Consider the following 57,671-nt stretch of genomic DNA (forward strand, 5'->3'; position numbering starts at 1 on the left):
ATCTTTAGAAGATGCACATCGTATTCGTCCAATTGTAAGAGAAACAAATGTAAAAGTTTATTTTATTGAAAGAAAAGGTATGCCATTTATCATTAGGAAAATGATCTCGCGAGGAGGTTTTGTTGCAGGTCTAGTAAGCTTTGTTGTCATATTATTTATTTTATCAAACATGGTATGGGGGATAAAAATAGAAGGAGCATCACCGCAAGTAGAGCATCAACTAACTCAAGCCGTTACAGAATTAGGAATAAAAAAAGGAAAGTTTCAATTCCTATTACCGAGTGTCGAAGAAATTCAAATGCTAGTTACAGAGGAAATTGAGGAAGCGACGTGGATAGGTGTAACGTTAAGTGGGACGACCTTTCATTTTAATGTAGTAGAAAAATCACTTCCAGAAAAGCAAGAACAAATTTCCCCAAGACATTTAGTTTCAAAGAAAAAAGCCATTATTTATGATATTTTTGTTGAAAAAGGCCAAGGCAAAGTCTCACCTAACGATTTTGTTGAAAAAGGAGAAACGTTAATTAGTGGTTTCATCGGAAAAGAAGGAAATATGGAGATTGCACCAGCAAAAGGGAAAGTACTTGGTGAAATTTGGTACAAGTCTACTGTTTCCGTTCCACTAGAAAGTGAATTTTCAACTCTTACTGGTGAAAAAAAAATCAAACATTCTCTATCGGTAGTAAATTTCCCAATTACTTTTTGGGGGTTTGGTGATCCACAATACTCTCAATACGAAGTAAATGAATATGAAAATACCTTACAGTTTTTAAACTGGCAGCTTCCACTTAGATACCATAAAAAAGTGGTGCTAGAAAAAGAAACGCTAATTCGCGAATACAGTGAAGAAGAAGCAATTGAAGTTGCTACCTTAATGGCAAGAGACGAGTTAATGAAAAAAATAGACGACGATGCAGTAATAAAAGGGGAAAAAGTTTTGCACCAAACCATAGAGAATGGTAAAGTTAAATTAATGATACACTACCAAGTAATAGAAGATATTACCGAAATACAACCAATCATTCAAGGGGATTGAGAATATTGTCAGAAATACTTATTGATCTACAATTAGAAAAAGCAAACGAAGCTCAAAGTTTATTTGGGCCAAATGATTTACACCTAAAAATAATGGAGCAAAAATTAGGAGTATCCATTGTTACAAGGGGAGAAAAAATTTTAGTAACTGGTGAAGATGCGAAAATCTCCATTGTTAATGATGTTATAGATGCTCTCATTACCCTAATTCGTAAAGGAACACATATTTCAGAACGAGACATCATTTATGCAGTACAACTAGCAGAAAAAGGAATGCTTGAAGAGTTACTTGAACTATATCAAGAAAAAATTGCTGTTAATGTAAAGGGAAAGCCGATATTGGTGAAAACTTTAGGACAACGGCATTACATTACAGCATTAAGAAAAAGGGATATTGTTTTTGGAATCGGACCGGCTGGAACTGGAAAAACATATTTAGCAGTAGTGATGGCAGTAACAGCCTTAAAAGATGGTTTTGTAAAACGAATTGTTTTAACCAGACCCGCAGTTGAAGCGGGGGAAAGCTTAGGTTTTTTACCTGGAGATTTGAAGGAAAAAGTGGATCCGTATTTGCGACCATTGTACGACGCACTACACGATGTACTAGGAGTAGAGCAAACGGTTCGTTTGATGGAAAGAGGAACGATAGAAATTGCTCCTTTAGCTTATATGAGAGGTAGAACTCTTGATGATTCTTTTGTGATCTTAGATGAAGCACAAAATACAACATCGGAGCAAATAAAAATGTTTCTTACAAGATTAGGTTTTGGATCCAAGATGGTGATAACTGGTGATTTAACCCAGGTTGATTTACCAAAGGGGAAAAAATCTGGTTTAAAGACAGCGCTTGAAGTGTTAAATGAAGTACAAGGTATTGACTTTATTCATTTACAAGCTACTGATGTAGTTCGACATACACTTGTTCAAAAAGTAATAAATGCATATGAAAAATTAGATAAAGAATAATGTTACAATGAGCATCTACTAAATTAATATTGTATAATAAAATTGAGAATTAACACTCTATTGTTAATTCTCGATTTTCAATTTAGGGATAATCCTTCATAATACTGCTTTTCGTAACTAACATACTTTATTTAATTTTATTGGTACTTTTTAACTATATAGTTTTGTATCGCTTTGTTAAAGTAATTTGGAAAATTAGCTTGATATGAAAAATAAAGAGGTGAGCAACTTGGGGAAAAGGGCACCAATTGACCAACTGAAATGGTGGAAAAAGCTTAAAGATCATCGTTATATACGAGTCATTTTATTTATTGTTTTAGGAATAGTTATGTATTTAACGATGTTGAGTAATATTATTCCTACTACATTAAATGTTAATCTAGGTTCTTATGCTCAGCAGGATATTCGGGCGCCAATAACAATAGAGAATAAGGCAGCAACTGAAGAAAAGAAAAAATTGGCTGCAGAAGCAATAGAGCCCCAATACACAAATAATAAAGCTTTTGCTCAAAAACAAGTTAAGAAAATTAACGATATTTTCGATATAATAAGTCAAATTAATGAAGACCCAGAAGTTGAAAGTATACAATTAGAAGAACAAACACACAGTGAGTTAGATAATCATATGCAAATTGAAAATACAGTAGGGTCTTTAGAAGAAAAATTAGAAAATCTTCGAGCTATTATCTCTAGTCAAACGAGTGATGACTTATCTGATGAAACATTACTTACATTTTTAGAAGCGGATGAGTCAGAACTAGAAATTGTCAGAGAAACAACGACTAACGCCATATACAATGTAATGAGCGAAGAGATTCGAATTAATGATGTACTAGAGGCTAAAGATTTAGTAGAAACAAAAATTGTTATCTCTACAGTAAGCCCTAAGTTATATCAGGCAATGCTAGAAATGGCAAGGTTTGCAATTACAGCTAACTATATTTACGATGACGAGGCAACGGAGTTTGCAAGGAAAAAAGCTATTGAAGCTGTAGAACCAGTAATGATCCGTGAAGGTCAACTTATTGTAGAAGAAGGTGAGGTAATTACCTCAACAATTTATTCACAGTTAGCTATCTTGGGTCTGCTTGACGATCAGGTGAATATATACCCCTTTATCGGATTGGGTATACTCGTATTATTGCTAGTTTTAATGTTAGCTTACTATTTAAGCGATGCAAAAACATCATTACGCAACAATAATAGTCATTTGTTAATGTATGTACTTATTTTTACAGTGACAGTTTTAATTATGAAAATTTCAAGTTATACACATAATTTACATTTTCAAGGGTTTACATTAATCGCTCCGGTAGCAGTTGGTTCTATGCTTATGACGATGTTGATCCATCAACGGGTTGCTCTGTTCACGAGTATGGTTTTTTCTATCATAGCTAGTTTTATATTTAATGCTGAAGCGACAGGTGTCGTAAACTATACATTTGGTATATACGTGTTCTTCAGTTCAGTCGCTGGAGTGTTTTTCTTAAGTAAATCAAACCGAGTTTCGAGAATATTACAGGCTGGTCTATTTGTATCAATCGTTAATATTTTAACCATAATTACACTCCTAATGTTAAGAAATGCTCAATATGGTTGGATGGAGGTTGGTTCAAACATTGGATTTGGCTTTTTGTCAGGCTTTTTAGCTGCTGTCTTAACTTTAGGCTTATTACCATTTTTTGAAGCTGGATTTGGTATTTTATCAACGATGAAATTAATCGAGTTATCCAATCCAAATCACCCTCTCTTACGAAAGATACTTGTTGAGACACCAGGCACTTATCATCATAGTGTTATCGTTGCTAATTTATCTGAAGCTGCTTGTGAGGCTATTGGTGGAAATGGATTGCTTGCCCGTGTAGGTTCTTATTATCATGATTTAGGGAAAACAAAGCGTCCGCATTTTTTTATTGAAAATCAAATGAAAATGGAAAATCCACATGATAAGCTGTCTCCACAATTAAGTAAAACGATTATTATTTCGCACCCGTACGATGGCGCGGAGCTCTTAAAAAATTATAAAATGCCAAAAGAAATTATTGATATTGCTGAGCAGCACCATGGTACTTCTTTGCTTAAGTTTTTTTATCATAAAGCGAATCAAGAATCATCTAAACCGATTCCAGAAAAGGATTTTCGATATCCAGGTCCTAAGGCTCAAACTATTGAAGCCGCAGTTGTAGGGATATCAGACTGCGTTGAGGCAGCTGTTAGATCAATGGCTAAGCCAACACCTGAGAAAATAGAAACATTAGTAAAAAAAATTATTACAGATCGACTTGAAGACGGACAGTTTGACGAATGTGACCTAACATTAAAGCAGTTAAACATTGTTGCTATGTCTATCTGTGAAACGTTAAAGGGGACTTTTCATTCTAGGATAGAGTATCCTGAGGATGTTAAAAAGAAGGGAGACAGTCAAGAGTGATAATAGAAGTTGAAATACAAGATGAAACGAATCAGTTGACTGAAGAGCAGCTTTTACTCGTTAATAACTTATTAAATTATGCTGCTGAGTTAGAAAATGTACAAAAAGGTTCAGAGTTATCCGTAACCTTTGTTGATAACGAAGCGATTAGAGTCATAAATCGTGAATATCGGAATAAAGATACGGCAACTGATGTTATTTCTTTTGCATTAAATGATGATGAATCTGATATAAATTTGCACGAAAACATTCCTAACCTTTTAGGCGATATTATAGTTTCTTATGATAAAACAGTTTCCCAAGCAGAAGAATACGGTCACCCAATTAGTAGGGAGTTAGGCTTCCTTGTTGTTCATGGGTTTCTTCATCTTTTAGGATATGACCATATGAATGAAACAGAGGAAAAAATTATGTTTACAAGGCAAGAGGAAATCTTAGAGGCCTATGGACTACAAAAATAGTTATGACCGTTATTGGAAAAGATTTATATGGAGCTTTATTTATGCTTGGTCTGGTTTAAAAAATGCTTTTCGTCATGAACAAAATATAAGAATTCATTTTACTATTGGCCTAGTAATCATTGTATTATCTTTTCTATTAAATATTCCTTTATTTGAAAAAATAATATTACTTTTGGTCATAGGGGTTATTATTTCTTTAGAAGTGATGAATACTGCTATAGAGAGGGTTGTTGATCTAGTCACAAAGGAATATCACCCTTTGGCCAGGATTGCTAAAGATGTTTCTGCTGGTGCAGTACTTATTTTTAGTATGTTCGCAGTAATTATTGGTATATTAATTTTTTATAAACCAGTAGTCGAGTTAATAAGTGGTTATATATGGTAGAAGTTTGTTTAAGAGATTGTGTTTTATATTTTGCATTCGCTTATATATAATAAATAGGTCAATAATTCTTAATTATGAATGAGAGGGGGCTACTTCTCATGTGGAAAACATTTCAAAAAAATATAATTATTGGTTTTATTACGTTATTGCCTGCAATAGTCACAGTTTATGTGTTACATTTTTTATTTACTATTATTGATCGTTTTTTAGGTCAATTTATTACGAGTTTTTTTAAAGTGTTAAGAATAATTAAGGTTGAAGATGGTACTATTTATTTTTTAGGAGTTTATACACCTTTTTCAGAACGAATACTAGGGATAGGTTTCTTTTTAACTATATTTATTATTTCTGTGATAGGTTCTTTAAGAAGAAGAGGCCTGAAGAAGCAGGTTTTTGAAAGTGTTGATCATTTCTTCCGGAAAATTCCTGTAGCAAACTATATATATTCTTCAGTTGAGCAGATGATAAATGCTTTTACACAGGAACGTTCATCCTTTAAAAAAGTAGTCATGATCGAATATCCACGTAAGGGAGTTTATACACTAGGTTTTTTAACGGGTGCATCTAAAGGTGAAGTTAAAAGAAGGACGAATAGTAGTTGTTTTAATGTTTTTTTACCAACAACTCCCAATCCTACATCAGGTTGGCTCGTATTAGTCCCTGAAAAAGATGTTACAGTATTAGACATGACAGTTGAACAAGGACTAAAGTTTATAATTTCAGGTGGCGTTGTTGTTCCGCCTGATAAAGCTTCTTTGCTTTTGGATAGTCAATTCGAAAAATATACAGAACAATTACATGAAAGCAAGGAAATAATGATAAAGGTTAAATCAAGAAAAGGAGATTAGGTGATGGAAACAAACCGTTTAATAGATGAGGCGAAGTTAGCAAGAGAAAAAGCTTATGTTCCATATTCTAAATTTAAAGTAGGTGCAGCTTTACTTACTAAAGATGGAAAGATTTATCATGGCTGTAATATAGAAAATGCAGCTTATAGTATGTGTAATTGTGCTGAGCGCACAGCGCTTTTTAAAGCCTATTCTGAAGGAGATACCAAGTATAGTGCATTATGTGTTATTGCTGATACAGCGCGTCCTGTGCCACCTTGTGGTGCGTGTAGACAAGTGATAACGGAACTTTGTCCCAAAGATATGAAAATAATCTTAACAAATTTACATGGAGATATTGAGGAAACTACAGTAGAGAATTTATTACCAGGAGCTTTTTCACCGGAGGATTTAAATGGATAATACAAGATATAAATCAGGTTTTGTTTCAATTATTGGACGACCTAATGTCGGAAAATCAACTTTACTAAATAATGTTATTGGGCAAAAAATTGCCATTATGAGTGATAAACCACAGACAACAAGAAATAAAGTACAAGGAGTTTATACAGACAACCATGCTCAAATTGTTTTTATTGATACTCCTGGGATACATAAACCTAAACATAAGTTAGGCGATTTTATGATGAAGGTCGCTTACCAGACACTACGAGAAGTAGATCTTATTTTATTTGTTGTCGATGCCAAAGAAGGTTTTGGCGGAGGTGATCAATTTATTATTGAACAATTACAAAATGTTCGTACACCAGTCTTTTTAGTTATAAATAAAATAGATTTAATACACCCAGATCAGCTATTACAATTTATTGATCAATATAGAAAGAAATATAATTTTACTGAAATAATTCCAATCTCTGCACTTCAAGGAAATAATGTTAATACCCTTAAAGAACAGGTTATTGAACATTTAGACGAAGGACCTCAGTATTACCCTGCTGATCAAGTAACTGATCATCCTGAACGTTTTATTGTATCTGAACTAATACGTGAAAAAGTTTTACATTTGACTAGGGAAGAAATTCCCCATTCTATAGCAGTTGGCATAGAGCAAATGAAACAACGAGAAAATGGAAACACTGTCTATATAGGCGCAACAATTGTTGTCGAACGAAGCTCTCAAAAAGGGATTATTATTGGTAAACAAGGGGCTTTGTTAAGAGAAATAGGGAAAAGGGCTAGAGCAGATATTGAAGCTTTACTTGGTTCAAAAATATTTCTTGAACTATGGGTAAAAGTTCAAAAAGATTGGCGAAATAAGCCAGGATTTTTAAGAGATTTTGGATTTAGAGAAGATGAATATTAATTCGTAAAAGAAATAAAAAAACAACGGGTGATTATGACCGTTGTTTTTTTATGTCAAATTAAGATAAAATGTACTTATTGGAAAAATAGTAGCTTAGAAACAAATATTGCCGAAAGTTCACTAATATTATCTTTCTAAATTAATAATACCTAAAATTATGCAAAAAAATTTTAGTAATTTTTCCTTAACATGTTTTTAGCAAAAAAGGTCATTCTAATTGTATAGTGAGGTCTAGGATAGCTTATTTATACTTTATGTAAGTTAAGAAAAAAACGAAAGCTTTCGTAAAACGAAGCCAAGTTTCTAATAAGGGTCAATGATTAAAAAGTTCCTGTTATTAGTAAAAAATCAAGTTTCTCGAAAAGAAAGGTGGAGTTCTCTTATGTTAGATTTTTCCTGGAAGGTATTTTCGATGACTGGAAGCGTCGATACTTACTTAATTATGAAGGAAATTGAAAGAGATACTAATGAACCAACGGAGGAGTTTACAGAGAAGCTAGATGAAATAGACACTCCTACAAATTGATCTATTTGCGATTCTTTGATGGCGCGGTGATCAAATTATGTTACAAAAAGTAGAGGGAATAGTAATACGTACAACCGATTATGGAGAGGCGAATAAGATACTGACATTATATACTCGTGAGTTAGGAAAAATTGGTGTGATGGCTCGAGGGGCAAAACGCCCTAAGAGTCGTCTTTCTTCTATTTCTCAATTATTTACTCATGGTACCTATGTTTTTCAAAAGACAACAGGACTCGGTGTTTTAAATCAGGGCGAAATTATAAATTCATTTCGCGATTTACGAGCAGATATATTTTTAACTGCTTATGGGGCCTATATTGTTGAACTGTTGGATAAACTAACAGAACAAAATGAAATTAATCCTTATTTATATGAATTGCTTTTTCAAATACTCAAATATATTGATGAGGGATATGATTACGAAATTCTAACGAGGATTTTTGAAATGAAAATGCTTAAAGTAGCTGGAGTTGGAATACACATTGATGGCTGTGCTCATTGTGGTACACAGGAGGGAGAATTTTTCTTTTCAATAAAAGAAGGTGGTTTTATATGTCACCGTTGTCTACACATTGATGAGAAAGCTTTAAAAATTACTACGTCAACTGCAAAGCTGTTACGTTTATTTTATTATTTTGATTTACATCGGTTAGGGTCAATTTCAGTGAAACCAGAAACAAAATTACAATTAAAACAAATATTAGAAACTTATTATGATGAATATTCTGGCTTACATTTAAAAAGTAGACGTTTTTTGAATCAATTAAGTAAAATGCAATTAGATTAGTAAAATTATTACCCTTTTTATTGGATTTATTTCGAAGTAGCGAATTAACCTATAACAAGGGTTTTTTTATAAACAGAATTTATAAATTTCTAACTTGTAAACTGTCTAGCTCCAGGCGCCATCGGCTCGATCACTTCAGTTCGTCAATTGCGATCAAAGAGCAGACCGCTACTTGCCGACCTTCCAGTGCTTGTCGCCGATAGGCGGGCGCCTTGCGCTTTTCTTATAGACTCTGTTACATACACTTCTACATCTTGTGCTTGTGGCCATAATATTTGGATCTTTCCTTATCCTCTATGAAAAACCTCCAATTTAGTATATAATTATCGAAAAAAGCAAATAGCAATTCAAATCAAATGGAAATTTAAATATACCTTTTTTAAGCTATAACTATTCTATAATAAGTTGTTATGGACAAGAAATTATGAACTTATATGAAAATATAGGGGAAATATCGTTTTTCTTTTTTTTACAAGGAAAGAAAGTATAATAATTATAACTTGTAAACTGTCTAGCGCAAGCAGCCTACGAGCTCGGTCACTTCAGTCAAGCTATTGACTTCAATAACTACATGAATAACGTCTCTGAATAGCTTCATGCAGCTTTGCTTTGAGGAAGCTTACTACGAAGCAATACTAGAAGACGAAGAAGCACGTAGGAAGCCATAGAGCGGCATCTGTCAAAGGCCTTCCAGTGCCTATCGCTCGTGACCAACGCGCTTGTGCTTTTCTAATGTATTGAGGCGGTGAGAACAATCGAATTAAATACAAGGCAAGAACGTATTTTACAAATTGTCAAAGATAGTGGTCCTATAACAGGGGAACAGATTGCCGAGAAGTTGTCTTTGACAAGAGCCACATTAAGGCCAGACTTAGCGATATTAACTATGGCGGGTTATTTAGATGCTAGACCTAGAGTAGGATATTTTTATTCTGGTAAAAGTGGAACACAACTTTTTGCTGAAAAAATTAATTTATTAACGGTTCAAAAATACCAATCGATTCCTGTTGTTGTCACTGATTCTTCCTCAGTGTATGATGCGATTTGTATGATGTTTTTAGAGGATGTTGGAACTCTTTTTGTTGTTGACCACTCGTCTAATCTTATTGGTGTATTGTCTAGAAAGGATTTATTACGGGCAAGTATTGGAAAACAAATGCTTGAATCGATCCCAGTTAGCATTATCATGACTAGAATGCCAAATATAGCGTTCTGTTTTAAAGAGGATTTAGTTATAGATGTAGCAAAAAAACTAATCGAAAAACAAATCGATGCACTCCCTGTTGTGAAAACAGTAGACGGGATAAAATATGAAGTTATCGGTAGAATTACGAAAACAAATATTACAAAAGCCTTGGTAGACTTGGCTAATGACGAATTGTTATAAAACTCTATATTACATATATATGTTTAGCCTTAGTGGTTGAAAAGTTATGAAAGTAAACATATAAATATCATTAAATAAATGGAGGTAAGGATGCAAATAATTAAGAAACGCCCAATAGTTTATGTAATCTCAGATTCTGTCGGTGAAACCGCGGAATTAGTAGTAAAAGCAGCAGCTAGTCAATTCAATCATTCAAATATTGATATCAGACGTATTCCTTATGTTGAAGATGAAGAAACAATCGAAGAAGTTGTAACGTTAGCGCAAGAGGTAAATGCAATCATAGCATTTACATTGGTTATCCCTGAGAAAAAACAATATTTACTAGAACTAGCAGAAAAAGCTAAAGTAACCACAGTTGATATTATGGGTCCAATGATTAATAAACTACAAGATTTAACTAAAAAAGAACCACGTTATGAACCAGGGTTAGTACATAAATTAGATGAAGATTATTTTAGAAAAGTTGAAGCTATTGAATTTGCCGTGAAATACGATGATGGAAGAGATCCAAGAGGCATTATGAGAGCCGATGTGGTTTTAGTTGGTGTATCTAGGACATCTAAAACACCATTATCACAATACTTGGCACATAAACGCTTAAAGGTAGCAAATGTTCCCTTAGTTCCGGAAGTAGAGCCACCTTCAGAATTATTTTCTATTTCACCGAAAAAGTGTATAGGTTTAACTATTAGTCCAGAAAAATTAAATGATATCCGTGCTGAACGATTAAAAGCTTTAGGTTTAAAGGCAGAAGCTAATTATGCAAATATGGAACGAATTAGAACAGAATTAGAATATGCAGAAGGAATTATGAATAAAATCGGCTGTCCTGTCATAAATGTTTCTAACAAAGCGGTCGAAGAAACTGCAAATTTAATTTGGAATATGTTTAATGGTAAATAAAGTACAGAGAGTCTATTCCTCTGTACTTTTTACTTTGTAAAATAGGACCATAAGTATTTTATTTTCATAATACAGAGTGAATGCCATTAAGATACAAAAAACTTGAGTAGGTGCGGTCTCAGCTCCATATAAATCATGTGGATTGTTTAATAGGATTATCAAATCCATCTAGTTAAAAAAGCATATGAGACCATTAAAAGTAAAAAAATATGGCTAGAATAGGGAAATTAGCTTATAATGAAATTTTGTGATTAAAAAATGCGAATATTTTTGGGTAGGAACAAATAAATTAAAAAAGTCAAGATTTATTCTGATGTTTTTGGTAATGATAGTAAAAGGAAGTTAGTCTTTTCCCTCTTTCAGAAGTTTATCATCGTTTAGTATGTCAACAACTAAAGCTACAATGAAATTGTGAGTGTATTGGTAGGTTAATTTTGCTTACAAAGATTAAAAAGAAGGAATTCCATAGGAGTTGTAGAATAGTCAATTATGCGAAATGGTGAAAAAGTTGTTTTTGTAGATGCTGATGCTTGCCCTGTGAAAGATGAGATTGAGGCTCTTTGTGAAAAGTTCAAAAGGAAAGTTATTTTTGTAGCTTCCTACGCACATATGATAAATCGACAAAAACTCGATTACAATTATGGTCGATTCTCGTAGGGAAGAGGCCGATCTCTATATTGTAAACCATTGTAGAAAGGGTGATATTGTAGTAACCCAGGATCATGGATTAGCAGCTTTGCTTTTACCTAAAAAAGTCTTGGCTATTTCACCTCGAGGAAAACTCTTCATTGAAGATAAGATGGATGAACTTCTATATGTCAGACACCTTGGGCAAAAGCAAAGAAGAGCAGGGATGAAAACAAAAGGTCCAAATAAATTTACAAATGATGATATTTTAAAATTTTGTCAGGATTTCGAAAAATTTTTGTCAACAGAAGAAGGAATTTAGCAAATTAACTCGAATTAATATACTCTAACCTTTATGCTAAATAGGAAAAGAGAATGGTGAGTAAAAATGGGAAGTAGAATTTCTGAAGAAAAGATCGAAAAAATAAGAAATTCTGTAGACATTGTTGATGTAATAAGTGAATATGTTCAATTAAAGAAACAAGGTAGAAACCTAATAGGGTTATGTCCATTTCATGGAGAGAATACACCAAGTTTCTCCGTTTCTCCTGAAAAACAATTGTACCACTGCTTTGGTTGCGGTGCTGGGGGTAATACCCTTTCTTTTGTTATGGCAATTGAGGGTTATGAATTTTTAGATGCAGTAAAGCATATAGCGAAAAGATCAAATATCCAATTACCAGAACTAGAAAAGAATGAAAAAACAACACTTTCTAATGAAAATAACACGATGATAGCTGGTAATGAATTAGCTGGAAAATTATTTCACCACTTATTAGTTAATAGTGAACAAGGAATTAATGCTTTGCATTATTTGCAACAGAGAGGTTTTACTAATGAAATGATTAATACCTTTTCAATTGGCTATGCTCCAGACTCTTGGGAAACGTTAGTTAATTTTTTTGAAAAGAGAAATGTCCCATTAGATTTAATGGAGAAAGTTGGACTCCTCTCTAAAAGAGATTTTGATGGTAAATTATTTGACCGTTTTAGAAATCGTGTAATGTTCCCGATATGGAATAAAGAAGGTAAAGTAATTGGTTTTGGTGGAAGAGTTCTAGGTAATGAGCAACCTAAGTACTTAAACAGTGCAGACTCAATAATATTTAATAAGAGTACGATTGTTTATGGGTTACACATTGCTAGGCCTGAGATGAGAAAGAAAAATGAAGCTGTGCTCTTTGAAGGTTATGTCGATGTTATAAGTGCATGGCAAGCTGGAGTGAAAAATGGGGTTGCTACCTTAGGAACGGCTCTAACTAATGAACAAGCAAAACTCATTAGGAGAAATGCTGAGACTGTAATCATTTGTTATGATTCTGATAATGCTGGATTAAAAGCGACCTACAGAGCTATAAGTATTCTTGAGGCAAACAATTGTTATGTAAAAGTTGCGAGGCTTCCGGAAGGTTACGATCCCGATGATTACATACAAAAAAAAGGTCCTGAAAAGTTTCGGTCAGAAGTAATAATAGCCAATCAAACAACAATGGCATTCAAGATGGGCTTTCTTAGAAAAGGCAGAAACCTTCAAAATGAAGGAGAAAGAATGAAGTACATAGAGGATGTCCTCTTGGAAATCACAAAACTTTCTAATGCTATTGAGCGAGATCATTATACTAGGCAATTAGCTGAGGAATTTTCCCTATCTCTCGATGCTTTGAAACAAGAATTATACCGTATTTACAAAACAGGTAAACAGAAAAACCCGAGTCAAGAAAATACTAACACTTTAAAAATGAAAGGTAGTTTTACAAAACAAAAAAGACTCTTACCTGCATTTCATAATGCAGAGAGAATTCTTCTTGCATTTATGATGAAAGATATTAACGTTGCAAGTAAGGTACAAGAAAAAATTGGTGGTAATTTTAATATTGATGAATATCATGCAATTGTAGCGCATTTATATGCATATTATGGAGAAGGAAACGAACCTAATTCAAGTTATTTTATTCAAAAATTAAACGATGAGAAGTTGGCCAGAATTGCCACTGAAATTGCGATGATGACAATAAGTGAAGAATTGTCGGAGCAGGAATTAAGTGATTATATAAGGCAAATTAATAACTACCCAAAGGTAATTGAAATTGAAAGTAAAGAAAAAGCACGTAAAGAAGCTGAAAACAGAGGGGACTATCCATTGGCTGCCAAAATAGCTATGGAGATTCTTCAAATGAAAAAGGAATTAAAGCATTAATGCTTTTATTATATATATAAAAATTACATCTGCTCTAATACTAACAACAGTTCAAGTTGTTTGGTTATTTATAGATTTGTAGTTGAATTTTTGGAAGGAGGCGGTCGTATGGCAGAAAAACCAGTTCGCCCAGTGGCAGAAGGAGAAATGTCAATCGATCAAGTAAAGGACCAATTAGTAGAACTCGGAAAAAAACGAGGTGTTCTAGCATATGCCGAAATAACAGAAAAGCTATCTGTATTTGATCAAGATTCGGATCAAATGGACGAGTTCTTTGAATATTTAGGTGATCAAGGTATCGAGGTATTAAATGAATCAGAAGATATACCAAATATTGCAGAAGTTGCAAAAGAAGAAGAAGAGTTTGACTTAAATGATTTAAGTGTTCCACCAGGGATTAAGATTAATGATCCAGTACGTATGTATTTGAAAGAAATCGGCCGTGTACCACTACTCTCTGCTGAGGAAGAGATTCAATTAGCTAAGAAAATTGAAACTGGGGATGAAGAGGCAAAGAGAAGATTAGCCGAGGCAAACTTAAGACTCGTTGTAAGTATTGCAAAACGTTATGTAGGTAGAGGAATGTTGTTTCTTGATTTAATTCAAGAAGGAAATATGGGCTTAATTAAGGCTGTTGAAAAGTTTGACTATGAAAAAGGATATAAATTTAGTACGTATGCTACATGGTGGATCCGTCAGGCAATTACGCGTGCAATTGCTGACCAGGCAAGAACAATAAGAATTCCAGTTCATATGGTTGAGACAATTAATAAATTAATCCGTGTACAACGTCAATTACTTCAGGATTTAGGGCGAGAACCAACACCAGAGGAAGTTTCTGCTGAAATGGATCTAACACCTGAAAAGGTCAGAGAGATATTAAAAATTGCACAAGAACCAGTTTCGCTAGAGACTCCTATAGGTGAAGAGGATGACTCTCATTTAGGTGACTTTATCGAAGACCAAGAAGCGTTAGCTCCATCTGATGCTGCTGCTTATGAATTATTAAAAGAGCAGTTAGAAGATGTTTTAGACACATTAACTGATAGAGAAGAAAATGTACTCCGCCTTCGCTTTGGGCTAGATGATGGGCGTACTCGAACTCTAGAAGAAGTAGGAAAAGTGTTCGGTGTAACCCGTGAGAGAATACGTCAGATCGAAGCTAAAGCCCTACGTAAACTCCGTCATCCGAGTAGAAGCAAACGCCTTAAAGATTTCTTAGAATAATGACATGAGAGGTTTACTTCTTTTCTGAAGTAAACCTTTTTATATCAAAGAAAGAAAGTTTAATTTTTTTAGTTAATCAAAATTTATAAATTTCTAACTTGGAAACTGTCTAGCTCCAGCGCCTGTGCTTCTTCAATGTGAATTACATTTCTTGTCATTTATTTTACTGACTTTTTTCATGTTTTGCAAACGTCCTTAAGATTTTTGTCAGAATTCACATTAGATTGCATCTGAGTACAGAAACAATTAAGATATTTATGAAACTACATAAAATAGGTGAGTGTAAATGAATGAGAGTATTTTATCAAAACGTTTAGAAATGGTAGCAAATAAAATTCCTCAAGGAAGTAGGCTAGCTGATATAGGTTCAGACCATGCTTATTTACCTTGTTTTGCATTTAGAAAAGGGATCATTACATCAGCAATTGCAGGAGAAGTAAATGAAGGTCCATTCCAATCAGCGGTTGAACAAGTACGTAAACTAAATTATCAGGGTGATGTTTCTGTTCGAAAAGGTAATGGATTACAAGTTATAAAAACAGGGGAAGTAGACGTTATTACTATTGCTGGTATGGGGGGACCGTTAATATCTAATATTTTAGAAGCAGGTAAAGAAAAGCTTTCTGAAGTAAATCGACTAATCTTGCAGCCAAATGTAGCTGCCAATAAAGTTAGGCATTGGTTAGTAAAAAATAATTGGGTGCTAATTGGTGAGGAAATTATTGAGGAAGATGGGGTCATTTATGAAATCCTAGTAGCAGATAGACAGGGAGCAAGTCCTTATAGTGAGGAAAATTACCAATTAGAAATTTTACTAGGTCCTTTTTTGATGAAAAATAGAAATAAATCGTTTGTTAAAAAATGGAAAAACGAAGTGAGTGAATGGAAAAAAATCGTTAAGCAATTTGATAGAGCGAAACCTACCTTAGAAGTTCTAAAGAAAAAACAAGAACTATTGGAGAAAATCAATGAAGTAGAGGAGGTATTGAGTTGACAAAGTTAGTAAATGGTCAAGCTATAATACAAGCTTTTGAAAGGTGGTCCCCGAAATCTTTGGCAGTCGATGGAGATAAAATAGGATTGCAAATAGGCACTCTAAACAAACCAATAAAAAAAGTAATGGTTGTATTAGACCTATTAGAGACAGTTGTTGATGAAGCAATTAAAGAAGAAGTTGATTTAATCATAGCTCACCATCCGATAATTTTTCGTCCATTAAAAGCGATACAGACAGATCGACCCTATGGAAGAGTTGTAGAAAAATTAATCAAACACGATATTACTGTATACGTGGCACATACAAATCTAGATGTTACGAAAGGTGGAGTCAATGATTTATTGGCAGAAAAGCTTGGGTTAGTAAATATTGATTTGTTAGCTCCGACAACGGAATTTAAATTAAAGAAACTAGTAGTTTTTGTTCCAAAGGACCATGCGAATCAAGTGAGAGAAGCCTTAGCTCTTGCAGGTGCTGGATATATTGGAGACTATAGTCATTGTACATTTAATTCCGAGGGCGTCGGTACATTTAAACCTGAAGCTGGTACAAATCCATTTATCGGGGAACAAGAGAAATTAGAAAAAGTAGAAGAAATTAAAATTGAAACGATTTTTCCAATAAATATTCAAAATAAGGTTATTTCAAGTTTGATTAGAGCACATCCATACGAGGAAGTAGCTTATGATATTTATCCATTAGATAATAAAGGTGAGTTATTGGGATTAGGAAGAGTAGGATATTTGCCAGAAGAAATGTCGTTAAAAGAATTTGCTATTTTTGTAAAAAAGGCTTTTAATGTGGATGGATTGCGTGTAGTTGGTAATTTAGACGAGAAAGTAAGAAAGGTAGCTGTTTTAGGTGGTGATGGGAATAAATATGTATCCCAAGCCCAGTTTAAAGGTGCTGATGTTTTTGTAACTGGTGACGTTTATTATCATGTAGCGCATGATGCAATGATGGACGGACTAAATTTAGTTGATCCTGGTCACAATATAGAAAAAATTATGAAGGAAGCGGTAAAAAATTATTTAGCTCAATTTATTTTAGAAAATAAATATGACACAAAAGTAATTTCTTCAAGTACTAATACCGACCCATTTACTTTTTTATAAGAAAAAAACGGGCAATTTTGCCCGTTTTACTTGTTTTTCTTTACTTTTGGTAAGATTTTATTTATTGGTATTTTTTTCTCGATTTTCCACGTTAATGGATCATTTTCGTTAAACTTCTCTAAAAAGCTAATAACTTCTTTTGTTATTGGCGTTGGTGTAGATGCCCCACTAGTTACAGCAACTTTTTTTATTCCTTTGAGCCAATCAATATTTAATTCTAGAATATCAGAAATTCGGTATGCTTTTGTTCCGGCAATTTCCTCGGAAACTTGGGCTAATCGATTGGAGTTGTTGCTTTTTGGATCGCCTACCACAATAAGTAGTTCTGCTTCTTTTGCTTGCTCGGCTACTGCTTCTTGTCTTACTTGAGTAGCTAAGCATATTTCATTATGGATTTCTGACTTTGGATATTTTTCTAAAGCGGCTTTCATAATATGGGATACATCCCATTGGCTCATGGTCGTTTGATTTGTAATAGTAATCTTATCACTCTCTATATTTAATTTATTCACATCATTAATATTTTCAACAAGATGTACATGGCTTGGAGCTACACCAATTGCACCTTCTGGTTCAGGGTGCCCCTTTTTACCAATATAAATGACATCGTACCCTTCACTTGTTTTTTCTTTAATTAAATCATGGGTTTTTGTGACGTCAGGACATGTTGCATCGACAGTAGTTAGACCTTTGTCTTTTGCTAACTTACGTACTTCAGGGGAAATCCCATGAGCAGTAAAAATAACAGTTCCTTTGTTAACTTTATTAAGTATTTCAAGACGGTTAGGCCCATCTAATGTTATTATACCATCTTCTGAAAAAGCATCAGTAACATGTTTATTATGAACAATCATACCTAATATATAAATTGGCTTAGGTAGGTCTAAGTTATTTGCTGCTTGCCTAGCTAATACCATTGCATCAACAACACCGTAACAATAGCCACGAGGTGATATTTTGATTACTTCCATTTAAGGTGCCTCCTTCAATGTTCACTATTACTATTATAATTTAATTATTTAATTATAAGCAATTAATTTGCTAAAACAGTTTTAGGTAAATGAATTTGATAAATTTAAATAATCAGCGAGTAAAATTTGATTACGAAATGTATGAATAAATTTTTTGATATAATGAAAAAAACACCCTTATAAAAAGGATGTTTTTTACTTGAAAAGTAAGGGAATTCTAAAGTTAGACGTTTGTACTATTGTCATGCTCCTTGAGAAATTTGAATATTTTTATCAATAAATTCGTAAGCTTCTTCCTCAGTCATGTTGTTTGCAAGTATTAATTCACTTACAATAAATTGCTTAGCTTTATCCAAATTCTTACGGTCTTGAATATGGAGACCATTAGTGCGTTCATATTCTTTTAGGCTTAAATTAGCAATTACATGCGCAGCATCAATAATATTTCCTGACTTTAATAAATTTTCGTTTTCCCTAGAATATTGTTTAGGATTTTCGTTTTTTGTTTGAACGCCGTTTTGAAGTGCATAAATAAGTTCATCTAGTTGATTTTCTTCAATAACATTTCTTAAACCAGAGCTGTTTATTCTATCTTCTGGAAGCATTAAAGTAACATCATTTAAGGGGAAATATAAAACGTAATAAGAAATTTTTTCCCCTAGAACCTCCTTTACTTCGATATCTCGAATTGTACCAGCACCATGATATGGATATACGACGTGATCACCTACATTGAACATAAACATACCTCCAAACGTTTTCTAATACGGTAGAAACAACTATTCTCCAATCAAACAAACTGTAAATTTGGAAATTTCACATAAGAATTTGAGAATAGAATAGTACAAATAAAGCGGAGCATAGTATGTAAAAAACTGTGGCTTTTTACAATGAAGATTTTTGAGGATAAAAACAGTATACCATATTTGTTTGAAAAAGAAAAATTTTACAACAATTACCTGTTTTATGCCTACTCTTATAGTATGTTCAAACAATACTAAAATATGTATGAAAAATAGAGGTTGGCTCAAAAGGTGTAAAATTGTACCTTAAACTTGAGTCATCCTCTATATTAGTGAAGCAAATTAAATGTAGAGTTTTGGTGCTGGCATGCCGTTTGCAAGCCGCTTGGAGGACTTCTTTTTATTGACTTTTGGGTGCTTCTTTTTTTTAGAAATTGGTTTCTTCTTCTTCTTTTCACTTTTCTTTTTAATAGTAAATTCTTTTTTCTTTGCTTTTTTCTTTGCTTTTTTTTCTGTAATTGTATTAACTTCCTTATTTATTTCTACTTCTTCGGTTTCTTTATTTTCTTCGCTTGAACTCCCGCTATTCCTCATCATACTAACTATAGCAGGTAATTGTTTAACTAGAGGGCCGTATTGTTGAACAAGAGGACTTACTTGTTGAAAGATACCTATTGCTTTTTGTGCATTTTGTAACATTCCAGCTATATTTGATAAACCGCCTCCACCAGCCTGAGCTCCACTGAATAATTTCGATAAAAATCCCCCCGACTGTGCAACTCCTTGCTGAATTGGAATATTGCTGAGCTGCCCTACAGCCCCAGTTGAAAGTCCTCTAGAAAATAACGAAGTAGCTGGAGCATAGGGTGGTATTTGTGGTGTTGGCATTGGATACATGGGCTCCATCCTTTCATAAATACAAAATTCTCTACAATTAGGTATATGCATGTGTCTAATCGGATGTGCCACTCGTTGAGTAACAACAAATTGTTATGTCATATATTAGATTGTTGGTTTTTGTTTTTGTGAAAAGAATGGTATAGTATAAAGTCTAGGATACTAATGATAGCTACTATCAAATGAGCGGATAGGGACTATATCTTTTAATTATTTAGGAAATTAAACTCTAGATTGAGGTAGGAGAATGTATATGAGTAACAAATCAAATTTCGAAAGATTTAACTTAAAGCCGTTTATTATTGAAGCTTTAAATGAACAACGTTTCAAAATGCCAACTGAAATTCAAGAACGACTAATACCAGCGATTATTTCAGGGAAAGATGTAATTGGTCAATCGCAAACAGGGTCAGGAAAAACTTTAGCTTTTCTAATACCCTTAGTAGAACGGATTGATGTAACAAAAGAAGAGGTACAAGCAGTCATAACTGCACCAACTAGAGAGTTAGCAGGGCAAATTTTTCAGGAATTAGAAAAGCTTCTACTCTTCTCTAAAGAAGAAATATCTGCAAAGCTCATTGTTGGCGGTACGGACCGTTTACGTACAATTGAAAAGTTAAAAAAGCAACCTCAAATTGTTGTAGGCACACCTGGTAGAATTTCGGATTTAATAGGGGAACAGGCTTTAAAAGTCTATACTTCACCAATGCTAGTAGTTGACGAAGCCGATCAAATGTTAGATATGGGATTTATTGAAGAAGTTGATAAGATTGCTGCACGTATGGCTGAACAGCTTCAAATGCTTGTTTTCTCAGCGACTGTACCAGAGAAACTACAACCATTCTTAAGAAAGTACATGAATAATCCGCGTCATGTACAAGTAAATCCAGAGAAAACTACGGCTGAAAAAATTGAGCATTATTTACTTCCATTGAGACATAGAAACAGAATTAACCTTGTAATGGAGGTGGCAAGGCTATATAATCCTTATTTTGCGATTATTTTTGCAAATACGAAAGAACAAGTAGATGAAATTGCTGATGCCTTATTACAAGAAGGACTAAATGTTGACAGAATTCACGGTGGTCTCAATCCTCGTCAGCGTAAACAGGTGATGAAAGATGTTAATTCAGCGAAAATTCAATATTTAGTAGCATCCGACTTAGCTGCTAGAGGAATAGATATAAAGGGAGTTACTCATATAATTAATTTTGAACTTCCGAGAAATGATCTTGATTGGTACGTTCATCGTGTAGGCCGTTCAGCGCGTGCTGGTGCATCTGGAGTTGCCTTAACTATTTATGATGAAAAAGATGATCAATCTATCGAAAAGCTTATGAATCGCAAAATTAACTTTAAATTTGTCGATATAAAAAATGGTGAATGGATTGAATTAGAAAATAAATTAAACCGTAAAGTACGAAAAACAACAATTCCATCAACTCCTATAGCTACAAGGAAAGCAACTGTCCCTGCCACGGGAGGCAAAGCTAAAGCAAAGCCAAAAGGAGTAAAGCCTGGCTATAAGAAAAAAGCAAGGTGGGAGCAAGAAAAACAGGAGCAACGAAATAGACGTAAAAATAGAAAAAAATAAAAAGGAGATTATGAGAGGATGAAATTAGGTTCACACGTATCAATGAGTGGAAAAAAGATGCTTCTTTCTGCAAGTGAGGAAGCAGTTTCATATGGAGCAAATACATTTATGATCTATACGGGTGCTCCACAAAATACGCGAAGAAAACCAGTTGAAGAGTTGAATATTCCTGCCGGACAAGCACATATGTTGGAACATGGGATTAAAGAAATTATTGTTCATGCACCTTATATTATCAATATTGGCAATTCACAAAAGCAGGAAACATTTGAGTTAGGAGTAAATTTCTTGAAGTCTGAGATTGCTCGCACTTACGAATTAGGAGCAAAGCAAATTGTTCTTCATCCTGGAGCTCATGTCAACGCTGGTGCAGATGTAGGAATAAAGCAAATTATTACTGGATTAAATGAGGTACTAGAAAAAGACCAGGAAGTTCAAATAGCGTTAGAGACAATGGCTGGTAAGGGTTCAGAATGTGGTCGCAGCTTTGAAGAGTTAGCTGAAATCATTAACGGAGTATCATTAAATGAAAAGTTATCTGTCTGCTTAGATACGTGTCACGTGCATGATGCTGGTTATAATATAGTTGAGGATTTTGATGGTGTATTAAATGAATTTGATAAAATAGTTGGATTAGACCGTATAAAGGTTCTGCATATTAATGACAGTAAGAATGTTCGAGGAGCAAGAAAAGATCGCCATGAAAATATTGGTTTTGGTTATATCGGGTTTAATGCTCTTAGCTATATTGTTCACCATCCTCAACTTGAAAATATACCAAAAATATTAGAAACACCATACGTTGGAACAGATAAGAAAAATACTAAACCACCATATAAACATGAAATTGATATGTTAATAAGTAAAAAGTTTGACCCTGAAGTTCAACAAAAAATTATGGCATAAATAAAAAAACCCCCATTCATTATTTGATTACATTATGAATGGGGGTTTTATATTACAAAATTTAGAATATTAAATAAGTTATCCCACTCTTATGGGACAGTAAGACCCACACCTCAAAATTAAGAAAATGGAAAAGTTTAAGTGGGGGATGTAAGAAAGCTCCCATTGATTAAACTGTAGTTCAGCTTTATTATGAGGTAATAATAATATTTTTGACTTTGGAAAGGTGTGTAGCTACCGGTATCGCCTAGCTCCTCTAGATAGCCTGTGGCAAAGGAAGCCTGCACTTGCCATGTCTAGCTCCAAGACACATCTTTGAAAAGACTTCCTTGGAAGTTTTGCGGCGAGTAACTCAGGAGCAGGCGTCTTGCTCTTTTCTTATAAGTATTGATCATATTGCTTTAACATTTCGTTTACTTGTTTTTCAGTTTTGGCGTCTATTTGTTGTTTTACCTTAGCTAATATCCGTTCGCGTTGAGCCTTATTAGTAACATCAATTCTTTCGGATCTTAATATTGCTATTATTTTTGTTGCTTGCGCATTAGAAATCTTAAATTGGTACTGCTTAGCATATTGAATTAACTCTTCTTTTGTTAGGGTATTGAGCTTATGGTTTACCATTTGTAAAATAAAAGGATTCATATTTTGCCTTCCTTTCTAAAATAGTAATTAGTTTAGTTTATGTTTTAAAATATGTAACGTGACTAAAATTTAATGACAAACGTATAAAAGATATAAAACAAAAAAATGTTTGCAATTGTTTCAGGCTGCTAATATAATTTACTGAAAGATAAAAAGTTTCCCTTAGGAAACTTTTTATCTTTCGTGCACAAATTCGGAGCATACGTCATATATTGAATTTGATCATTCAAAATTGTAAATAACTATTAACTTAATAAGTGTAATCAAATAGAAATGTATTCTTAGAATAGAACATTAAATTTTAAAGGTTAATTAGAAAAGGAGGATCTACTGTGAGGGGAAATCAATACGAAATAACTGTTGAAAATCTATCCGTAAATTATGGTGGACATCACGCTATAAAAAATATTAGTTTTTCTTTTCAAAGCGGTCATCTAATAGGAATTGTAGGACCGAATGGTGCCGGTAAATCAACGCTAATAAAAGCAGTTTTAGGTTTAGAGAAGTTTTCAGGTGAGGTAAAAGTTTTTGGTAAAAGTATAAAAGAAATGCGTAAGAAAATTTCTTATGTCCCTCAAAGAAGCTCTATAGACTTTGATTTTCCAGTTATTGTAGAAGACGTTGTATTAATGGGTAGATACACATACATCCCTTGGTACAAAAGAATTGGAAATAAAGATAGAGAAATAGCGATGAATGCACTTGAACAAGTAGGGATGAAAAGTTTTGCAAAACGTCAAATTGGACAATTATCTGGTGGACAACAGCAACGAGTATTTATTGCACGTGCATTAGCTCAACAAGCAGATTTGTTTTTCTTGGATGAACCCTTTGTAGGTATAGATGCAACGAGTGAGGATATCATAGTAGATCTTTTGAGGCAGCTTCAAAAAGAAGGTAAAACTATCTTTGTAGTACACCATGATTTAAGCAAGGTAGAAAAATATTTTGACCAATTGTTACTTCTAAATCAAGAATTAGTCGGAGTTGGAAAAGTGAAGGATATATATAAACCTGAACTATTATCAGAAGCTTACAAAGGCAGTATAACATTATTTGAAAACAAGGATAAGATGATGGTGGTGAGTAATTAATGCAACAAGTAATGAGCTTCATAGATCAAGTTTCGAGATATCAGTATTTGCAAAATGCTTTGATCGCCGCTATATTAGTTGGGATTATTTGTGGTGTGGTTGGTTGTTTTATTATTTTAAGGGGAATGTCACTTATGGGGGATGCGATTTCTCACGCTGTTTTACCTGGAATTGTAATTGCCTATATGTTGGGGATTAATTTCTTTGTTGGAGCAGTTATTACAGGAGTTATTACTGCCTTATCAATAGGGTATATTTCACAAAACAGTCGTATTAAGGATGACTCTGCCATTGGTATAATGTTTACTGCTGCATTTGCACTAGGTGTTGTTCTTAATTCGACATTAAAAGGCACAAGTGTTAATTTATGGCATATATTGTTTGGAAATGTACTCGCTGTATCTAGAACTGACTTATGGATTACATTTGGAATGGGTATTTTTGTTATTTTGATGATTATTTTATTTTATCGGCCACTATTATTAAGTACATTTGATCCAACAATGGCTAAAGCAACTGGATTACCAGTAAAATTTATTCACTACATGTTAATGCTATTATTATCATTAGTAACAGTTGCCTCCCTTCAAACGGTTGGGATTATTTTAGTAGTAGCTATGCTTATAACACCGGGTGCAACTGCTTATTTATTGACAGATCGCCTATCGACTATGTTAGTAATGGCTGCCGTTTTTGGTGGGATTTCTGGTGTTATTGGTTTATATTATTCAGTTTTGTTTGATGTAAGCTCTGGTTCAACGATTGTTTTAGTTGCATCTATTTTATTTGGGTTAGCATTCTTTTTTTCGCCAAAACAAGGGGTACTTTGGAAAATATTTAGATCAAGAATTTAAGTTAGAAAATCGCAAGAGGAGATGCCCTTGCGATTTTCTAACTGTCTACAAAATATTTAGCAGCCATTTGATAAAAGATATTTTGACTTTGAACCTCAAGTTCATTTTTAGATTTTTGTACATAAGTATAGGTACCATCTTTATTTTGTTGTCTAGCCTTTACATTATCCTTTATCATTATTTCTAAAATATTTTTAATTCTGTCTTTAATTTTATTATCAATGATAGGAAAAAGAATTTCTATCCTTCTTTCCATATTTCTTGTCATCCAATCTGCTGAAGATAAGAATAAGGAATGATTCCCACCATGATGAAAGTAAAAAATTCGACTATGTTCTAAAAATCTGTCTACGATACTTATAACTCTAATATTTTCACTTACATCTAATATCCCAGGTCTCAAACAACAAATCCCTCTTATTATCAGTTCAATTGTAACACCAGCCTGACTAGCTTCGTAAAGTTTTGTAATGATAGGTTTATCAGTAAGTGAATTCATTTTGGCAATGATTTTACCGTTTCCATTTTTTTTATGGAACTCAATTTCTTTCTCGATTAACTCTAGAAATGTCTCTCTTATCTCAAATGGAGCAGTTGAAATATAATTCCATTTCGGTTTTTCACTAAAACCACTTAAGTAATTGAAAAAGTTAGTAGCATCAATGCCGATTTTTTCGTTACTTGTTAATAAGCCCATATCTGTATATAGCTTAGCGGTTGAGTCGTTATAGTTACCAGTTCCTAAATGGACAAACCGTTGAATTTGGTCATTTGAATGTCGCACAATTAATGTTATTTTACTGTGTGTTTTTAATGATGTAATCCCATAAATTACATGAACTCCTGATTTCTCTAACTTTTTAGCCCATTGAATATTATTTTCTTCATCAAATCTTGCCTTTAACTCGACGAGTACGGTTACTTGCTTTCCGTTTTCAGCTGCCTTGGCTAATGAGTGAATAATTGGCGAATCTCCACTAACACGGTAGAGTGTTTGCTTAATCGCTAATACATTTGGATCACTTGCTGCTGTTGATATAAAGTCAACAATTGGTTGAAATGACTCGTAAGGATGATGTAAGAAAATATCTTTTTTTAAAATCGCTTCAAATATATCTACCTCATTTGCTAAATCTTCAGGTGGTTGTGGGATAAACGTTTCATTAATTAAATAATCGTGCTCAGAACCAATAACAGAATAGATTTTAAATAGGAACGTTAAATCTAATGGTCCGTGAAAAGTATAAACATCTTTTTGTTTTAATTCTAAAACATCTAATAAAAAAACTAGTACTTTTTCAGCCATTTTCCCTTCTTGCATTTCAAGTCTTACTGCAGCCCCCCACTTTCGCTTTTTCAGTTCCTTTTCTATTTCAGTTAACAGGTCACGAGCTCCTTCCTCGTGAATAGTTAAATCTGCGTTTCTTGTAATTCGAAATGGGGATACTGATAAAACTGTATAGCCATTAAAAAGTTCTTGTATAAAGAAACTAATAACATCTTCTAACATAATAAATTGAGCCTTCCCGTTAGAAGAAGGTAAACTAATAAATCGAGTTAAGACACTTGGAACTTGTACAATTGCTAATTTCTCTTTCTTCATGTCTGGTTTTGATAATAGGACAGCTAAATTTAGACTTTTATTTAGCAGCATCGGAAATGGTCTGTAAGCGTCAATAGCCATTGGTGTTAATACTGGTAGTATATAAGTATTAAATCGATTTCTTAAAAAATCAATTTGCTCTGAGTTACACTCTTCTATGGCAAGAAACTGAAACCCTTCATAGTAGAGCATCGGGAGTAACGTTTCGGTGAATAATTGATCTTGTAGTTTAACAATTCGATGGTTTAAAACACAGATTTTTTCTAATTGCTCTCTAGGTGTTAATCCAGCTTTATTTTCTGGTTTATTAAATCCAGCTTTGACCTGATCTTTAAGCCCTGCTACACGTACCATAAAAAACTCATCGAGATTGGAGCTGAAAATAGCTAAAAATTTAAACCTCTCCAATAAAGGATTCCTTTCATCAATAGCTTCTTGTAATACTCTTTCATTAAATCTAAGCCAACTTAATTCACGGTTATTATAAAAATTAGGATTATTTAAATCGATAAATTTACACAATTGGTGTTTTTTCATTAGAATCACCTTTCAAACCTTTAATCTAAAATAAAGCTTTATTCAAATCAATTTCCTTTATCTTCTAAATGAGTGAAAGTTCAATTAAAAACAATAGATTTACTACGATAAACAATAAACCATAGTCAGTTTATTAGTTATCTGAATTTTTTTGGGGTAAAGGACCTCCACTTCTAAGCGTAGCGTAGATTGGATTTTCCGATGTTTCAGCTTGCTGAAACGAGTTCACTTTTTTAATACTTAGCATCCGTTTTCTTCGGCATTACTACTTGGAAAAATAGTTCAATTTGTTTGTTAACTGTCTTTTCAAGGTGCTTCTTTTGCTTTTGCGCTTGTGTTTTCTCGAAATACGGCTCTGATTTACAAATCAAATCTAAATGAAGGACACCACTACTTTTTTGATCTATTTTTACTTTTGTTATAATTTGTTTTTTTGTTCGATTTAAACTATAAGAGAACTTCAAAATTGCCCCAAGTAATTCAAGTTTTTCAACATCGTCTATCGTAAACCAATCTTTAAAATCTGATAAATATGATACAAGGGTATTTCGTGATTTAAATGATGCAATTAAAGAAATTTTTAACCTTTCAAGATGCGTTAGTCCATCAATTGATAGATTTGTTAATAAATAAAAAGTATGTTGACTACTAGCCTCATGGCTAATATATTCTCCTAGATAAAGTACATGGCAACTTAGCTGTAGAATCTTTAAATCGTCTTCAGTAAAGGAATTTTTATTGTGATTTTTTAAACTGTTAAAAAGGTCAGTTGCCAACTTTGAAATATAATTAACTTGGTCAATATCTATCTCATATTTTTGAGATAACTGATAAAAACTTTCCTCAGCAATGCTTGGAAAATTTTCTATGTTTTTTTGTTGAAATAACTCCTTATAAAATAATCCGTTTCTTAGTCCTTTGTTACTCATTATGAATGTAGAAACTTTTGCTACACTCATCAATGTAAAGATAGCCTCAGCTGCAGGAATAATAATATCGGCACGATCCTTCGATAGTCCATCTAAACCTTGTCTTTCTTTTAAAGATAATTTCTTAAGATTAGTGATAATATCCAGCATATTATCATAGCTCATTTCATAATGATGTAAGCCATTTAGTGGGTAATTTATTTTACGCTGATGAATTAACGCAAGGTTTCTTGCGCTTCCTCCAATGCCAATTAATGGCACCTGTTGTTTTTTTATCCATTCAAGGGATTGGAACTGTTCTGTTAAAAAAGCCTTTAATTTTGTTAGCTCTTCTTTCGTAGGTGGTTCGTTTTTTAAAAAGTTCTGTTTTAATGTAATGGCACCAAAAGGAAAACTAAAATAATTTATTAATTTTCTGTTTTTAAATAATGTTACCTCAGTACTTCCGCCACCAATATCTATCGTAAGTCCATCAATAATATTTGTTGAATTTGTTACAGCTAAATATCCATAAAATGCTTCTTCATAATCTGATAATATATCCATTGAGAAGTCTGTTTCTTCACTTACTTTATTAATGATTTTCGCTTGGTTATTTGCTTGACGAACGGCCGCTGTCGCTACGCATTTTATATTCGTTACATTATATGTACGGGTAATATCCTGAAAATATTTTAACGCCTCTAATAAAACAGAAATTCCTTTGTTAGTAATATTTCCTTCTTTATTAATATGGCTACTTAATCGTGCTACTACTTTTAAATTTTGTATTTCATTATAAAATCCTCTTTTATCTAATTGAAAAATAACAAGTCGTATAGAATTCGATCCTATATCGATAAAGGCAATATTTTGATTTTGCATACCAATGGATCCTCCCTAAAAATTATTAGTTATTTTTTCCATTATACAACACTATAATGAAAAGGGCGCTTCGTTTACAAAAGCACAGTAGTACTGTATACTACGTATTGTTAAATCGGAATGGTTCTTAATAAACAACGTGCGATAGATATTTCTTAGTATCGCTCAGTGGAGGATTTTTTTATATGTCAAAACAAGAAGAAAATTATGTCATTGATATTCATAATTTATATTTTCAATATGGTTCAAAAACGGTATTACAAAATATTGATTTAAAAGTACAAAAAGGATCTTTTCTCGGATTGGTAGGGCCAAATGGTTCAGGCAAATCAACATTAATAAAATGTTTGTTAGGCTTGTTACAACCAACTTCAGGTGAGATTAAGATATTCGGTGAAACTATAACTAACTTTAATAAATGGGATAAAATTGGTTTTGTCTCTCAAAAAGCAAATAGTTTTAATAGCGGCTTTCCTGCAACTGTTTTTGAAGTCGTTTCAATGGGGTTATTTGCGAAAGTTGGACTTTTTCGCTTTTTAACAAAACAGCATAAGGAAAAAGTTAGAAATGCCATTGAACTTGTAGGAATGACTGAATATATGAAGCAAAACATCGGAGAACTTTCTGGCGGACAACAGCAAAGAGTTTTTATTGCCAGAGCTTTAGTGAGTGATCCAGAATTATTAATATTAGATGAACCTACAGTTGGTATAGATGTGCATACGGTTAACAATTTTTATACTATGTTAAGTAAATTAAATGAAAAAGGGATTACCCTTTTATTAGTAACGCATGATATCGGTATTATGACGAATCATGTAACAGCTGTTGCTTGTTTAAATAAACGTTTACATTTCCATGGAAATACTAAGGATTTTGAAGAGGATCATGTACTTTCTGCTTTTCATGGAAAAGATGTACATATACTTGTTCATAATCATGACCGTGGGAGGCAATAAGAATGGAGGTTGTATCAGTTTTTCTCCAATATGAATTTTTAAGAAACGCATTTTTTTCAGGGATAATGGTAGGATTTTTAGCTCCAATTTTAGGTGTGTTTTTAGTCGTGCGCCGCTTATCGTTAATCGCTGATGCTCTGTCCCATATTACATTATCTGGGATAGCGGCAAGTTTACTATTAGGTAAGTACATGGTGTTCTTTGGAGCTCTTAACCCACTTTATTTAGGAATAGTTTTTTCCGTTGGTGGAGCACTATTAATCGAAAAATTAAGGAATGTTTACAAAACGTATCAAGAACTTTCCATACCAATAATTCTTTCGGGTGGAATTGGGTTAGGGGTAGTTTTTATTTCTTTAGCAGATGGATTTAATACTGATTTGTTTAATTATTTATTTGGTAGTGTAATTGCAGTTACACGATCTGACTTATGGACAATTACTGGTATTACTATTATTGTTACTATTCTTTTAATTTTCTTCTATAAAGAACTTTTCTTTTTATCATTCGACGAAGAACAGGCGATAGTTTCAGGCATAAATAAACGACTTGTTCATTTAGTATTTATTATTATGGTTGCCCTCGTAATTGCATCTTCAATGAGAATCGTTGGAATTTTACTAGTTTCATCATTAATGTCTTTACCAGTTGCAGCGAGTATGCGAATTGCTAAAGGATTTAAACAAATGTTCATTTTTTCAATTGTTTTTGGAGAACTAGCTGTTATTATTGGTTTAATTAGTGCGTATCATTTAGATCTTGCACCTGGTGGTACAATTGTTGTAACAGCTGTACTTATCTTACTTATCACAATTATTTTTAAACGAAGATAAATTTTCAGGTAAGTAAAGTTCGAGTAATGAAAATACCAATTTTAGAAATGCTTAATCTGGGGGTATTAATTTATGGATGTAGCAAAAGCTTTACTATTACTAAAAGAAAAAGGGTACAAGTATACAGATAAAAGGGAACAAATGCTTCAGCTATTTTCTAATGAAAAAAGGTATATAGCAGCAAAGGATGTATTAGAGGCAATGCAAAAAGATTATCCTGGTTTAAGTTTCGATACCATATATCGAAATCTTTCTACATTCGTTGAATTAGGAATATTAGAGATGACAGAACTTGACGGTGAGAAAAAGTTTCGTTTTAGTTGCTCAACTGATCAACATCATCATCATATGATTTGTTTAACGTGTGGGAAAACAAGACATGTCCATGTTTGTCCAATGGATCAATTAAAAGTTTCAAGTGAAGATTTTAAAATTGTTGATCATAAATTTGAGGTGTATGGGTATTGCAAAAATTGTAGTTAGTACTTAATACCTCCAAGACTAGATAAGATTTGTAGTTTCAAGGAGCCCCTTTGCATTATTTAGCTAAGGGGCTCCTTTATTTACAAGGTAATAAAGAAAAAAATTCTAACTTAGAAACTGTCTAGCGCAAGCGCCTACGAGCTCGGTCACTTGAGTCAACTACTGACTTCAATAACTACATGAATAACGTCTCTGAATAGCTTCATGCAGCTTTGCTCCTGCGGTTACTCGTCGCACGGAAAACAATTGCTCCTGCGGTTACTCGTCGCACGGAAAACAATTGCTCCTGCGGTTACTCGTCGCACGAAACACTGCTTCTAGGGAGCTTACTACGAAGCAATGCTAGAAGACGCTAAAAGCACGTAGGAAGCCAAAGAGCGGCTTTTAGTCAAAGGCCGCCCCAGTGAAGCTACTACTACCAAGGCGGTTTACGCTTTTCTTGTCCATTTATTTACCCAAAGAGCTGCTTCCTTCCAATCCTTTACACGAATAACTTGTTGAGGAATTGGATCCTGATTATAAGGAGTATCCAGTAAAATTACTGGAATATTACATTCTTCTGAGATATCACAAGCGTTGTCATGTTTATCTTCAAAAAAGATTTCGATATTATGCTTTTTTATTGTCTGTAGTTTATCGTGTTGTCCTAAAAGCTCAATATGATGATAAGGTATATTGTGTTTATTGAACCAGTTTTCAGTAATTTCCAAAAGATGGTTACCGCGAGCACTGATGTACGTAAAATGATGATCGTTTTGCCATCCGCGCAGTGTTTCAGCGAAAAATGAAGCTATTGGTGCGTTTTTATAAATAATTGGTTCATATTCTTTCATCCATTGCCAAAATTGTTCATCAGTGACATTTAGTAATGGGGTTAATTCATATTGAGTAATATCACTTAATGTAATATTTTTATTGAAATGTTTATTAATGTATGGAATGAATGTTTCAGGCGATGTTACAGTTCCATCAATATCTAGTCCGAAGCGAATTTGCTTTTTCAAAAAGATCACCCTTTATAATAGTATTCTTCTTTATGATAACATAAGATCATTCCTAAATATGAAATCATTAACATCAATATTGCATCGTTCATGTGTAATACTAAAAATGCTCCTGAAAAAGAAAGTGAGGGATGACGAATGACAGATATTAATGAAACAAATAAAGATAAGCGTTCTCTTGACTTAGACAATAGGGAAAGAGACGAAAACCCAAACGGTATAATGGCAGCTGATTATCCTAATGGTGACTATAAGGAAGAAACGGCTGCAGAATTTGCACCACAGCGTGGGTTTGTAGGAGAACGCCCATTTGCTGATGATGTAGACGAGGAAACAAGAGCAGACATTGATGGTGAAACTGAGGGTAGGGGTGTAGGAGCATTTGCGATCGTCCTTTCCATCATTTCATTGTTCTTCTTACCTGTGATATTAGGAGCAGCAGGTATAATTGTAGGCTTTATTGCTCGTCGTAATGGAGCTACTGGGCTTGGAAACTGGGCTATAGGTATTGGGGCAGTATCTATCATTTTAACGTTGTTTTTCTCACCATTTTTCTAAGCAAACTTTAAAAAAGCACTATCATTTATAAGAAGAGGCTGGGTAGGTATTCAAACTAATAATAAATGTTTGAATGACCAACCAGCCCTTTTTACTTATTAAATGTTAATATTATTCTTTTCTTTAGCAATTTTATCAATTTCTTTTTTTAGTTCTTCTACCATAATCTCTTCAGGTACTTTTCGAACAATTTCCCCGTATTTAAATAATAGACCTTCTCCTCGCGCTCCAGCAATTCCAATGTCTGCTTCTTTTGCTTCTCCGGGGCCATTTACCGCACAACCTAGTACCGCTACTTTAATTGGTGCTTTAATTTTTGAAATATACTCTTCAATCTCATTGGCAATGCTAATGAGATCTATTTCAATTCTACCACAAGTCGGGCATGAAATAAGGGTAGCTGCATTTGCAGCAAGACCAAATGATTTTAATAATTCCCTGGCTACTTTTACTTCTTCTACTGGGTCCGCACTTAAAGAAATGCGCACGGTATTCCCTATACCTTTATGAAGGAGTACTCCTAGGCCAGCAGCGCTTTTTATCGTACCTGCAAATAAAGTTCCAGATTCAGTAATACCTAAATGGAGGGGGTAATCAAAGGCTTTAGCGGCTTTTTCATATGCTTCAACCGCTAAATTTACATCAGAAGCTTTCATTGAAACAATAATATCGTAAAAATCTAAGTCTTCAAGAATTTTGATGTGGTGAAGAGCACTTTCTACCATGCCGTCAGCTGTTGGGTATCCATATTTATCCAAAATTCTTTTTTCCAATGAACCTGCATTTACACCTATACGAATTGGAATACCTTTTTCTTTAGCGAGTTTTACAACTGCTTCAACTTTTTCCCTTTTACCGATATTTCCTGGATTTATACGAATTTTGTCTGCTCCGCCTTCAATTGCTTTTAAAGCAAGGCGATAATCGAAATGAATGTCTACCACTAAAGGGATATTAATTCTTTTTTTTATTTCACTAATGGCTTCTGCAGCCCTCATATCAGGACAAGCAACACGAACAATCTGACATCCCGCTTCTTCTAGTCTTAAGATTTCTGCAACTGTTGCTTCTACATCATGTGTTTTTGTAGTAGTCATACTTTGAATTACGACTTCGTTATTTCCACCAATTGTAATAGGACCTACTTTAATTGGCTTTGTTTTTGTTCTATGGATAATTTGGGTCATTATTTTTACACGCACCCCTTCTAAATAATCATTTTGAATTTTCGCCAATTGTTGAACATATCTGGACTGCGAAATTCAAAATTACTCTTATTTTATCAATGATGATAAATGTTTGGCAAGAAGGAAGCAATGAAACCATTCCATGTGTATATTTTTTAAAAAATAAGAAAGATCAGATGAGCATATGCAAGGTCAGAAATTAATAATCTTTTGTTGGAAAGATTATTAATTTCTGACTTTATCCCACTCTTACTGCCCCTAAAGGTCCGATAAGTTGAACTAACAATCAGTATGGGATGAAGGAAACCCCCCATTGATTGTAGGTCAGCTTTATTGTTTACCCGCAAAGGTTATTTGGACGATTTACACATAGCGCCAAATAGACAGCTTCGATTAATAGGTGTACTACGATTCATTAGTTAGTATAAATGGGAAAAAGATAAGCTTCACCTATTTTAATATTACTTGCATTTGTATTTGAATTTAATGTTTCAAAATCATTAATAATTTGTTGAATAGTAGCATTCACTGGTCCTATATGTAGTTCCTCAACAATGGATAGTACTGTGTAACCTGGTTCTACAACGATGGATTCTGAAGGTATATTTTCATTTTTTTCTACAGGATTATTAGCTGAATCATTTACGGTTGTAGTGCTTTCTGCGGCAACTATTGTATTAGTGGGTAGAGTACCTATATTTAGGTCATAATAAATACTGTATATAGTTATTAGTAAAAGAATTGGTGCAATTAATTTTTTCATTTGAAGAACCCCCCGTTTTTTTAGATAAATTGTGATAAGTTCTTATGTTACATTCGTATGCTTGTCCATCTTTTATTATGACAAGAGAGGTTTTTTATGCAGAAAAAAGCCACAGTTTACATCATGAGTATTATTGGACTTTTACCTTTAGTAATGGTATTAGGAAACTCCATGCTATTACCGATACTACCTTTAATAGAAGATGAATTAAATATTACGCATATAGAAGTAGGGTTGTTACTATCAATTTTTTCACTTATTGCTGCAATTGTTATCCCAATAGTAGGTTTTCTTTCGGACAGATTCGGGAGAAAAAAATTAGTGTTATTATCACTGTTTTTTGTGATGGTAGGAAATTTTGTAACTATTATTGGTGGGCTAGGAGTCAAAGAGCCATATACTTGGATTTTTATAGGACGGATTATTCAAGGAATTGGGGCGGGAGGGACAGCACCACTTGCAATGGCATTAATTGGTGATCTATTTGAAGGGGAGCAACGAAGTAAAAGTTTAGGTATTATTGAAGTTTTTAATGGAATAGGAAAAGTAGTAAGTCCATTCTTGGGGGCTCTAGCTGCACTCTTTTCATGGTATAGTGCATTTTGTTTTTACTTTTTTGTTTCTTTAATTGCTTTTGTAGGAATATATTTTAGTATTAAATCGATAAATCAAGAAAAGGTGAATGAACCACTATTTCACTACTTGAAAATGTTAATGAATGTCATTAGAAGAGAGGCTAGGACTTTGTTTCCGCTTTCTTTAATAGGTGCAGTAGGTCTTTTTTTATTGTTTGGAATGCTTGTTTTTTTATCATTTGAAATAGAGAGAATTTATGCTATAAATGGTTTATTTAAAGGCTTTGTATTTATGGTGCCACTAGGTCTGTTAACATATGTTTCCTATTGGACAGGTAAGAATATAGCAAGTAATTTACTATATATGAAGAAATTGTTGCTTTTAGGGATAACTTTGCTAACAGGTTCTTTATTAGGTTTAATTTTTTTTCATCAGTTCCACCAATTAATTTTTAGTTTAACAATTGCAGCATCTGGTGTTGGTTTTATTTTACCTTGTGCTAATACGTTAATTACATCAACAGTAGGCGGAAAAGAAAGAGGGTTTATTGTTTCAATTTATGGAATGGTTCGGTTTTTAGGGGTTGCATTTGGACCAATATTCTTTTCGTTGTGGATGCAAGAAGTAGTCAGTATGTTTGTGAAAGCAAGCCTTTTAATGATTATCACAGGAATATGGGTAATCATTGCTTTTAAGTTAACTCGTGTAATAAAAATAATGAAAGTTCAACTAACTATTAGAAAAAAAATTGAATTGCTTTTTTATAAGAAATAGGTCTAAAGTCACTGTCTTTTCAACCCGAAAAAGTGTTCTATTACTATTAGCAATACAATTTTAAATTATAAGCAAGATGCGAGAGGAGTACTTTTAATGAGAAAATTAATCCTGTTTATATTGATAGGGTTGTTTACCATTGTAGCCCCTACACCTATTTTAGGAGATGCAGTAGTGGGTGAAGTTATTGTAACGCTAGGAAAAAATTTAACTGAAGAACAGAAAAAACAGATACTTCAAGAAATGAATGTATCAGACGATACCGAAATAATTTATGTTAGTATTGAAGAAGAAAGAAAATACTTAGGTAATTATATAAGTCAACAAAAGATCGGTAGTCGATCTATCTCATCTGCACGAATCATACTTCTAGATAGTGGTGCAGGGATAAATGTAGCGTCTAATAATATTGATTGGGTTTCAGAAGGTATGTATGCAAATGCATTAGTTACAGCAGGTATAACTGATGCAGATATTTATGTGACAGCACCATTTACTGTATCAGGTACTGGTGCTCTAACTGGTATTATTAAAGCTTATGAAATATCAGCAGAGATAGAAATTCCAGAGGAACAAAAACAAGTTGCGAATGAAGAAATGGTTAAAACAGCTGAGCTTGGTGATCGTCTAGGGATTGAACAAGCTACAGAATTAATGACGAGAATTAAAGAAGAAATTGCTAAAAGTCCTATCACCAATGAACAAGAGTTACGTGATCTTATTCAAAGAATTGCACAAGAGCTAGGTATAACATTGACTGAAGAAGAATTACGAGGGTTGATTTCTTTATTTAATCGTATGAAAGATTTAAATATCGATTGGAATCAAGTACAAAATCAAATATCGAAAATAAGAGATAATTTAGGTGAGTTCTTAAATAGGGAAGATACTCAAACTTTTATCAGAAAAGTTCTAGATGTCTTAATTGAAATAATAAATGTAATTAAAGGTTGGTTTACAAAAGGATAATAAATGGGACCTAACTAAAGTTTTGAGTTAGGTCCCTTATCATTAAGTGATTATGAAGAATCGAAATGGGATTTTGTTAGTTTAGTCAATATCAAGAAATTTTCTTACTCGTATGTAATAAAAACTTTTACACGGAAAATTTCCTTGTATCTATTTGTTTAAAAGATAGTGTTGATTTTAAGGCATCGGTTTTTCTTTTATGTTTTTTTGTAATATTTTTTTTCATCGATAATCACCTCTTTTTTACAAGATAGGAAAGTATAAAATTTTGAAGCTAGAAAACTGGCTAGGGCAAGCAGCCAACGAGCTCGGTCACTTCATTCAAGCAACGGACTTCAATTACTGCTTGAGATCCTTCTTCGATTAGCTTCATGTAGCTTTACTCCTGCGGTTACTCGTCGCACAAAACACTGCTTCGAGGAAGCTTGCTACGAAGCTATGCTAGAAGACGCAGAAGCACGTAAACGTAAGAAGCCAAAGAGCGGCTTCTGTCAAAGGCCTTCCAGTGTTTTTCGCCGTTAGGCGGGTGCTTGCGCTTTTCTTACTATACCCATCTTTCTTTTTACATATAATATTTTGAAACTTAATAAAGGGTTTAAACGTAATATGAGGTAAGAACTGCTATGTTAGGAGTGAAGAGATGGAAATATTAAATTTATCGATTATTGGTTTTTTCGTTGTCTTTTTAGGGACTTTATTTTTATTTGGGGAGCTTCTTGTAAAAGCAAAAGGGATATTTGCTATTATAGGAATTGGAATTATGGCCACATATTTTTCATTTCATATAACTCCCGGTTCGGGCATAGGTTTATGGGTTGCTTTACTTTATATTTTTGGTATATCACTTATTGTTTTTGATGGTAAGTTTGTATCTGATGGAACATTGGCATTTTTAGGTATTTTATTAATGATTATAGGAATTGCATTGCCTACACCTAATATCATTTATGGTTTTCTTGCAGCTATGGCTTTACTGTTAGGTACAGGAGCATCGATATTATTCATAAAGGTATTTCCTTCAAGAAATCTATGGACAAAATTAACATTGAACGACCAATTAACGGGTGAATTAGGGTATAATTCATTAAATCAATCTTATAAAAATTTAGTTGGGAAAAGAGGATTAACGAAAACGGCATTTCGCCCTATCGGAACTATTGAGGTTGAGGGATCATTTTATAGTGCTATTAGCGATAGTCAATGGTTGGCCCCCAACACTGCTATAATAGTCGTTTCTGTTGATGGTACAAGGATAGTAGTGAAAAAAATAGACGGTAAAAGTAAAAACGAGTAGAGGCTGTTAGAAGCTTTCTACTCGTTTTTTTACATAATCAGAATTTATAAATTTCTAACTTGAAAACTGTCTAGCGCAAGCAGCCAACGAGCTCGGTCACTTCAGTCAAGCTACTGACTTCATTAACTACTTGAATAACGTCTCTGAATAGCTTCATGCAGCAATGCTTCGAGGAAGCCTACTTCGAAGCATTGCTGTCAGACGCAGAAGCACACAGATTGCGGTCAAAGAGCAGACCGCTACTTGCCGACCTTCAAGTGTTTGTCGACGATAGGCGGGCGCCTTGCGCTTTTCTTGCATAATGACTAAATCATTATAGTTGTTCAGGTTCATTGTCTTCATGAATTGTTGATAGTTCCTTAAATATCAAATAGATCATAATTAATGCAACTACCCAATATAAAGTGAAAGAAAATGGTATGAAAATGTATAGTGCATCAGTAATAGTAAAAAATATAGTAGGTAAAGTTACTGCATACGCACTTAAAATCCAAACTTTTTTATAGGGTAATATTAAGTTAAGTTTTTTTCTAATTAGTAATGCAATGAAAGAAAGAAAAAATACTCCTATAAATTTCATTGCTGTTAAGAAAAAGTAGAGTATGAGAACAACTACAGCAATTATCAATGGCAATAAATTAATAACTGAACTTGTAATTTCTTCTACTTGTTCTTTTGTGAAATTAAGATTCCCAAATTCACGGTAACGAAACGATTCAGTTATGCCTTCTGTTATAAAAACAGCTTCTGTTTCTAATAATGCTAATACGTGAGTGTGATTTTGTTCAATGTCTCTTATAGTAAGGCTACCAGTTGTATCAAAAATAAATTGTTCACCATCAATAGTAATAAATAATGGTTCTACTAGTTCTGACGTTAGAACACTATTTTTAAGCTCGAAGTCTGGTATATCAGTTTTGAGTGCAACTTGAAAATTATTAACTGTATTTGATATCCCAGTCCCAAGTTGGATTGCTGAAACAGAAACAGAAATAAGCATTAATACAAATACATATAGTATTGTTTTTCCTATTCCTTGATTTCTAAATTTTGCTACAGTTTGTGGGGAATAGATACTTTTAAAAAATTGCTGGAAAATATTCATTCTCCTACTCCTTTATTGTAAATTTTTTTTTAGCTAAAAACGTTGACTGACTATCGTATATATTACAGAAATATTTTCTTTTCAACAAGTTGACTTTTACAAAGGGTATAAAAATTTTCAATTTATGAAAGAAGGAGTGTTTATAGAAAGCAGTTAGATTAATTGTTTTAATATCACATTAAAAAATCTTTACAAAATCTTTACAAAGCATTAATAATTTATAAACAATTAACAAGTATGCTTGTAGAGGATTGTCGAAATAAAGAAAAAGATAAATTAATTGAAGGGGCGAGTTTTTTGGATATTCAACAAATACTATTTTTATTTCTTGGAGGACTAGGAATATTTTTATTCGGAATTAAGTTCATGGGTGATGGTCTTCAAAAAGTAGCAGGAAATAGACTTAGAGATATTCTTGATAAATTTACTTCTAACCCGGTCATGGGTGTAATTGCAGGTCTAGTAGTTACTGTTGCTTTGCAGACAAGTACAGGAACAACAGTTTTAACGATTGGACTTGTAAATGCAGGCTTTATGACATTAAAGCAAGCAATTGGAGTTATCATGGGTGCTAATATCGGTACTACCGTAACGGCCTTTATCATCGGTTTTAAAATACAAGCTTATGCATTACCCATTATAGCCATTGGTACATTTTTTATTTTCTTCATTAAAAATAAAAAAGCTCAAAATTATGGACAAGTTATATTTGGATTTGGTGCTTTATTTTATGGCTTAAGTTTAATGGGAGATGCGATGAAGCCACTTCGTACTGTACAAGCTTTTACGGATCTAACAATAAGTATGAGTGAAAATCCGTTTTTAGGAGTAGTTATTGGTACAGTATTTACGGTTATTGTACAAAGTTCGTCTGCTTCAATTGGTTTATTACAGACATTATATGATCAAGGGGCAATGGATTTATGGGCCGCTCTCCCTGTATTGTTCGGAGATAATATTGGTACGACAATTACAGCGGTATTAGCTTCGTTAGGGGCTTCTATTGCAGCAAGACGAGCAGCTTTAACGCATGTTATTTTTAATTTAATTGGAACGTTTATCATTTTATTGATATTAACACCATATACACATTTTATTGCCTATATTAGTGAAATACTTGACTTAAATAAACCTATGCAAATTGCTTTTGCTCACGGTATATTTAATACTGCCAATGTTTTTGTCCAACTACCATTTGTAGCAGTTTTAGCGACAATTGTAACAAAAATAATTCCTGGTAAAGATACAGCGATTGAGTATAAAGCACAGCATTTGGATCCATTGTTTATCCAACAATCACCAGTAATTGCACTTGGGCAAGCGAAAAAAGAAGTATTACGTATGTCTGAGTTTGCAGAACAAGGATTATTAGAAGCAAATCAATATTTAAAAACGAATCAAAAGAAACATGCTGAGTTAACAGTACAATTCGAAGATGCAATTAATAATCTAGATCGTAAAATAACCGATTACCTTATTTTAATATCTGCTAAATCTCTATCTGCAAAAGATTCAGAGCTTCATTCTGCATTAATGGATACAGTAAGAGATATTGAACGTGTCGGTGACCATATGGAAAACATTGTTGAGTTAATTGATTATAAAATTACAAACAAAGTATTTTTGTCGGAGAAAGCAGTAAATGATTTAGATGAGATGTTTACCTTAACAATCTCAACATTAAAAGAAGCAATTAAGGCATTAGAAGATAGTGATATTGTTGCAGCTCGCTCTGTACTTCTAAAAGAAGAAAAAATAGATAAAATGGAAAGACAATTACGTAAAAATCATATTTTACGTATAAATGAAGGGAAATGTACTGGCTCAGCAGGGATTGTGTTTGTTGATTTAGTTAGTAATTTAGAAAGAATTGGAGATCACGCAGTAAACATTGCGGAAGCAGTAATTGGTGAAGAGGAGTTCTAAAAATCTATTAATGGGCTGATGAAGTTCTTTTGTCAGCCCTTAAATTTTAGGTTACTTTAGTGAACAATTAAGTTAAGATATAATTGATTATAAATTAGTCAATGTAAAAATATAATAAGTTGTATTTTTAAGAAAAAAAATAATGAAATATATTGTTTTTGAAAAAATAATATGATATATTTATTCATGTCGCAATTAGATAAAGGAATTTTAAAAAATGCTTTAAAAAATATTGTTGACAAATAATATGACATTATGATATGATAAATCTTGTCTTTGGTTTTATTCCACAGTAGCTCAGTGGTAGAGCAATCGGCTGTTAACCGATCGGTCGTAGGTTCGAGTCCTACCTGTGGAGCCATATATGGCGGCGTGGCTCAGCTGGCTAGAGCGTACGGTTCATACCCGTGAGGTCGGGGGTTCGACTCCCTCCGCCGCTACCATTCATTTAATCACATGGCGGTTGTGGCGAAGTGGTTAACGCACCGGATTGTGGCTCCGGCATTCGTGGGTTCGATTCCCATCAATCGCCCCATTTAATATTGATATAAATTGGACCCTTAGCTCAGTTGGTTAGAGCTACCGGCTCATAACCGGTTGGTCGTAGGTTCGAGTCCTACAGGGTCCACCATATGAAATTGGAGGAATACCCAAGTTCGGCTGAAGGGATCGGTCTTGAAAACCGACAGGCGGGTTAAACCGCGCGGGGGTTCGAATCCCTCTTCCTCCGCCAGAATACATAATCAACGATTTATTTGTTCATCATAGGATTGAGCAGATAGGTCGTTTTTTTTACTTTCCACTATTATGGGACAGAAGCGTTTCACCGCAAAATTTTAATTTAGAAGTCGAAGGTAAGAAACTCTAAAATAAAAATGTCTTTTAAGAAAGGGAGGGAATGACTTGTACGTAACATTTTCATCAAGTGCTCAAAAATTTTTACGTAAATACTTAAAGCAAGACGATAAATTAATATTATTTTATGATACAGATGGATGTGGATGTGCGGTAAATGGGGTTCCGGTCTTACACGTTTTATCTGGAATTGGTGAAGAAAATTTACAAAAGATAGAAACGAACAGTATTCCTCTTTTTATGTATTCGAAACATACAGTTTTCTTTGATGAATTATTGGAAATAGTTTACCAAGATCTTAAATTAAAGCTAGTGAGCAAAAATCAGATTTTTACTCACCACCTACAAGTTAAACAATAGAAACATCTTGGATGTAAAACCAAACGAAAAGGCCTAGAATAATACAGTAAAGGGCAAAAAACGATAGTTTTGTACGGTTAACCATAGCGATCAACCATTTTATACCTATTAGTGCAAATAGGAAGCTACCTAGGAAAGCAATTGTTGTCTCTAATAGGTATGTTTCAAAATAAACTCGTGACATTTTCGGTACCTCAAAGACTGAAATACCTAAAATAAGTGGTATCGATAGTAGGAATGAATAACGTACTGCTGTCTCCTTATTTAATCCACACCATAATGCCGTTACTAATGTACTACCAGCCCTTGAGATGCCGGGTAAAATTGCAAGTGCTTGCCCAATTCCTACAATTAACCCGTCCTTCCATGTCATTTCCCTTATTGAACGTTTTCCAGGTCTAATACCATGCTCAATTAAAAATAAGAAAAGACCTGTAATAATTAATGAAACACCTATAGTCGCAGTATTAGTAATGTTTTTTCCTAATAGATCTTCAAATAACTTTCCAAGTACAGCGGTCACAAAAGTAGCTATTATAATAAGCCAACCGAAGCGGTAATGCACTCGGTTTTCTTTTTTGTTTAAAAATAAATAAGAAATAAATCCAATCATAACTTCTTTTATTTCTTTCCGAAAATAAATAGTAACTGCTAATAAAGAAGCAAAATGCAATAACACTTCGAACTCTAGTTGATTCCCCTCTACGTTAATTCCTAATAAATGTTGAACGATTACTAAATGTGCTGAGCTAGAAATAGGTAGAAACTCTGATAGTCCTTGAACAATTCCTAAAAGCAATGCTTCAAACCAGTTCATCTTATCCTCCTCATAACCTTAATTTAGCCTGTCTATATATGTATAAATGGAAGATAGAAAAAAATGCTTAAAATATATATTAATGAAAAAACTGATAGATGGGTATTGTATATAAAGGGTAAAAAAGTATTTTTTATCGATAGTAAATAAAAAAGTTTAGAAAGTTTAAGTTGTTTTGTTTGAAACGCTCAATTAATTCTGCTAATGTAGAAATTGGAAAAGGAATTACTAAAACTTTCAAGTTTTAGAAAACTTCATAAATGGATTATTAAGGAGGATATTTAAATGGCAAAATTTACATTACCTGAATTACCTTATTCTTTTGATGCACTAACTCCTCATATTGATGAAGAGACAATGAAAATTCATCATGGAAGACACCATAACACGTATGTAACAAACTTAAACAATGCTCTAGAAGGTCATGCTGAATTAGCTGATAAAAGTTTAGAAGAATTAATAAGCGATTTAGATGCTTTACCAGAGACTATTCGTACTGCAGTAAGAAATAACGGTGGCGGTCACGCTAACCACAGTCTATTTTGGGAGGTAATGTCACCAAATGGTGGTGGTGAACCTACAGGAGAACTTGCTGATGCAATAACGGCTGCATTCGGAAGCTTTGATGCTTTTAAAGAAGAATTTGCTAAAGCTGCAACTACCCGTTTTGGTTCTGGATGGGCATGGTTAATTGTAGACAATGGAAAAGTAGCAGTTACAAGTACGCCAAATCAAGATACGCCTATTATGGAAGGGAAAACACCTATTTTAGGTCTTGATGTTTGGGAGCATGCTTATTATTTAAATTATCAGAACAAACGTCCTGATTATATTTCAGCATTTTGGAATGTTGTAAATTGGGATGAAGTTTCAAAACGTTATAGTGCTGCAAAATAATAATTACTGTGATAGGACTAGTTCAAATTTGAACTAGTCCTATTTAACAGTATCAGAATTTATAAATTTCTAACTTGGAAAATGGCTAGCTCCAGGCGCCATCGGCTCGATCACTTCAGACCTTCTCTTTCGGTCAAAAACCCGACCGCTACGAGCAGGTCTTCCAGTGTTTGTCGCCGATAGGCGGGCGCCTTGCGCTTTTCTTGTAGTATCAGAATTTATAAGTTTCTAACTCGGAAACTGTCTAGCTTCAGCGCCTACGAGCTCGGTCACTTCAGTCCTTTTCGGAAGCCAAAGAGCGGCTTCTGTCAAAGGCCTTCCAGTGCCTTTCGCTCGTGACCAAGGCGCTTGCGCTTTTCTTGTTATGTATACTTTTGTTAGTCTTAAGGGTAGTAAGTCCAATGATTGAAGTTCAACTTTATAGGCGAGATGCGTTAAGATAATTTCTCGCTCTCAAAAACTTCCATTTACCATTTAATAAGTATAAGCGTCAAAATTTTAGACAAACTAGCTATGAAGTGGTAAAGGGGAGTCGGAAATGAAACAGATTTTAAAAAAATTTCTCGGTGAAGTTGAAGTTAATCGTGATTTAACCCTCCTTTTAATCATTGGTGGATTATATGCATTAAGTATTGCTTTATCGAATACATTCGTAAACGTTTACTTGTGGAAGCAATCTGGGGAGTTTACTCATATTGCTCTATACAATTTAGCGTCTGTAGTTATGCAACCATTAACCTTTATATTAGCAGGTAGATGGGCGAAAAAAATTGACAGAGTAATTGTACTACGGTTAGGAGTATCCTTCCTATCCGTTTTCTTTTTCACTGTTTTGTTTTTAGGAGAAAAGGCTAGTAGCTATTTGCTTTTATTAGGTGCGCTATTAGGTATTGGTTTTGGATTTTATTGGTTAGCTTTTAATGTTTTAACATTTGAAATTACTGAGCCTGAAACACGTGATTTTTTTAATGGATTTTTAGGGTTAGTGACATCATTTGCAGGAATGATTGGTCCGATATTGGCAGGATTCCTTATTACAAAAATGGAAAAGTTAATTGGTTATAAAGTAATTTTTGGTATTTCCTTAACACTATTTGTTGGTGCAGTAATTTTGAGCTTTTTACTTAAAAGGCGTCCAGCAACTGGTAAATTTGATTTTATTCGAATTCTTAAGGAACGAAAAAATAGTAAGAATTGGAGGAATGTTTTATATGCTCATTTCTTTCAAGGATTACGTGAAGGTACTTTTGTATTTGTCATAGTTGTATGGGTTTATATTGCAACAAATAGTGAGTTAGCTATCGGCACGTATGGGTTAGTTGCTTCAGCTGTATCTTTTGTAACTTATTATATTGTTGGACGCTTTATAAAACCGCACTTTCGAAAAAAAGCTATTTTAATTGGTGGTGTTGGTTTATTTTTAGCTATCTTCTTAATTGTTAGGGATTTAACATTTACACGTTTGATTATGTATGGTGTAGCAATTTCGTTGTCTTATCCTATTTTGCTTGTTCCCTATATATCAATCACATATGATGTAATTGGTCGAGGTTGGAAAGCGGCAGAAATGAGAGTAGAATATATTGTTGTAAGAGAGTTATTTTTAAATAGTGGACGAATCTTTTCAATATTAATGTTCATGTTAACTGTAACACTATTTGATGAACAAAAAGGAATACCGATATTGCTCTTAATTTTAGGAGCGGGCCACATGGTTATTTACTTATTCATAAGAAAAGTAAACATTGAAAATAGCAATAAAGGGGGAGAAGAATACTCCTTACCAAGAAATAAGAAACAAGGTGAAGGAGAAAACGATGGTGCGCCTATATAAGAAATGATACCTTTTAATGAAATATCGAATGAGTAAACTAGATAAGAATACATCCATCTTAAATTACAATATAAGGCACCTATTACTAGGTGTCTATTTGTGTGTTTTTTAGTATAATAAATAAGTGTGGTTTTAAATAAGGATTGGTAAAGAAAGGAAGTGCATAAATGAGCAAAAGAAAGAAAAAAACTCATATGCCCGTCCGTTTAAATATACTTTTTTTCGTCGTGTTTTTACTATTTTCTGCTCTTATTTTACGTTTAGGGGTTGTACAAATTGTTCAAGGAGAAGAGTATCAACGGAAATTAGAGCGGACGGTTAATGTGATAGCAAAAAATGAAGCTCCAAGAGGAGTGATGTATGATAGGTTTGGTCATACAGTTGTTGAAAATAAACTTGTTTTAATGGTCACATATACGAATGCCAATGTTTCAAATGAAGAGAAATTGCGCGTTGCTGAAAGATTAAATGAATTAATCGATGTCGATACGAATAAAGTTACTGAACGTGACATGAAAGACTATTGGATTATAACGAATCGCGAAGAGGCGAATAACTTAGTAACTCGTGATGAAATGCGTGAATTAGAAAATGACGCCATGGATATATATAGGCTACAACTTGATCGTATTACAGAGGAGCATCTAAATGAATTAACTGAAAAGGATATCGAGATTATTGCAATAAAAAGGGAGTTTGACAGGGGATTTGCCCATACTCCACAACGTGTGACAGAAGTCACATATGAAGAGGCTGCTAGAGTTCTTGAGCACTTATCTGAGATGCCAGGTATCGATATCATAAGAGATTCAGAACGAAACTATGTATATGGTAGTAGTTTTAGACAGTTTTTTGGTGGGGTAGGATCCATTCCAAGAGATTCAATTGATTTTTATTTGTCAAGAGGATATTACCGTAGTGATCAAGTCGGTATAAGCCAACTGGAACAACAATATGAAGATGTATTAAGAGGTGATAAAGAAGTTTTAGAGCACGTCCTTGATGGTTCAGGAAGACTTATTGATCAACCGATTGAAACACCGGGGCAAAGAGGAAAAGATTTAATTCTTACCGTAGATATGGAGTTACAACAACACGTAGAAAAAATAGTTTATGATGAAATCCAACGCTTGAAATCGATGAATGGTTTCTTAGGAGTACCAGCAGCGTATGTGGTCCTAATCGAGCCCTATACCGGTGAAGTCTTAGCGATGTCAGGTTTTAGAGAAAATAGTCAAACCAATAATTTGAGTTCTTATGAAATAGGGAATATTTATAATGCCTTCGAAATGGGTTCAGCTGTAAAGGGAGCAACGGTTTTAACAGGTTTTCAAGAAGGAGTAGCACAACCAGGAACGTTTTTTAATGATCGAACTATAAATATAGGTGGACAGCGTATGAGTTCAGTTTCAGCTATGGGAAGAATAAATGATTTAACCGCCCTTGAACGTTCTTCAAATGTTTATATGGCTGAAATTGCGATGGCATTAGGTGGAACATATAATCACGCACAAGGTCGTTGGTCAGGTAACATTCCAATTGGTTACGAAACCATGCGTTATAACTTTAATCAGTTCGGTTTAGGTGTAAAAACGGGTATTGACCTTCCGTCAGAGGCTACGGGTTTTAATGGTGGTATTCCAAATACGATTGGGAACCTTCTGTATTTTTCAATTGGCCAGTTTGATACGTATACTCCTCTACAGATGGCTCAGTATACGGCAACAATTGCTAATGGTGGATATCGAATATCACCTCGTCTTGTTAGAGAAATTCGAGAACCGAGTACAATAGAAGGTGAACTAGGCAATGTTGTCAAACAATTTGCGCCAAATGTATTAAATCGAATAGATATGAAGGATGATTATATAAAAAGAGTTCAAGAGGGTTTTAGACTTGTTGTTCACGGTTCGCGTGGGACTGCAAGAGCTCTTAGTAATAATTCTTACAAGGTTGCTGGGAAAACAGGGACTTCCCAATTATTTTTTGTCCGTGATGCCAATAACAATGTTATTCGTGATCGGAGTGGAAATGCAATTAGAGGTAATAACCAAATATTTGTTGGATATGCACCTTTTGATAATCCAGAGGTTGCTTTTGCAGTAATTGTTCCTGATTTGAGAATTGATAACTCTGGAAGGATGGGAAGGCCAGCTAATAATATATCAGGCAGTATTTTAGATGTGTATTTTTCATTAAAGTCTGAAAGGAATGGACCAAGGACTTCAAATAACAATCATTCAAATGATATTGATAATGGTGAATAAATTAAACAGCCAGAGAAGACCGTCATGTTTTCTTTGGCTATTTTTTTTGACAAGGAAAATGGCTCTATAATATTTGTTGGGGGGTAAAAAAATTACATTTAGATCAAGATGTTCAAGTGAACTCGTTTCAGCAAGCTGATACATTGGAAAATCCCACCTACGCTACGCTTAGAGGTGGGGGTCTTTCACCCTAAAAAAATTCAGATAAATCATATCAAAAGGTTATCCTTCATTAAGAATATCATTTATTTTCTCAGGCCTAAATCCAGTTATTTGCTCTATTTCTTCATCAGTATAACCATTTTCGTAAAGGGATAAAATTTTATCTCTATCGTAGTAAATGGTTGAAGTCCTTTCATTAGTGAAATAATTATCATCTTGTCCAATTAAGATTTCCTCTTCTAATACTTTTATTTTCTTTTTTAATTGATATATTTCTTGCATTAAGGTAATTGAGAAATTTTCTATTTGCTTTTCAACTTCCTTATTTTTATCTTTTTTAAAAAACGAAATTAAGAATAAAATGATTGATATAGAAAACATTGAAATAATTGTATATTCCATAGTAAAAAACCTCCTTATATTAATAGTATAACTATACATTTATAACATAATAGACAAAAATAACAAGTCTTTAATATCTAGACCATTGCTTGTTTTTATTATTAAAGCTTGTCCAAACGTAGAACTGAAAAGAAGTAAAAAAATAAGAATTATTTACGACTCTTTGCTTTGTAAAAATAAAAAGAATGTCACTTATGGAGGAAACGTATAAACATAATTAAAAGAAACACCAACTCGATTTGTCGATTTATCAAAAAAAATGTTATTTCTACCATTTTTACTTGTTTTTTTTAGCTAATTTAAAAAAATAATAGATGTCTAGTAGTGATGTAATAAAGGACAGACATTTTTCAACAAAATAGACTTCTTGTTGCAAGCCTATATCGACTGTAATATTGTATTATAGATTATTGATTCTATGTGATAATTTCGTCATTAGATGAATATAAATATAGCTTGTATTATCGTTAGTAACTGCTTAGTAAATAGAGGTGAAGAATTTGATTATTGAAATTGAAAAAGTAATAGATGACGAATTATCAATAAAAGATAATAAAGTTAATTTATCTATTGGAAATATTAATAATGGGTGGAATAAATATCAAAAAGAACATATTGGTTGTAAGTTATTTTTTTCAAATGATTATGGGGAAAAAAAAGACTTATTTAAATATGGTCAAAATTCAGAGTTGGAAGATCGTCGTGATGTTGATCAGTGTGTGCTAATGGTTCAGTCCCCATGTGCTTTGTTTTGCTATTGGGATATTTCAAAAAGAAAGAAAAAAATGATTGAGCATCACTTAAATGGTGAATGGAGTAGTTTTGAAAAGAAATTAAGGATTTATGATATAACCGCTATTTTCTTTAATGGCCATAATGCACATCGCTATCAAGATTTTTCCTTTAATGAAGCATCCAATCAATGTTTTTTTGATAACTTACTACCAAATAGAACCTACTGTGTAGATGTAGGAGTAGTTACCAGAGAAAGTAGTTTTTTTTCGTTACTTAGGTCGAATCCTGTTGATACACCTAGATCCTCACAGTTTGAAACTGGTTTATTTACAAAAGCAGTCTCTAATTGGAAAGAAGGAAAAAGAGATAATCCTGAGTGGTTAGAAGGCTTTAGTAGTTATTCATATTATGAAAAAGTAAAGTAAGGAGTTAGTAAAATGGTAAATGGTTATTTTTCTATAGTCCTTCATGCCCACCTCCCCTATGTTAGACACCGGGAAGCTCACCGGCTAGAGGAACGATGGTTATTCGAGGCAATTACTGAAACGTACATTCCTTTACTATGGAATTTAGCAGATCAAAAAAGATTGAACGCTTTAACAATCTCCTTTTCTACTCCTTTAATGGAAATGCTTTCTGATCCACTTATGCAAAGGAGATTTTTACTTAACATAGAGCGAACCGATCAACTTCTTCAAAAAGAAGAAAGTAGAGTAGAGATTAAAGAAGAGGAATTGCAACTTATTAACTTTTATAAAAAAAGAATCTTAAAAATAAAACAAACATTTTTAGAGTGGGATCAAAACCTATTAAAAGGCTTTAAGCATTATGCTTCAGAAGGAAAGATAGTGTGTATATGTAGTTCAGCAACACATGCTTTTTTACCTTATTTACAAACAAAAGAAGGAATTAGAGCTCAAATTTTGCATGGAATACAAACATTTGTTAGACACTTTGACCATAAACCAAGAGGCTTTTGGTTACCAGAATGCGCCTTTACCCCAGGTATTGATCGAATTTTATTTGAAGAAGGTATTCGATATACTTTTGTCGATGAACATGCATTAAAATATGCAGATCCTGCACCATCAAAAGAAACGGGTGCTCCCATCTTTTCTCCACATGGTGTTATGTTGTTTCCAAGAAACTCAATGCTATCGAATCAGGTGTGGAGCTCAGTGGATGGTTACCCAGGTGATAATGATTACCGAGAGTTTTATCGAGATATTGCTTATGATCGTGATTGGGATTATATAAAACCTTTTATGCATGCTGAAGGTTTTCGTTATGATACTGGAGTGAAACTTTATCGCATTACAGGTTCAACTGATACTAAAGAATTTTATAACCGTATAAATGCAATGAAAAAAGCGAAAGAGCATAGTATACATTTTACGAAATCAATCAAAAAGCATTTACATAATCATGAAGGGCAGTCTTTTCCACCTCATATTATTGTAACTCCTTTTGATGCTGAACTACTGGGACATTGGTGGTTTGAAGGCCCTGATTGGCTAAATTATGTCTTAAATCAGAGTTGTTTAAATGAAAATTTAATTACGCCTGAAGAATATTTAGATAGACATTACCAAGATATTGAAACAGCTCATGTATCTTTTAATACTTGGGGAAGAAAAGGTTATGGAGAAGTTTGGTTAAACCAAAAGAATAGTTGGGTATATAGATACTTACATCAAATTGAAAAAGATTTAGTTCATTATGTAACCGAAAACAAGGGGAAGTCCATTGAGTTTGACCGTTGTTTAAAACAAATGGTACGAGAGTGGATGTTAGCAACTAGTAGTGATTGGTCTTTTATTATTGATAGTGATAGTGCTACCGATTATGCTAACAATCGAATAAAAGAACATATAATTAGGTACGAAAATTTAAAAACGTTATTAATAAATGAAAAAGTAAGTCACGAATTGTTAACAAAATTTGAGGCTGAATTCCCATTTATTAAAGAAATTAATTTAAATGTCTTTATTTCAAAACATGATGAATATGTAATCAATAAAAGGCAAAATAAAAAAAATAAAAAAATGACTGTATTAATGTTAGTATGGGAATTTCCACCAATGCTAGTAGGTGGATTATCACGACACGTATATGACATTTCGAAGGTTCTTGTAAATCAAGGGTGCGAAATTCACGTGGTTACTGCAGCAGTCGAAGGCCACCCAGATTACGAAGTTATGGATGAAATTCATGTTCACCGTGTTCAATGTTTACAACCTAAAGCTGAGGATTTCTATCATTGGGTTGGCAGTTTAAATATTGCATTCTATGAGCACGTATTAGAATTGGCAAAAGGAATCCGGTTTGATATCATCCATGCCCATGATTGGTTAGTATGTGTTGCAGCAAAAGGTTTAAAACATCAATTAAATCTACCTCTGATAGCTACTATTCATGCAACCGAATATGGTCGAAATGGTGGCATTTATACTCAACTTCAGAAAGATATTAGCCATAAAGAATGGGAGTTAACCTATGAGGCACAGAAAGTAATTGTTTGTAGTAAATATATGGAAGAAGAAGTCGTGAAAGTATTTAATTTACCTAAAAATAAAATTGAAATAATTCCAAATGGCGTTGATATTAAGATGATTTCAGGTGAGGGGAGTAAATGGAAGCAAAAGTATGGTTCAGAGAATGATATATTTATTTTTTCAGTAGGAAGAATAGTTAAGGAAAAAGGTTTTCAAACAATTATAGATGCCGCCCCAGCTATTATAGCCAAACATCCCAATGTAAAATTTATTATTGCGGGAAAAGGACCGTTATTGGAAGAATATAAAACTAAGGTTATTAATAAAGGGCTACAGAAAGTTATATATTTTATAGGGTTTATAGATGATCGATTAAGAAATGACATTCTTAACGGTTGTGATATATGTATCTTTCCTAGTTATTATGAACCGTTTGGAATAGTAGCGTTAGAAGGGATGGTTGCTGGGAAACCAACAATTGTTTCGGATACAGGGGGACTAAGTGAAATTGTAACACACAGAGAAAATGGTTTAAAAATTTTTCCCAATAATGTTCAAAGCCTCACGACTCAAGTATTAACTTGTATAGAAGACGAAAAGCTTGCTCAGAAAATTGCTCAAAATGGTAAGAAACTTGCTGTGAAAAAGTATAACTGGAATAGTTTAGCCAAAAGTACTGTAGCTATTTACAAAACTAGTTTGAAACAAATTGAGTGAATTGGAGGAATCAATACATGAAAGGTGTGATCATGGCTGGTGGGAAAGGAACACGACTTCGCCCACTAACTTGTAATATTCCAAAACCAATGGTTCCGCTCGTCCATAAACCTGTGATGGAATATTCTATTGAGTTGTTAAAAAAATATGGCATTACTGAAATTGCAGTGACTCTTCAATACTTACCTGATGTTATTAAAGATTATTTTGGTGATGGTCGTCGTCATGGAGTGAAATTACATTATTTCTATGAAACAACTCCTTTAGGAACAGCTGGAAGCATTAAGAATGCTGAGGCTTTTCTGGATGAACGCTTTATTGTAATTAGTGGTGATGGTCTTACCGATTTTAACCTTGTCAAAGGTATTAAGTTTCATGAGGAAAAAGGTGCGTTGACAACAATTTTTATGAAACCAGTAGATTTCCCTCAAGAATTTGGTGTGGTTATGACAAATGAAAATGATGAAATTATCCGATTTCTAGAAAAGCCAAGATGGAATGAAGTTTTTTCCGACACAGTTAATACTGGGATTTATGTATTAGAGCCTGAAATATTACAATACCTAGAAGAGGGTGTTCCTACCGATTTTAGCCATGATCTGTTTCCGTTTTTAATGAAAGAAAAAAAGGCAATTTACGGATATAAAGCAGAAGGTTATTGGTCTGATGTAGGAAATTTAGGTTCATATAGGCAAACGCAATTTGACATGTTGAATAAAAAGGTCAATGTACGCCTACCTGGAAAAGAAATAAAAAAGGGTATTTGGGTTGGTAAAGATGTAATTGTCGAAGAGGGCGTGCATCTAAAGGGTCCACTTTCAATAGGTGATGGAACTGTTATTCGAACCGGTGCTAAAGTAGATTGCAATACAATTATTGGAGGTGATTCCATATTATCGACAAATTGTTCTTTAAAGCACTCGATACTATGGAACGATATATATGTAGGTGATAGTAGTGAATTAAGAGGGACAACAATTTGCAAAGGAACTAAATTAGAGTATTCAGTTTCGCTTTTTGAAGCTTCTGTTGTTGGGGAACATTGTATTTTAGCCTCAAATTCAGTAATAAAACCAGAAGTTAAGGTTTGGCCTAACAAAGGAATAGAAGAAGAAGCTATTGTTCATACATCCTTAATTTGGGGTAAAAAAGTAACAAAGTCTTTGTTTAATGGCCGAGGGATCTCAGGTTTGGCAAATGTGGAAATAACCCCAGATTTCATTGCAAGATTAGCTGCCGCATATGGTGCAATATTACCTCATGGCGGGAAAGTAATCTTAGGCTCAGATAGCTATTCTATCACCAACCTCATTAAATCATCTTTCCAAACAGGAGTCTTATCTGCTGGAATTCATACCGTTGACGTAGGGAATACGATTGGACCTGTTGTTCGGTACCTTGTGGAAAAAGGAGAGGTAATTGGTGGTGTATACTTTCGATTTGAAAACCGTAATAATGAGAAGCAGATTTCGCTAGAATTTTATGATCATAATGGTTATCCTATCAGTGCGATCGTAGAAAGAAAGATTGAGAATGCTTTTTGGCAAGAAGATTACAGAAGAGCATCTTTCGATAGAATCGGTAGCTCTACAGTAATGAAAAACGCAGAGGAAAACTATATTCAAAGGTTGATAAGCTTTGTAAGGGTAAATCAAATAAGGAAAGCAAAAGTAAAAGTGGTAATTGATTATGACCAATGCAAACACTTTTATTTTATTGATAGATTACTTAAAGAGTTGAATTGTGAAATTTACAGAGCTCCGAAAAATAAAACTGTAGTTGAAGTTGCAAAATATGTAAAAAAAGTTAAGGCTGATATTGGGATCTTAATTGGAGAAACGGGTGAATATTTAAAAATAGTTTCTGATGATGGGACGATTTTAGAAGAAGAGACAATATTAGCTCTATATGTCATGCTTCATTTTTATCGAAATAAAGGTGGAATAATGGCTATCCCAATTCACGGTAATAGCGAAATAGAGAGTTTAGCTAACCGCTTAGGGGGCGAAATTATTCGAACAAAAGCTAACCCAAGGTCAATTATGAAACAAGATGGTACAGTATTTAATTTCTTATTTGATGCTCAATATGCTTTTATTCATGTACTAGAAATTATTGTGTTAAAAAGGAAAGTAATATCTGAAATAACAAAGCATTTACCATGTGTTTCTTTATCACGTGAATCTGTTCCTTGTCCCAAAACAGCTAAAGGATTAGTGATGCGAATGTTAATGCAAGAAAATAGTTCTAAAAACATTGAATTGTTAGATGGAATAAAAGTATATCATCCTGAAGGTGGATGGACATTAATTTTACCAGATAATGAAAAACCAATTTTCACGATTTACTCACAAGCAAAAGATATCAAAGACGCTAAACTACTTTCGTCAAATTACGTCAAAAAAATTCAAAATTTTCAAAAGTTTTAGCGGGTGGTGTTAGTAAGACAATGAAGCAGAGGTCTCAATACTATAATGAAGAAATTGAAATAGTAAAATACGGTGTTTGGATTGATGGACATTTTACTTGGTTAGATAGCTGGAGTTGTCAGTATAAAGAAGATAAAATTATATATGAAAACAATAACATGAACCTAATAATTAGTCTTCAAGTAATTTATAGAGAAAAAACCATTTTGCAAGAAATGACGTTTCGTAATTTAAATTGTGATACTCGACAGATAAAAGTTTTTTGTAATCCTTTATTTTCAAAAAAAAATGATAAGAAAATAACCTTTTTTGCACCTATTCTTCAAGCTATGGTTCATAATGTAGATGGGTATTACTTTCTATTAAATGGGCGACTAAAAAGAAGAGGGATTGTTCAATATTGTACAAATTTTGATGAGACTGATTGTCTACAAAACGGAACAATTTTTATGCAACCATTTTCATTAAGAAGCTCAAAAAGTATCTATAGTTTAGAAGGAGAAATGGATGCTAAAGAGGAAATTAAAGTATATTTTTGGCAATGTAGTGGAAGCTCCAAGTATGAAATTATGAAAAAAAATCGATTTATTCAATTAAACTTACCGAATGAAACGGAATTTGGAACGTGAAATCCTTATTCAGGTAAAAATGATAATTTTTTTCATTTTTATTAAGTGAAGTCGAAGTCTATCCTTGCTAGTCCTTTATATTATACTTATGTTTGCCTTCCCTAACGCGATCGAATGATTGTAAATCCCCACTTTACCGTTTAAAGAAATGCTTGATTGTTTAGGGGAATTTTGCTATTATTTAAAAGTATGATTGAAGTAAAGCATGTTTGGAGGGAAGAAGAATGCGTGTAAATATTACATTAGCTTGTACAGAAACTGGTGATCGTAATTACATCACTACTAAAAATAAACGTAATAACCCAGATCGTCTTGAGTTAAAAAAATACAGCCCGAGACTAAAGAAATATACTTTGCATCGCGAAACTAAGTAAGCAGATCTTTCTGCTTACTTTTTTTTACATAATCAGAATTTATAAATTTCTAACTTGGAAACTGTCTAGCTTCAGCGCCTACGATCTCGGTCACTTCAGTCAAGCAACTGACTTCAATAACTACTTGAATAACGTCTCTGAATAGCTTCATGCAGCTTTGCTCCTGCGGTTACTCGTCGCACGAAAACAATTGCTCCTGCGGTTACTCGTCGCACAAAACACTGCTTCGAGGAAGCTTAATACGAAGCAGCTTTGCGACGAGCAAACGGAGTGGCACAGGAGCAGCTGCTCGTGACCAAGGCGCTTGCGCTTTTCTTGAAGTATCAGAATTAATAAATTTCTAACTTGAAAACTGTCTAGCTCCAGGCGCCATCGGCTCGATCACTTCAGACAAGCAACGGACTTCAATTACTGCTTGAGATACTTCGTCGATTAGCCTCATGCAGTTTTGCTTCGAGGAAGCTTGCTACGAAGCTATGCTAGAAGACGCAGAAGCACATAGATTTCGGTCAAAAAACCCGACCGCTACGAGCAGGTCTTCCAGTGTTTGTCGCCGATAGGCGGGCGCCTTGCGCTTTTTCTGTGAAAATAAAAAAGCTAAAGTCGTGTTATTAAGGAAGTAGGTTAGGCTTGAAAGAACTTTTTAAACAAAAAAGGCAATAGGAAATAAAGGGTGCTTACAATGTTTTTTTTAAGACACCCCTAACAGCATATTCGTTCATAGTTACTAGTTATTTAGGTAATCCGGGTTCTGAATAATTCTGCTTATTGAGTAGTAACGTGTATATAATTCTTAGAACTTTATGTGCAATTGCTTGTAAAGCCTTTTTCTTTCCTCTTCTTGCAGAGAGAGTCCAAAAAACTGATGACATAGCTGTTTTCCTTGATCTTGATATTGCCCAGGCTACTTCACAAAGTGCTGTTTTTATATGTGGGTTTCCTTGAATGTTTTTAGAACTTTTTTTTTACCAGCACTTTCATTGTTTCCAGGACTTACTCCTGCCCATGATGCAAGGTGTCTTGAGGAAGGAAATTGAGTCATGTCTGTACCAATTTCGGCAATAATGCTGGCCACAGTATGATCTTTGATACCTGGTATAGTTAGAAGTATCTCTTTATCTTCCTGGTAATTTTGAAGGAGAAGTTCAATTTGTTTTTCTAAGTCTTGAATTGATTTTTCTAAAAACTCTATATGGTGCCAAGAACATNATTGTTTCCAGGACTTACTCCTGCCCATGATGCAAGGTGTCTTGAGGAAGGAAATTGAGTCATGTCTGTACCAATTTCGGCAATAATGCTGGCCACAGTATGATCTTTGATACCTGGTATAGTTAGAAGTATCTCTTTATCTTCCTGGTAATTTTGAAGGAGAAGTTCAATTTGTTTTTCTAAGTCTTGAATTGATTTTTCTAAAAACTCTATATGGTGCCAAGAA

General features: G+C 33.5%; 51 protein-coding genes, 5 tRNA genes and 1 pseudogene (2 of these 57 only partly in view). 43 read left to right on the forward strand and 14 right to left on the reverse strand.

The genetic code is table 11. From position 1 onward, the window contains the following. The 17 genes from yqfD to BKP37_RS05585 all read left to right on the forward strand — a co-directional run. Nucleotides 1-1,036, forward strand: partial view of a sporulation protein YqfD gene (gene yqfD / locus BKP37_RS05505; RefSeq protein WP_071308679.1) — the 3' portion only. The gene continues 152 nt to the left of window position 1, outside the view; only the last 1,036 of its 1,188 coding nucleotides appear in the window; its start codon lies off the left edge, out of view; its stop codon occupies nucleotides 1,034-1,036. A gap of 5 nt (nucleotides 1,037-1,041) precedes the next feature. Continuing rightward, nucleotides 1,042-2,001, forward strand: a complete 960-nt coding sequence (locus tag BKP37_RS05510; RefSeq protein WP_071308680.1) for a PhoH family protein — start codon at nucleotides 1,042-1,044, stop codon at nucleotides 1,999-2,001. A 220-nt stretch (nucleotides 2,002-2,221) separates the two neighbouring features. Continuing rightward, a complete protein-coding gene (locus BKP37_RS05515; protein WP_342707763.1) occupies nucleotides 2,222-4,432 on the forward strand; it encodes an HD family phosphohydrolase in 2,211 nt (736 codons plus the stop codon). Next, the gene (ybeY, locus tag BKP37_RS05520; RefSeq protein ID WP_071308682.1) at nucleotides 4,429-4,893 is read left to right on the forward strand and encodes an rRNA maturation RNase YbeY; all 465 of its coding nucleotides are present in this window, start codon (nucleotides 4,429-4,431) and stop codon (nucleotides 4,891-4,893) included. The genes BKP37_RS05515 and ybeY overlap by 4 nt, the downstream gene beginning before the upstream one ends. Further along, complete coding sequence (locus BKP37_RS05525) at nucleotides 4,877-5,278, forward strand: diacylglycerol kinase family protein (RefSeq protein WP_071308683.1); 402 nt, start codon at nucleotides 4,877-4,879, stop codon at nucleotides 5,276-5,278. The genes ybeY and BKP37_RS05525 overlap by 17 nt, the downstream gene beginning before the upstream one ends. Nucleotides 5,279-5,376: 98 nt before the next feature. After that, nucleotides 5,377-6,126, forward strand: a complete 750-nt coding sequence (locus BKP37_RS05530) for a DUF502 domain-containing protein (protein WP_071308684.1) — start codon at nucleotides 5,377-5,379, stop codon at nucleotides 6,124-6,126. Between the two features lie 3 nt (nucleotides 6,127-6,129). Next, a complete protein-coding gene (locus BKP37_RS05535) occupies nucleotides 6,130-6,528 on the forward strand; it encodes a cytidine deaminase (protein ID WP_071308685.1) in 399 nt (132 codons plus the stop codon). Next, the gene (gene era / locus BKP37_RS05540; protein WP_071308686.1) at nucleotides 6,521-7,429 is read left to right on the forward strand and encodes a GTPase Era; all 909 of its coding nucleotides are present in this window, start codon (nucleotides 6,521-6,523) and stop codon (nucleotides 7,427-7,429) included. Before BKP37_RS05535 ends, era begins: the two co-directional genes overlap by 8 nt. A 382-nt stretch (nucleotides 7,430-7,811) precedes the next feature. Continuing rightward, complete coding sequence (locus tag BKP37_RS05545; RefSeq protein WP_071308687.1) at nucleotides 7,812-7,955, forward strand: YqzL family protein; 144 nt, start codon at nucleotides 7,812-7,814, stop codon at nucleotides 7,953-7,955. A gap of 37 nt (nucleotides 7,956-7,992) precedes the next feature. Further along, nucleotides 7,993-8,742, forward strand: a complete 750-nt coding sequence (gene recO, locus BKP37_RS05550) for a DNA repair protein RecO (RefSeq protein ID WP_071308688.1) — start codon at nucleotides 7,993-7,995, stop codon at nucleotides 8,740-8,742. 745 nt (nucleotides 8,743-9,487) lie between these two features. Beyond that, nucleotides 9,488-10,129 (forward strand): transcriptional regulator CcpN, encoded by a 642-nt coding sequence (ccpN, locus tag BKP37_RS05555; protein WP_071308689.1) that lies wholly within the window; start codon nucleotides 9,488-9,490, stop codon nucleotides 10,127-10,129. 90 nt (nucleotides 10,130-10,219) lie between these two features. Continuing rightward, nucleotides 10,220-11,035, forward strand: coding sequence for a pyruvate, water dikinase regulatory protein (locus BKP37_RS05560; RefSeq protein WP_071308690.1), 816 nt, complete (start codon nucleotides 10,220-10,222; stop codon nucleotides 11,033-11,035). Nucleotides 11,036-11,675: 640 nt separating this feature from the next. Further along, complete coding sequence (locus tag BKP37_RS05565) at nucleotides 11,676-11,984, forward strand: DUF188 domain-containing protein (RefSeq protein WP_084034561.1); 309 nt, start codon at nucleotides 11,676-11,678, stop codon at nucleotides 11,982-11,984. A 66-nt stretch (nucleotides 11,985-12,050) separates the two neighbouring features. Further along, nucleotides 12,051-13,859, forward strand: coding sequence for a DNA primase (dnaG, locus tag BKP37_RS05570; RefSeq protein ID WP_071308691.1), 1,809 nt, complete (start codon nucleotides 12,051-12,053; stop codon nucleotides 13,857-13,859). A 108-nt stretch (nucleotides 13,860-13,967) separates the two neighbouring features. After that, nucleotides 13,968-15,086, forward strand: a complete 1,119-nt coding sequence (gene rpoD / locus BKP37_RS05575) for an RNA polymerase sigma factor RpoD (protein ID WP_071308692.1) — start codon at nucleotides 13,968-13,970, stop codon at nucleotides 15,084-15,086. Nucleotides 15,087-15,372: 286 nt separating this feature from the next. Then, nucleotides 15,373-16,080 (forward strand): tRNA (adenine(22)-N(1))-methyltransferase, encoded by a 708-nt coding sequence (locus tag BKP37_RS05580; protein WP_071308693.1) that lies wholly within the window; start codon nucleotides 15,373-15,375, stop codon nucleotides 16,078-16,080. Continuing rightward, nucleotides 16,077-17,198: a Nif3-like dinuclear metal center hexameric protein gene (locus tag BKP37_RS05585; protein ID WP_071308694.1), complete on the forward strand. Its 1,122-nt coding sequence runs from the start codon at nucleotides 16,077-16,079 to the stop codon at nucleotides 17,196-17,198. The genes BKP37_RS05580 and BKP37_RS05585 overlap by 4 nt, the downstream gene beginning before the upstream one ends. A gap of 26 nt (nucleotides 17,199-17,224) precedes the next feature. Here the strand turns inward: BKP37_RS05585 and BKP37_RS05590 are convergent, their stop codons facing one another. From BKP37_RS05590 to vrrA, 3 genes are all read right to left on the reverse strand, one after another. Then, nucleotides 17,225-18,169: a 4-hydroxy-3-methylbut-2-enyl diphosphate reductase gene (locus tag BKP37_RS05590; protein WP_071308695.1), complete on the reverse strand. Its 945-nt coding sequence runs from the start codon at nucleotides 18,167-18,169 to the stop codon at nucleotides 17,225-17,227. A gap of 242 nt (nucleotides 18,170-18,411) precedes the next feature. Continuing rightward, on the reverse strand, nucleotides 18,412-18,909 hold the full coding sequence (locus tag BKP37_RS05595; protein ID WP_071308696.1) for a CarD family transcriptional regulator: 498 nt from the start codon (nucleotides 18,907-18,909) through the stop codon (nucleotides 18,412-18,414). A gap of 345 nt (nucleotides 18,910-19,254) precedes the next feature. Beyond that, complete coding sequence (gene vrrA, locus BKP37_RS05600; RefSeq protein WP_071308697.1) at nucleotides 19,255-19,809, reverse strand: VrrA/YqfQ family protein; 555 nt, start codon at nucleotides 19,807-19,809, stop codon at nucleotides 19,255-19,257. Between the two features lie 253 nt (nucleotides 19,810-20,062). On the opposite strand from vrrA, the gene BKP37_RS05605 reads away from it, so the two are divergent. Together BKP37_RS05605 and BKP37_RS05610 are read left to right on the forward strand one after the other, a co-directional pair. Continuing rightward, nucleotides 20,063-21,403: a DEAD/DEAH box helicase gene (locus BKP37_RS05605; protein WP_071308698.1), complete on the forward strand. Its 1,341-nt coding sequence runs from the start codon at nucleotides 20,063-20,065 to the stop codon at nucleotides 21,401-21,403. An 18-nt stretch (nucleotides 21,404-21,421) separates the two neighbouring features. Then, on the forward strand, nucleotides 21,422-22,309 hold the full coding sequence (locus BKP37_RS05610) for a deoxyribonuclease IV (protein ID WP_071308699.1): 888 nt from the start codon (nucleotides 21,422-21,424) through the stop codon (nucleotides 22,307-22,309). Nucleotides 22,310-22,687: 378 nt separating this feature from the next. Here the strand turns inward: BKP37_RS05610 and BKP37_RS05615 are convergent, their stop codons facing one another. Further along, nucleotides 22,688-22,951, reverse strand: coding sequence for a DUF2624 family protein (locus tag BKP37_RS05615; RefSeq protein WP_071308700.1), 264 nt, complete (start codon nucleotides 22,949-22,951; stop codon nucleotides 22,688-22,690). A 332-nt stretch (nucleotides 22,952-23,283) separates the two neighbouring features. Between BKP37_RS05615 and BKP37_RS05620 the strand changes: the two genes are divergently transcribed. Together BKP37_RS05620 and BKP37_RS05625 are read left to right on the forward strand one after the other, a co-directional pair. Continuing rightward, on the forward strand, nucleotides 23,284-24,045 hold the full coding sequence (locus BKP37_RS05620; RefSeq protein ID WP_071308701.1) for a metal ABC transporter ATP-binding protein: 762 nt from the start codon (nucleotides 23,284-23,286) through the stop codon (nucleotides 24,043-24,045). Nucleotides 24,046-24,056: 11 nt separating this feature from the next. Further along, the gene (locus tag BKP37_RS05625; RefSeq protein ID WP_425424975.1) at nucleotides 24,057-24,899 is read left to right on the forward strand and encodes a metal ABC transporter permease; all 843 of its coding nucleotides are present in this window, start codon (nucleotides 24,057-24,059) and stop codon (nucleotides 24,897-24,899) included. A gap of 37 nt (nucleotides 24,900-24,936) precedes the next feature. Here the strand turns inward: BKP37_RS05625 and BKP37_RS05630 are convergent, their stop codons facing one another. Beyond that, a complete protein-coding gene (locus BKP37_RS05630; RefSeq protein WP_071308703.1) occupies nucleotides 24,937-27,039 on the reverse strand; it encodes an RNA degradosome polyphosphate kinase in 2,103 nt (700 codons plus the stop codon). Nucleotides 27,040-27,272: 233 nt separating this feature from the next. Next, complete coding sequence (ppx, locus tag BKP37_RS05635) at nucleotides 27,273-28,832, reverse strand: exopolyphosphatase (protein WP_071308704.1); 1,560 nt, start codon at nucleotides 28,830-28,832, stop codon at nucleotides 27,273-27,275. 185 nt (nucleotides 28,833-29,017) lie between these two features. On the opposite strand from ppx, the gene BKP37_RS05640 reads away from it, so the two are divergent. The 3 genes from BKP37_RS05640 (at nucleotide 29,018) to BKP37_RS05650 (ending at nucleotide 31,107) form a co-directional block, all read left to right on the forward strand. Further along, complete coding sequence (locus tag BKP37_RS05640; RefSeq protein ID WP_071308705.1) at nucleotides 29,018-29,791, forward strand: metal ABC transporter ATP-binding protein; 774 nt, start codon at nucleotides 29,018-29,020, stop codon at nucleotides 29,789-29,791. A gap of 2 nt (nucleotides 29,792-29,793) precedes the next feature. Then, a complete protein-coding gene (locus BKP37_RS05645; protein ID WP_071308706.1) occupies nucleotides 29,794-30,624 on the forward strand; it encodes a metal ABC transporter permease in 831 nt (276 codons plus the stop codon). Between the two features lie 72 nt (nucleotides 30,625-30,696). Beyond that, nucleotides 30,697-31,107, forward strand: a complete 411-nt coding sequence (locus BKP37_RS05650; protein WP_071308707.1) for a Fur family transcriptional regulator — start codon at nucleotides 30,697-30,699, stop codon at nucleotides 31,105-31,107. Between the two features lie 428 nt (nucleotides 31,108-31,535). On the opposite strand, the gene BKP37_RS05655 is transcribed toward BKP37_RS05650, so the two are convergent. Continuing rightward, complete coding sequence (locus BKP37_RS05655; RefSeq protein ID WP_071308708.1) at nucleotides 31,536-32,111, reverse strand: hypothetical protein; 576 nt, start codon at nucleotides 32,109-32,111, stop codon at nucleotides 31,536-31,538. Between the two features lie 138 nt (nucleotides 32,112-32,249). Between BKP37_RS05655 and BKP37_RS05660 the strand changes: the two genes are divergently transcribed. Then, nucleotides 32,250-32,669, forward strand: coding sequence for a DUF4190 domain-containing protein (locus BKP37_RS05660; protein WP_407639573.1), 420 nt, complete (start codon nucleotides 32,250-32,252; stop codon nucleotides 32,667-32,669). A gap of 98 nt (nucleotides 32,670-32,767) precedes the next feature. On the opposite strand, the gene ispG is transcribed toward BKP37_RS05660, so the two are convergent. Together ispG and BKP37_RS05670 are read right to left on the reverse strand one after the other, a co-directional pair. After that, nucleotides 32,768-33,856 carry a flavodoxin-dependent (E)-4-hydroxy-3-methylbut-2-enyl-diphosphate synthase gene (gene ispG, locus BKP37_RS05665; RefSeq protein ID WP_071308709.1) on the reverse strand — a complete coding sequence of 363 codons (1,089 nt, stop codon included), beginning with the start codon at nucleotides 33,854-33,856 and terminating at the stop codon, nucleotides 32,768-32,770. Between the two features lie 415 nt (nucleotides 33,857-34,271). Beyond that, a complete protein-coding gene (locus tag BKP37_RS05670; RefSeq protein ID WP_071308710.1) occupies nucleotides 34,272-34,619 on the reverse strand; it encodes a hypothetical protein in 348 nt (115 codons plus the stop codon). Between the two features lie 96 nt (nucleotides 34,620-34,715). On the opposite strand from BKP37_RS05670, the gene BKP37_RS05675 reads away from it, so the two are divergent. The 3 genes from BKP37_RS05675 (at nucleotide 34,716) to BKP37_RS05685 (ending at nucleotide 38,232) form a co-directional block, all read left to right on the forward strand. Then, the gene (locus BKP37_RS05675) at nucleotides 34,716-35,969 is read left to right on the forward strand and encodes an MFS transporter (RefSeq protein ID WP_071308711.1); all 1,254 of its coding nucleotides are present in this window, start codon (nucleotides 34,716-34,718) and stop codon (nucleotides 35,967-35,969) included. A gap of 96 nt (nucleotides 35,970-36,065) precedes the next feature. After that, a complete protein-coding gene (locus BKP37_RS05680; RefSeq protein ID WP_071308712.1) occupies nucleotides 36,066-36,938 on the forward strand; it encodes a DUF1002 domain-containing protein in 873 nt (290 codons plus the stop codon). A 640-nt stretch (nucleotides 36,939-37,578) separates the two neighbouring features. Next, nucleotides 37,579-38,232 (forward strand): NfeD family protein, encoded by a 654-nt coding sequence (locus BKP37_RS05685; protein WP_071308713.1) that lies wholly within the window; start codon nucleotides 37,579-37,581, stop codon nucleotides 38,230-38,232. Nucleotides 38,233-38,545: 313 nt separating this feature from the next. On the opposite strand, the gene BKP37_RS05690 is transcribed toward BKP37_RS05685, so the two are convergent. Then, complete coding sequence (locus BKP37_RS05690) at nucleotides 38,546-39,337, reverse strand: DUF1189 domain-containing protein (RefSeq protein ID WP_071308714.1); 792 nt, start codon at nucleotides 39,335-39,337, stop codon at nucleotides 38,546-38,548. A 297-nt stretch (nucleotides 39,338-39,634) separates the two neighbouring features. Between BKP37_RS05690 and BKP37_RS05695 the strand changes: the two genes are divergently transcribed. The 7 genes from BKP37_RS05695 (at nucleotide 39,635) to BKP37_RS05725 (ending at nucleotide 42,478) form a co-directional block, all read left to right on the forward strand. Next, on the forward strand, nucleotides 39,635-41,263 hold the full coding sequence (locus BKP37_RS05695; protein ID WP_245712450.1) for a Na/Pi cotransporter family protein: 1,629 nt from the start codon (nucleotides 39,635-39,637) through the stop codon (nucleotides 41,261-41,263). Nucleotides 41,264-41,549: 286 nt separating this feature from the next. Continuing rightward, nucleotides 41,550-41,624 (forward strand) — tRNA-Asn (locus BKP37_RS05700). Between the two features lie 5 nt (nucleotides 41,625-41,629). Further along, a tRNA-Met gene (locus BKP37_RS05705) sits at nucleotides 41,630-41,706 on the forward strand. A gap of 16 nt (nucleotides 41,707-41,722) precedes the next feature. Further along, nucleotides 41,723-41,798, forward strand: a tRNA-His gene (locus BKP37_RS05710). Between the two features lie 19 nt (nucleotides 41,799-41,817). After that, nucleotides 41,818-41,894: transfer RNA gene (locus BKP37_RS05715), tRNA-Ile, on the forward strand. Between the two features lie 9 nt (nucleotides 41,895-41,903). Then, nucleotides 41,904-41,996 (forward strand) — tRNA-Ser (locus BKP37_RS05720). 170 nt (nucleotides 41,997-42,166) lie between these two features. Next, nucleotides 42,167-42,478: an iron-sulfur cluster biosynthesis family protein gene (locus BKP37_RS05725; protein WP_071308716.1), complete on the forward strand. Its 312-nt coding sequence runs from the start codon at nucleotides 42,167-42,169 to the stop codon at nucleotides 42,476-42,478. On the opposite strand, the gene uppP is transcribed toward BKP37_RS05725, so the two are convergent. Further along, on the reverse strand, nucleotides 42,468-43,295 hold the full coding sequence (gene uppP / locus BKP37_RS05730; RefSeq protein WP_071308717.1) for an undecaprenyl-diphosphatase UppP: 828 nt from the start codon (nucleotides 43,293-43,295) through the stop codon (nucleotides 42,468-42,470). The genes BKP37_RS05725 and uppP overlap by 11 nt on opposite strands. A 285-nt stretch (nucleotides 43,296-43,580) precedes the next feature. Here uppP and BKP37_RS05735 point away from each other — a divergent pair, with 285 nt between their 5' ends. The 3 genes from BKP37_RS05735 to BKP37_RS05745 all read left to right on the forward strand — a co-directional run bounded on the left by BKP37_RS05735 (nucleotide 43,581) and on the right by BKP37_RS05745 (nucleotide 48,293). Then, the gene (locus BKP37_RS05735) at nucleotides 43,581-44,192 is read left to right on the forward strand and encodes a superoxide dismutase (RefSeq protein ID WP_071308718.1); all 612 of its coding nucleotides are present in this window, start codon (nucleotides 43,581-43,583) and stop codon (nucleotides 44,190-44,192) included. 538 nt (nucleotides 44,193-44,730) lie between these two features. Beyond that, entirely contained in the window at nucleotides 44,731-46,026 is a 1,296-nt protein-coding gene (locus BKP37_RS05740) for an MFS transporter (protein ID WP_071308719.1), read from the forward strand. Nucleotides 46,027-46,193: 167 nt separating this feature from the next. After that, a complete protein-coding gene (locus tag BKP37_RS05745; protein ID WP_071308720.1) occupies nucleotides 46,194-48,293 on the forward strand; it encodes a peptidoglycan D,D-transpeptidase FtsI family protein in 2,100 nt (699 codons plus the stop codon). A 222-nt stretch (nucleotides 48,294-48,515) separates the two neighbouring features. Here BKP37_RS05745 and BKP37_RS05750 read toward each other — a convergent pair whose 3' ends face one another. Continuing rightward, entirely contained in the window at nucleotides 48,516-48,857 is a 342-nt protein-coding gene (locus BKP37_RS05750) for a hypothetical protein (RefSeq protein ID WP_071308721.1), read from the reverse strand. A 500-nt stretch (nucleotides 48,858-49,357) separates the two neighbouring features. Between BKP37_RS05750 and BKP37_RS05755 the strand changes: the two genes are divergently transcribed. The 5 genes from BKP37_RS05755 (at nucleotide 49,358) to rpmG (ending at nucleotide 56,236) form a co-directional block, all read left to right on the forward strand. Further along, entirely contained in the window at nucleotides 49,358-50,017 is a 660-nt protein-coding gene (locus BKP37_RS05755; RefSeq protein ID WP_071308722.1) for a DUF4912 domain-containing protein, read from the forward strand. A gap of 12 nt (nucleotides 50,018-50,029) precedes the next feature. Then, nucleotides 50,030-52,804 carry a 1,4-alpha-glucan branching protein domain-containing protein gene (locus BKP37_RS05760; RefSeq protein ID WP_071308723.1) on the forward strand — a complete coding sequence of 925 codons (2,775 nt, stop codon included), beginning with the start codon at nucleotides 50,030-50,032 and terminating at the stop codon, nucleotides 52,802-52,804. Nucleotides 52,805-52,821: 17 nt separating this feature from the next. Next, on the forward strand, nucleotides 52,822-55,233 hold the full coding sequence (locus tag BKP37_RS05765) for a sugar phosphate nucleotidyltransferase (protein WP_071308724.1): 2,412 nt from the start codon (nucleotides 52,822-52,824) through the stop codon (nucleotides 55,231-55,233). Nucleotides 55,234-55,253: 20 nt separating this feature from the next. Beyond that, nucleotides 55,254-55,862: a hypothetical protein gene (locus BKP37_RS05770; protein WP_071308725.1), complete on the forward strand. Its 609-nt coding sequence runs from the start codon at nucleotides 55,254-55,256 to the stop codon at nucleotides 55,860-55,862. 224 nt (nucleotides 55,863-56,086) lie between these two features. Then, nucleotides 56,087-56,236 (forward strand): 50S ribosomal protein L33, encoded by a 150-nt coding sequence (rpmG, locus tag BKP37_RS05775; RefSeq protein WP_071308726.1) that lies wholly within the window; start codon nucleotides 56,087-56,089, stop codon nucleotides 56,234-56,236. Between the two features lie 925 nt (nucleotides 56,237-57,161). Here rpmG and BKP37_RS05780 read toward each other — a convergent pair. Together BKP37_RS05780 and BKP37_RS05785 are read right to left on the reverse strand one after the other, a co-directional pair. Further along, nucleotides 57,162-57,473 (reverse strand): transposase, encoded by a 312-nt coding sequence (locus BKP37_RS05780; RefSeq protein ID WP_071308727.1) that lies wholly within the window; start codon nucleotides 57,471-57,473, stop codon nucleotides 57,162-57,164. 23 nt (nucleotides 57,474-57,496) lie between these two features. Next, nucleotides 57,497-57,671 (reverse strand): annotated as a pseudogene (locus BKP37_RS05785) (IS110 family RNA-guided transposase); its annotated part runs 617 nt beyond the window's last position; the annotation flags it as partial.

Source organism: Anaerobacillus alkalilacustris (assembly GCF_001866005.1).
In the GTDB taxonomy this organism is placed as follows: Bacteria; Bacillota; Bacilli; order Bacillales; family Anaerobacillaceae; genus Anaerobacillus; species Anaerobacillus alkalilacustris.

What these genes read in the sequence shown, in the direction of transcription:
- BKP37_RS05525 (WP_071308683.1), top strand. Translation starts at nt 4,877, where the DNA reads ATGGACTACAAAAATAGTTATGACCGTTATTGGAAAAGATTTATATGG.
- BKP37_RS05530 (WP_071308684.1), top strand. Translation starts at nt 5,377, where the DNA reads ATGTGGAAAACATTTCAAAAAAATATAATTATTGGTTTTATTACGTTA.
- BKP37_RS05535 (WP_071308685.1), top strand. Translation starts at nt 6,130, where the DNA reads ATGGAAACAAACCGTTTAATAGATGAGGCGAAGTTAGCAAGAGAAAAA.
- era (WP_071308686.1), top strand. Translation starts at nt 6,521, where the DNA reads ATGGATAATACAAGATATAAATCAGGTTTTGTTTCAATTATTGGACGA.
- BKP37_RS05545 (WP_071308687.1), top strand. Translation starts at nt 7,812, where the DNA reads ATGTTAGATTTTTCCTGGAAGGTATTTTCGATGACTGGAAGCGTCGAT.
- recO (WP_071308688.1), top strand. Translation starts at nt 7,993, where the DNA reads ATGTTACAAAAAGTAGAGGGAATAGTAATACGTACAACCGATTATGGA.
- BKP37_RS05560 (WP_071308690.1), top strand. Translation starts at nt 10,220, where the DNA reads ATGCAAATAATTAAGAAACGCCCAATAGTTTATGTAATCTCAGATTCT.
- BKP37_RS05565 (WP_084034561.1), top strand. Translation starts at nt 11,676, where the DNA reads ATGGTCGATTCTCGTAGGGAAGAGGCCGATCTCTATATTGTAAACCAT.
- dnaG (WP_071308691.1), top strand. Translation starts at nt 12,051, where the DNA reads ATGGGAAGTAGAATTTCTGAAGAAAAGATCGAAAAAATAAGAAATTCT.
- rpoD (WP_071308692.1), top strand. Translation starts at nt 13,968, where the DNA reads ATGGCAGAAAAACCAGTTCGCCCAGTGGCAGAAGGAGAAATGTCAATC.
- BKP37_RS05580 (WP_071308693.1), top strand. Translation starts at nt 15,373, where the DNA reads ATGAATGAGAGTATTTTATCAAAACGTTTAGAAATGGTAGCAAATAAA.
- BKP37_RS05590 (WP_071308695.1), bottom strand. Translation starts at nt 18,169, where the DNA reads ATGGAAGTAATCAAAATATCACCTCGTGGCTATTGTTACGGTGTTGTT.
- BKP37_RS05595 (WP_071308696.1), bottom strand. Translation starts at nt 18,909, where the DNA reads ATGTTCAATGTAGGTGATCACGTCGTATATCCATATCATGGTGCTGGT.
- vrrA (WP_071308697.1), bottom strand. Translation starts at nt 19,809, where the DNA reads ATGTATCCAATGCCAACACCACAAATACCACCCTATGCTCCAGCTACT.
- BKP37_RS05605 (WP_071308698.1), top strand. Translation starts at nt 20,063, where the DNA reads ATGAGTAACAAATCAAATTTCGAAAGATTTAACTTAAAGCCGTTTATT.
- BKP37_RS05610 (WP_071308699.1), top strand. Translation starts at nt 21,422, where the DNA reads ATGAAATTAGGTTCACACGTATCAATGAGTGGAAAAAAGATGCTTCTT.
- BKP37_RS05615 (WP_071308700.1), bottom strand. Translation starts at nt 22,951, where the DNA reads ATGAATCCTTTTATTTTACAAATGGTAAACCATAAGCTCAATACCCTA.
- BKP37_RS05625 (WP_425424975.1), top strand. Translation starts at nt 24,057, where the DNA reads ATGAGCTTCATAGATCAAGTTTCGAGATATCAGTATTTGCAAAATGCT.
- BKP37_RS05630 (WP_071308703.1), bottom strand. Translation starts at nt 27,039, where the DNA reads ATGAAAAAACACCAATTGTGTAAATTTATCGATTTAAATAATCCTAAT.
- ppx (WP_071308704.1), bottom strand. Translation starts at nt 28,832, where the DNA reads ATGCAAAATCAAAATATTGCCTTTATCGATATAGGATCGAATTCTATA.
- BKP37_RS05640 (WP_071308705.1), top strand. Translation starts at nt 29,018, where the DNA reads ATGTCAAAACAAGAAGAAAATTATGTCATTGATATTCATAATTTATAT.
- BKP37_RS05645 (WP_071308706.1), top strand. Translation starts at nt 29,794, where the DNA reads ATGGAGGTTGTATCAGTTTTTCTCCAATATGAATTTTTAAGAAACGCA.
- BKP37_RS05650 (WP_071308707.1), top strand. Translation starts at nt 30,697, where the DNA reads ATGGATGTAGCAAAAGCTTTACTATTACTAAAAGAAAAAGGGTACAAG.
- BKP37_RS05660 (WP_407639573.1), top strand. Translation starts at nt 32,250, where the DNA reads ATGACAGATATTAATGAAACAAATAAAGATAAGCGTTCTCTTGACTTA.
- ispG (WP_071308709.1), bottom strand. Translation starts at nt 33,856, where the DNA reads ATGACCCAAATTATCCATAGAACAAAAACAAAGCCAATTAAAGTAGGT.
- BKP37_RS05670 (WP_071308710.1), bottom strand. Translation starts at nt 34,619, where the DNA reads ATGAAAAAATTAATTGCACCAATTCTTTTACTAATAACTATATACAGT.
- BKP37_RS05675 (WP_071308711.1), top strand. Translation starts at nt 34,716, where the DNA reads ATGCAGAAAAAAGCCACAGTTTACATCATGAGTATTATTGGACTTTTA.
- BKP37_RS05680 (WP_071308712.1), top strand. Translation starts at nt 36,066, where the DNA reads ATGAGAAAATTAATCCTGTTTATATTGATAGGGTTGTTTACCATTGTA.
- BKP37_RS05685 (WP_071308713.1), top strand. Translation starts at nt 37,579, where the DNA reads ATGGAAATATTAAATTTATCGATTATTGGTTTTTTCGTTGTCTTTTTA.
- BKP37_RS05690 (WP_071308714.1), bottom strand. Translation starts at nt 39,337, where the DNA reads ATGAATATTTTCCAGCAATTTTTTAAAAGTATCTATTCCCCACAAACT.
- uppP (WP_071308717.1), bottom strand. Translation starts at nt 43,295, where the DNA reads ATGAACTGGTTTGAAGCATTGCTTTTAGGAATTGTTCAAGGACTATCA.
- BKP37_RS05735 (WP_071308718.1), top strand. Translation starts at nt 43,581, where the DNA reads ATGGCAAAATTTACATTACCTGAATTACCTTATTCTTTTGATGCACTA.
- BKP37_RS05740 (WP_071308719.1), top strand. Translation starts at nt 44,731, where the DNA reads ATGAAACAGATTTTAAAAAAATTTCTCGGTGAAGTTGAAGTTAATCGT.
- BKP37_RS05745 (WP_071308720.1), top strand. Translation starts at nt 46,194, where the DNA reads ATGAGCAAAAGAAAGAAAAAAACTCATATGCCCGTCCGTTTAAATATA.
- BKP37_RS05750 (WP_071308721.1), bottom strand. Translation starts at nt 48,857, where the DNA reads ATGGAATATACAATTATTTCAATGTTTTCTATATCAATCATTTTATTC.
- BKP37_RS05760 (WP_071308723.1), top strand. Translation starts at nt 50,030, where the DNA reads ATGGTAAATGGTTATTTTTCTATAGTCCTTCATGCCCACCTCCCCTAT.
- BKP37_RS05765 (WP_071308724.1), top strand. Translation starts at nt 52,822, where the DNA reads ATGAAAGGTGTGATCATGGCTGGTGGGAAAGGAACACGACTTCGCCCA.
- BKP37_RS05770 (WP_071308725.1), top strand. Translation starts at nt 55,254, where the DNA reads ATGAAGCAGAGGTCTCAATACTATAATGAAGAAATTGAAATAGTAAAA.
- rpmG (WP_071308726.1), top strand. Translation starts at nt 56,087, where the DNA reads ATGCGTGTAAATATTACATTAGCTTGTACAGAAACTGGTGATCGTAAT.